A 57671-nucleotide genomic window follows, 5' to 3' on the forward strand; every position below is an offset into this window, starting at 1 on the left:
CAACCTTTGTACAGTAGGGGCTTTAGGGACATTGCTTACGCCTAACAACTAATGGGCACCAATTTTCGATCTATCTGTAATCGGGACGTTTTCTGAAAGATAGTAGTTAGTTGTTAAACTCCAGGCAGGGACTAACTACCAACCACGAACCACTCACTTCCTTTGTTTGACATGGGTACTTGAACAGGCTTCTTCACAGCTTCCTCAGATTGTTGTTTTACTGTGGGAGACATGGTGGGGAAAGAAGATCATGAAAACTCGATTTTGCGATCGCACCGAAGCAGGACAGCAGCTAGCACGACAGCTAAGGATCTATGCCAATCGTGCCGATAGTCTAGTATTGGCCCTGCCACGGGGCGGTGTCCCCGTAGCCTACGAAATTGCCCGCGCCCTCAATCTGCCCTTGGACATCTGTCTTGTCCGTAAGCTGGGCGACCCCAATAATCAAGAATGTGCTATAGGAGCCATTGCTGAAAACGGTACCCGAGTTCTCAATCAAGGCGTTTTAGGATGGTTAGGGATTACCAAACAGGTCCTTGACGAGATTACGGATCAGGAACGTCAGGAACTACAGCGTCGAGCCCAGGTTTATCGCGGTAATCTTCCCAAACTCACTCTCTACGATCGGATTGTCATTTTAGTAGATGACGGCCTGGCAACAGGGGCAACAATGCGGGCAGCGGTGATGTGGGTGCAATCTCAACAGCCAAGACAGTTAATCGTTGCCGTGCCTATTGCCTCCCAAGGGGCCTATCAACAGCTCAAAGTGCAGGTTGATCGACTGGTATGTTTGCATATCCCCCATCGACTGTATGCGATTGGCCTGTGGTACGATAACTTTGCCCAAGTGACTGATGATCAGGTGCGTACCCTGCTGAGTCGCCCGGTAGTTGTTGTTGATAGTTTTTCAGGTTAAAGGGAACAACGTCTGCGATATCCCTTGAAGGATTTTCGGAGGGATAATTAATTCGCTAACAATCATTTCAAAACAGTTGCGATTAAACTGCTCCTCAGGTGATATCAGGCATGTAGCGATCGTCTTAAACGTGTAAATTAGCTCTGGTCTGAAGACAGATCGCAAGATTCTGTTAAAACACCAGCCTTGGTAAAAGAGTTACACCAAAGAGTTACACTGCAGATTTCTTTCCAATATCCCCGCTAATCCAAGTGGAGTTTGCTCCCGACCAGTGCAATAGGACAACTTCTTCTCTGAGATCTACCTCGGTTTTAGAAGCACGTCTGGTGCGAAAGAGGTCGATATCAATCAGTTCGTAGCCCAGATCCTGGGCAATTTGAGCCAATATGGAACCGGTGGGAATATGGACCTTCAGATAGGAAGCCTGTTCGCCAACGACATAGGCTAACTGGGCACCAGGGCGCAGTCGCGATCTCAAATTAGCTAAATGACGTGCCATGCCACCAAAATAAAGTTTGGTGGCCCGTGCATATAATCGAGAGAAGCCGCTGGTTTTACCTAGTTCTGCCCGTCGCTGATCGATGGTCTGGGCAATTTCTAAAATCTGTGGGTATTTTTGAATCCATTGATCATCATTGTCATCGCTATAAACGCTGCGGCTATTGGAGCGCACCAAGTTGTGTTTGATCGCCTGTAGGCCAGCCTTATTTTCTACAAATCCGAGGAGTACTGACTCTAGTCGGGTGGTACGGGTATAGTCCTTTTCATTGGGATAGGGCGGCGAGGTAATCACCACATCAATAGAGTCAGGCGGAATATGCAAATGGGGCTGGCGAGCATCTCCCAGATGAACCACAGTAGATTGCTGTGCTGGCGACAATTCTCTCGAAATAGTCAAATCGCTTGCCATGGTATTTATCTGCTCTAGCCAATGATCAACAACCTGAGCATCAGACTTGTGCTTACGGGCAACGCTGACTTCTGGAGCAAACCTTAGATTACTGGCAAAGATGGCTGAGTTGGCTAGGGCGAGACGATAATAGGGATAATAGGAGGACGAAGTGCGATCAATATGTCCCAATAAGGTCAAAACCTTCTGTAGCGGTCGTGGGCTAATCGCATCTTTGAACAGCAGGGCCCTGGCCTCGGGAGATAGGGTAGGAGTCAAGTTTGACAGTAGAGCAAGCTCATCTCGGACTGCGGCAGCAATGGCCTCAGCTGTTTGGTAGAGAGCTGAGGGTGAAGGTGACCAATCTAGTTTTACAGAACAAGCAAAATGAGCCATGGGATTGGCTTCTATACCCATGGCTGACAAACCGAGTTTCTTGCCTTCTACAATTGTGGTACCAGTACCAGCAAACGGATCCAATACAACAGTCTTTTCGGTCACTTGAAATCGTTGCAGATAATGCCTGACCAAATGAGGTGGAAAGGAAAGCACAAAACGATACCAGTTATGAATAGCCCGATCTTTATCACTAAGCTGATTCCGAGCTTTGTGACTAAGTGCAAGGCTGAGAAGGTCTGAATCAGACAATAATTTAGGCAATGCCATTGGCAACTGTGATAAAGCACATAGCTTGGTCCTGGGCAAATCGTGAAGACTTCAAAATCAATGAAAATGAGGTCAAAGCTTGGACTGAGAGTTTGATACCTTAGTCAAAGAGTGGGCCAGAGGCAGTATAACGGATACCGGCCGATGGTCCGTCTATAGTACAGATGAATTATCTTAACAGGTATAACGAAAGTGTTTTGCAATTCCCAAGGCCTAGGGTCAACTGTCGCTAACAGGAGCATTTGACACTATTCACTGTGTCAAATCAAATCAGGTGAGACAGTTTCGACAAAACAAACGTGAGCTAGTGCTACGCTTCTCAAATTTAGGTCGTTATCACGTGGCCGGGGGCGTGACCAATCTGGCCCGTATAGGTGTATTGAGTCTGCTCCTAATGGTGTGGTTAGGCTATCGTCAGGCTCCATTGTTATGGGTCGTATTAATGGCGTTAGGTATATTATTGATTTTGGTAGAGCCGTTTGTACCAGCCCTCTATCCAGAGATAGCCACCTGCATATTTAACAAAGGGTTTAATCGATTAACCATTGTCCATGAAATTCCCCGTGGTCGAAAACGTCAGCGACGGGTCAATCATTATCGTCTTAGCCATATTGAACAGGTACAGGTTTATCGACAACGGGTGGGATTGTGGCGATGGGGATATTTCATGCTGATCCGATTGTCATCGCCTGCCAACACAATTATTCATGTTAATGGCCTATCAGACCAGGTACTGATTCAAACCGGTGTCCGCCCCATCCAGTTACTATCAAAAACAGTCCGTTATAGTTTAGGGCGACGTACCGTAGTTGACTGGTCGTTTGTAAATGTCCCCCAAGGCATCAACACCTCAGATATCGGTCGACGGATCGTTGCCCGTGACTCGATGGCGCGATTGGACAAATTTGATCTACGTCGTCTAGCCCACCTAATTGAGCAGTTTATTTGGTCGCCATAGTATAGCGTTGGTCACCTGAGCCTTGGTCACATCGGTGAGGACAATCATAATTTCAACCTGGATGTGGCTTGGGCACGTACCATACCTAAGCTCAGGTCTGTTTTATACCCAATGCCACAGTAGCAACTAAAATCGGTTAACGCATTGATCCGCTTAACGATCAGTGGATCTGTTTTATTAGCAATTTGAAATGTCAAGTCTCCGAGACACCCCATGACTGTTTCGTTATTGCCGAGGGAAAGGGTAACGGTGCGTAGATTAAAATCATGTGCAGTAATCGGCAGAATGGTATCAGGGGCAAACACCAGGCCACTGTAGCGGTTCCAGCATTTGCGTAAACTGTGGAAGACGGCATCACGGGTGGGTAGTGGCGATACCCGCTCCCCATGGCGAAAAACCGCTGGGGTAAGCAGTTGAAACATCAGATCGTGATTAGTGTCAGAGGCTTGTTCATAGAGTTGTTGATAGGTACTATGGCTAGCCCATTCATGGCCATTGGCAGGCAAAAAATTAGTGATATATAACCGTGCTGACCCCAGATACCATGTTTTATGAGCCGCTGCCTGTTTTAGTCGGGGGCTAACATGGGCAAACAGTGAGTCATCAAGCAATGAAATCCTCCACCAACAGTGAGAGCCAGCTGGGACTGAACTATTCGCATATTGAAATGGTGTGGTTTCAAGCTGCTGACGTGGCAGTAAAAATTTGAGATTACGGACAGATGTGGACTGCGGTTGAGAGGCTATTTGCAGTGGGCTCAGTGTAAAACTTTGATGCTTGTGAGTTTGTAGTAGTTGACTCAAGTCCGCATCAACGGCACTGACCAACGCTAAAAATAACCGTTGTAAATAATGACCTTTAAGGTAATGAAACGGAATAATAGATTCGGAAACTAGATTAATGACTAGACTTTCTGGCATACCCTTAGGTTGATCGGCCTTTGCTGATTTGGCCTTGTTAGAGATAGCTTTGATTACATGGGTCAGGACAATTCATATGCCTTAGAAGCGTTAAGTTACGGTGCCAATGTGACGCGTAAACGTTCGCAGGCATCAGGATGTTTGCTATATGACGATCTTTTACCTTCTTCTGGTAATAGCCATCATGTCCGGGGAAGTTAGATTCGCTAACTCTCTAAACCCATAACCCCGTTCTAGCTATGCTGATTAGCTAGAACGGGGTTATGCAGACTATGTATGAGTAAGGGTGTGCGTAAAAGTTTTGGGGAAGACTAAGCTATTTCAGAAGACGGGTAATCCGAATGTCATATTCAGTGGCTTTAGGATATTCTTTCTCTGCTTTAAATAGAGCAGTATCGTGGGCATCAGTTCGACCGTTAGCATTGATTTCGTAGCGAGTTGCCATGATGCGATTGGTAGCATTGTGCTTACCAGCGCATTCTTTGATATCAACGAACACTTCAAATGTGTGCATGATGGGCTCTCCTTATCCGCCGGATAGCAATGTCGGCGAATACCCAAGTATGTTGTGTAAACCTAGGATCACTGGTGATATACCCGAGAATAATTGATGAATCTTGGTAGTTCGACACATCTTTTTTTCGAAACGTGAACTGAACATTTAGCTAAATTTTGGCAGTTGAAAGCATACTGAAGATTAGCGCATCACCGGGAGTAGACCGTACTACCAAATTGATAATGTAGAGATGAAATAACGCTAGATCAGCCACCCAGGTCAAAAGCTGTGCGGTATGATATCACCCGAGTATGCTGCTTCCAGGCGTTTGGATGCAGTTAAACCCATCACATCGGAGAGCAGTCGTGACTATCTACATTGGAAATCTGTCATTCCAGGCTACAGAAGAAGATATTAGAGACGTATTCGTTGAGTATGGCGAGGTTTCCCGCATTACTCTGCCCATTGATCGCGAAACTGGAAAACGTCGTGGCTTTGCCTTTATCAATATGGTCAAAGATGAAGAAGAAGATCTGGCTATTGCTGAGCTGGACGGAGCTGAATGGCTTGGGCGTGAACTACGTGTCAACAAGGCTAAGCCCAAAGGGGATGATAATAGACGCCCCAGTCGTGGTAGCAACTTTTCGCGCAACCCTCTCTAAATCAGCAACGACTAAAAACTAATCACTAACCCTTCGTGAGCTAACGATATATGAGGTTCAATGTCTTTGAGCTGATGGGCCAAAGCATTAAGCATAGTATCGGTTTGGCGAGGACCATAGTGAATCATCGCCAGTTGTTTGACATGAGCTGATTGCGCTAATTGGATAGCAGCTTGCCAAGGTTTGGGCGAAGGGTGAAGATTAATTTGGTCGCACATATCTACGTACATGCCATCGTATATTAGCAACTCGGCTTGATGGGCCATAAATATTAGATTTTCATCAATGCGTTCAGGATCGGTATCGGTAGCATAGACAACCGACTTTCCTTGGTGGCTAAGCCGATATCCGAGGGCATTGGTATGACCATTTAGGCCAATAGGTTCAATGGTGGTATCACCAATTTGAATAGTGCTGCCAGGGACAATGTCATGAAACATTAGCTCCGCCTGCATGGCCTGAAGTGGCACCGCAAATCCTGGCTTGAGCATCTGTGTAGTCAAACATTGTTTGATCGAAGCCCCATTGGCTGCAGTGCCACCATATATATGAAACTGATTGCCAGGCTCAAAGGCAGGTAAGAAAAATGGAAACCCCTGAATTCGATCCCATTGAGTGTGGGTAAAAAATAGATGTCCCTTTACAGGGTTTGACTGTTGGTGAAGGCTTTCACCTAGAACCCTAAGACCAGTACCACCATCAAAAATAAAACGCTGCTGATCAGCCAAAACCTCAATGCAGCATGTGTTACCTCCGTAGAATGCTGTGGCAGCCCCAGGTGTTGGCACACTGCCACGCACACCCCAAAACTTGATCGAGATGTGTGGCTGATACTGAAGTGTGCTTTCTTTACCTGACCGATAGGCAGATACACTCACAGTATGTATTCCCAAATTGTAAGCATACTCATAGAAGTTTGGTCGTCCCCAAAACGACTAACTCAAGTTAAACAGTGAGCATATAGGGACACATTTTATACGGCGATGTGCCCCTATAATGCTTAATCCACTATTCGAAGAGTATTCACCAAAGACCGGACTACTTAGCAGCCGCGATACACTTCTCAATTAGAGGCTGAACCTCATCTAACCCCTTCCAGCCTAGAATTTCGGTCACCTTTTTCTCTAGATTTTTGTAACTTTTAAAGAATTCTGCAATTTCGTCTAAGCGATGGGAGGCAACATCATCAAGGGTTTTAACATCGGCATAGCGAGGATCTTTGTCAGGAACACATAAAATTTTCTCATCGCGATCGCCACCGTCGATCATTTCAAGCATACCAATCGGTCTGGCTGCGATTACACAGCCAGGAAATGTAGGCTCATCCATAAGTACCATGCCATCTAGGGGATCCCCATCGTCGGCTAGGGTGTTGGGCACAAAGCCATAATCATAGGGATACTGGACGGATGAAAAGAGGACGCGATCTAAAGCAAACGCGTTGAGATCCTTATCAAACTCATACTTGTTTTTGCTACCACCCGCGATTTCAATCAATACATTGATCAAGCCTGGTTTAGGCTGAGCCTCAATACGAGATAAATCCACGATACTTCTCCAACTACTTATGACTAACCGAGATAGATCCTATAAATCGTCTATCCCGATAGCATTTTAGGAGAAAAGGGAGTCAGCACCCATGATATGGCTAGATCTTATTCGTTAGTTTGTATTACTGAATAGGGCAGTCCCCTTAAGGTGTCTATAGTTGTTGAGGAGAAGTAGGCAACTGTAAATAAGGGTAAGGTCAATGTTGCCAAAGCAATAACCATACCCAGTAAATTTACGAGCGGACTATGGGGGGTCTCAGAACTAGACTCTAATTGACTGGCAGATTCCATGCTGGAAGATGTACAAAAATCAATGAAAAACGGTTGTTTATACGCAGCTTGAAGCGCAGGCAGCGGGTAAAAAATTAGATATTAAAACGGTCCAGCCCTACGGTGGTCTATTCATGAACGAGTGATTTTTGTTGCGTACGGAATAACAGCATCCACTAGGGTAAACATCAACTAGTCTGCACTAAATTACTGATAGCAAGTGCTAAAACTTAGCATTTGCTAGACACGCTCACTTGATTCAAGGTTAACACTGCTTTGTAGATCTGAACTTAGCTAAGCACGGGAAAAATTAGACTTTTCGTCCCTTAATGTAATATGGCACAAGCAATAGAAAGGGCAGTCAACCTAAATGAGAATCGCTACAGATATTAATGATTTGCTGAATTATTAATTGGAATTGGTTTGTTCGATTAGTTCACGAATGATTTTGAGTTCGGCAAGTACCTGGCGCAATAGCTGATGGGTTAGGGTTTCTGGGGGTTGACTAATCTCGATGGTGACTTGCTTGATGCCGAGGACATCTTGAGCAAAGCGGGCCACTTCATTGGGGTGAAACATAAGTGGATCTTCTTTGTTCTGCCTGGATTCTGGATTAAGACGGGTGTGGTCAAAAGTTGGATTGAGAATCAAGGCATCGGTATTGGCATAACGATAGACCGATGCTCGCGAACGATTAAGCACTTTTTGCACCGCTTCGACAGTCATTAAGTTTTGCGGATCAGTATCGGCGGAAACTTGAGGCTCAATTGTATTGATAGCAGTCGCTACACCGTCTAATGCATTGATGATGTCGGGCATGGAATGACCAAATCTCTATTTTATGGTTAGACACACTGTACTCATAATGAGCCTCATGTCAATACCTCACAGTCTTAAAGGTAGACAGCAAAACTGTCTACCTTTAAGACTGAATGCACTCATAACGAGTCCTATTTCAATACCACTAATCTTTCTTTGAGACTCATTGAGAGGGACAAAATCCTGACTGATAGCACCCGGTATCGAAGGTCATCTACAAGGGAGTGCCCCTGCAGGATGGTCTTGGTGGAGATATGAATATCACTGCAGCAAATTTTGCAAAGACTGACATAATGAACTGGTTTCTCCGAGACCAGTTGTTTGCCACTCGAATGTATGAAAGCTAGGGTACTCGTCTTGCTTCTGTTATTCTTTTTGAGTTTCAATACCTGGTCAGAAAATTTAAAGCGGCCAGGTATTGATTTTTATCATTATTGGGGAGTTGCAAAAGCCCAGCAGCTAAGCACTTTTCCATTGGCTAGTCCCTACATCCACCCAGATGCCTATGCCACTGTATTAAACCGGTATACGGCGTCAGTTGACAATCCAAGGCTTAAGGCTGCAAATGCTTATCGTCAGGTATTGGACTTAACCGGTACTCCTCTGCTGTATACATTGTTTGCAACGTTACCCAAACACTATGGGCGAGCATTAGCCAGTTATCAATGCCTACAAATATTGATGTTTGTTACGGCGATTGTTCTGATCGGCATTCTAAAGGGGCAGCCCCATGGTTTTTGGCCATTAGCCTTGGTCCTATCGGCTACCTTTGTCCCCTTTACAGTTGATTTAGGAGTTGCTAACTTAAACGCTATTCAGCTCTTTTTAGTCACTATTTCAACCTTACTAGTCGATAGGGCTACGGGCGGTATTCCTCGTGAGAGGACTAAGAGCGGGGTCATAGTCCTCTGCCTATTTATCTTTATTGTGCTGCTAAAACCTAGCCTTTTGTTACCTATATTGTTTCTGGGGCTAGCATTTGGGTTGAAGTATGGAATCCCTAAATTAACGGTTTTAGTGCCTGTGGGTATGGCATTTATAGCGCTTATTGTTGCATCGACAAGTATATTCCTAGGGTCGTCTCGAGTTTGGTTGGATTGGTATGAGACTCTATCCAGTTCTAAAGATCGGCTAACTTATCCAATTGAAGCGGGTAATTTTTCAACAACGTGGCTGCTTTCAAGCGTTAGTCAGATTGATATTAGTGCTGCTGTTCTTGGCATTTTCTCGCTATTAGCTATCTCATTAGGTGGAGCTGTTATTCTGCCTGCTCTAAGAAAAAAAATAGCAATCCATCAGAGCATCCATGTGATGGCTGAGATTATTAAGAATACAGGCCTGGTAGTTAGTCTGGCCCTAACAGCAACGCTGGCATTGTCTCCCTTGGTGTGGTCTCACTATTACACGCTGTTATTGTTTCCAATCCTGTGGCTGTTCGACTTTGGTCGCTGGAGTGCCAAGAATATAGTTGGCCTTCTATCGCTTATCTTCTCGGGGGGAATCCTGCTTAAGATTATTGCTGTTGTATGGTTGCCTAGCCCTGAACTGCGGTCTCTAAACTTTTGTATTGGGTGTTTGCTGGTATGGGTGGGGCTTTTATTAGCGGTGGTTGAGATGGCAAATAAACGTTTGGGGAAATTGGTCTTATCGGCAGAATAGATTGTATTTCAGAATGCAGAAAATAGCATTAACACCGTCTTGCCAACCAATTTTTTTGCCTTCTTGATAGGTTCTACCGTAGTAAGAGATGCCAACTTCGTAAATGCGGCACTGCATTTTAGCAATTTTGGCAGTAATCTCAGGTTCAACCCCGAAGCGTTTTTCTTCAATGGTGAGTTTGTGAATAACTTCTTGGCGGAAGGCTTTGTAACAGCATTCCATATCTGTCAGATTAATATTTGTCAGCATGTTGGATAACGTGGTTAAAAAGCCATTGCCAACTCGATGCCAGTAGTAAACGACGCGATGGGGGTTGTCTCCTTGAAATCGAGACCCAAAGACGACATCGGCTTTATTGGCTAAAATAGGACCAATCATAGCCGGATATTCCTGGGGGTCATATTCTAGATCGGCATCTTGGATGATGACGATATCGCCGGTTGCGATCGCAAATCCACTACGAAGAGCTGCCCCTTTACCCAAGTTTTTGGAATGATAGACAATCCGGTCAATCTCATTAGCCAGCTTAGTTTTTAATAGCATTTGGGTGCCATCTGTGGAACAATCATCGACGACAATAATTTCAATGTCGTTGATGGGTGACGCTTTGACGGCTTGAATAACCTGGCTAATAGTACCAACTTCGTTAAAGCAAGGGATGACAACTGAGAGTTTCATGTCGTGTGGACTGAAAGGGATGAGCCAATGCTCCATAGGGCAGTGCGATCGCGCTGCTAATGGGTCTTACCCATAACAGCATGCACATCTTTATTGAGCAATGTGCTAATCATTACAAGTTTTCTAGTTAAAAAGGATAGGGGCCAGGGGCAGTCGGAAAAACTAGCCTTATAATTACGTAGACTGCTATGTTTTACATATTGCCCCAGCTGGCGGCAGGTCTTTAGGATAATTTTTGCTGACTGTACATCTGAACAACCCTAAGCATCTTATGGTCTGACATGCTAAATCCCAATCCGTTTTCATCCCGAACCCAGAGCATTAGAAATGTACAAGTCATAGTAAGGGTATGCTCATCGATGGGTGTATGAGTGTAGATCTGGGCGCAGTAACAAGCTTTTATGACACGCAATTTAGAACAATTTTCAACCACCCAACTAAGTCGCTCCGCTGAAACCGTGCTTCAGAAGGTGGTGCAAGGAACTGCCGCCGTTACGGGTAAAGATTTCTTCTCAGCGTTAGTGGAAAATCTGGCTTTAGCCTTAGGGGTACAAAATTGCGTGGTGACTGAGTTAAGGCAGGATGGTCATTTGCATACGTTAGGATTTTTCCGGGATGATCAGCTGCAGCAAAATATCAGCTATGACCCGATGGATGGTCCCTGTGAGACGGTACTAACTGAAAATGAATATTACTGTCCCTATGGGATTCAAGACTTGTTTCCAAATCACCCGGTTTTGTCAGCGCTTGGGGCCGATAGCTATATTGGGGTTGGGTTGCAAAATGTGGAGGGTAAAATCCTGGGGGATTTGATTATTGTCGATAGTCAACCCATTTTGGATCGTCAGTTACACAAAAGCATTCTACAGATTTTTGCCGCTCGAGCGGCTGCAGAATTGGAACGGCAACGGGCCACCCTGGAACTGCAGCAACTTAATGAAGAGTTAGAGCAGCGGGTGGAACAACGTACAGCTGCGTTGCAAGCGGCTATACAGGATCTGAAGCAAACTCAGGCTCAGCTCGTTCAAAGTGAAAAAATGTCCTCTCTGGGGCAGTTGATCGCAGGGATTGCCCATGAGATCAACAATCCTAATACGTTCATTGTTGGTAATGTCAGCCATGTTTCTACTTATACTAATCAATTGCTAGAGCTGGTCAGGCGCTATCAACAGGTGATGCCTAATCCATCGCCTGATATTCAAGCTGCGATCGCAGACTGTGACCTGGACTTTGTGCAACAGGATTTACCTCGTCTGTTGGGTTCGATGCAAACTGGTAGAGATCGCATTCAGGAGCTGGTGCGCTCCTTTCGGAATTTTGCACGACTCGGAGAATCGGAGAAGAAGGTGGCAGATCTGCATGAAGGTATTAACAGCACCTTAGTATTGTTATCTCATCGACTCAGACCCTCAGCCAAAAGATCTGAGATTCAGGTTATTAAACAATATGGAAAGCTACCCAAGATTGACTGTTACCCTGGGCAACTCAACCAGGTTTTTATGAGCATTCTCACCAATGCTCTTGATGCCTTAGATAAAGGTGTAAAGAATCAGCAGCTCGAACCTTGCATTCACATTAGTACTGCCGTGGAAAAGGATACTATCGCTATTCACATTGCCGACAATGGTATGGGTATCAAGCCAGATTTACAAAAACATCTATTTGAACCATTTTTCACAACGAAACCAGTTGGGCAAGGTGTTGGACTAGGTCTGGCGATGAGCTACCAAATTGTAGTGCATCAACATAATGGCAAACTTTACTGCCAGTCTTCAGAGGGAAAGGAAACAACATTTACGATTGAAATTCCTATTCAAGTTGAAACAGCCGTGGGATTTAGTTGAGGAATCTTGCCAAGGAAAGTTCAAGGGTGAGAGCAGCATCGGTAAGGTTTTTTCTCAGCGTTGGCAGAAAAGCTGGTAGCAGCATAAGGTGCTCGGAACCGTGTGGTTACAGATCAGGGAGGTACAGGGCCTTTGCCAGTTGCTTCTATGGGTGTAAAGTATTGTGCGCAAGGGGTTCGGCGGCCAGAAAGTAAGAGTATAAATTTAGTCCATTATTAGTCCACCAAAGCAAGTCTTGACCTCATAGGCCCTGCAAATAAGATGTTTCAAGAAGCTGAGTAACTGCCTAATACGCAACTAGTCAAAGACAGCAAAATTGGACTGGGCATATTTATCAAGCAAAGAACTCAGCAACCTTTCCTTTTAGAATTTTGTCGCAGCGCGCAAAATTCTAAGCCACCTCACCGAGCGCCCCCACAGGCTCCCAGGAATATCCTAGATATTTTTTCGTGGGTTCTAGGGCGACGGAACGCCCTAACCATGGGGGTGTGGGGAACTCGGAGGGACCCCACGCAGCCGGTTTTGCCATTAGTCAACCCTAGATTGGCTCAAGTTTCGAGGATTTGCTGCTTAGAATAGGCTTACTAAGCTCCTGCACCTGGCACGGACAGTAACCTTATGACACTCCAGCAACTTCAACCTCAGTTATTAGCCCTATCTGCAGAAGAAAAGGCTCAGGCCATAAATCTACTAGTAGCTAGTCTTAGCGATAGTTGGCCTGGGATTAAAAAAACATCGGGGGTAATGGGTGGGGATGCCTGTATTCGTCAAACGCGAATTCCGGTTTGGTTGCTGGTAAGTTTGCGTCACCAGGGGGCGACCGAAGCTTATTTGCTTGAGGATTATCCAGATTTGGCGGCAACTGATTTAGCGAATGCCTGGCTCTATGCAGACACTCACTCTGATGAGATTGCTGCTGTTATACAGTGTCAGGTGTCTGCATAGTGATAGCTAAACCTTATTCACAAAAGGAAGGGCCAATGACGGCAGCGATTGGTGAAATCATCCGTAATGGAAATGTATTTGATGTCAAAAATTGGTCAATGACTATGCCAACGGCAGATGAGTTTTTTCAGGCGGTTGATGCATTATTCAATACGTTGTCAGAGCGTGAAATTGACTATGTATTGGTGGGTGGCATTGCTTTACTCAGCTATGTAGAGGGGCGTAATACTCAAGATATTGATCTGATTTTGGGGCGTACTGCCCTCGATGCACTGCCAGAAATTACTGTTAGGGACGAAAATAAAAATTTTATTCGTGGTGCCTTCGAACGATTACAGGTTGACATTTTGTTGACGCAGAATGATTTATTTCGATTGGTATTAGAACAATTTTCTACAGAAAGACAGTTTGGAGAACGCACCATTTGCTGTGCCACTGTCGAGGGATTATTTCTGTTGAAGTGTTATGCCTTGCCTTCGCTTTATCGTCAAGGAGACTTTGGTCGGGCTAGCATTTATGAAAATGATCTGCTGTTGCTACTTTTGAAATATTCGATCGATATCGATAATTTGTTTGCTATTTTGTCTAAGCACCTCCTGGCTACTGACTTAGCTGAGGTTGAAACTATTATGGGTGAAATTCAAGGACGAATTCGTCGATTTAAGCTGCAGCAACAAAATCTGGAAAAAGATTCATAGTCAAAGGTCGCAAATGCAGTCTTTATGCGAATAGCGATACCTCATCCCCTCTCGGGATGGATCCCCTTTTGGAAAGGGGATGGGGTGGGTTGACCGTTAGCGCTAGTGATCGAAACCCACCCCGCCTTACAGGCACACTTCCCGAGAGGGGATGAGGTCGGTAGTCTGTTAAATGAAATTTAACTTGCAAAGATAGGTAACTACTTACTGACCGCTAAGGTTAGGAGGTATTGAAAACTCGAACTCCTCTGAGGGATTCTCTACACTAACCTTGCCAGTAAAGGTATGTAGGTTTCCCTGAAACAACACATTTAAAGAGAAGTCAGCGGAAGTTGGCCCATCTTCACTGCACGCCTCATCGAACTTTACTGTGACAGTATAGTTGCCTAGAGGAGGAGAGCTGTCTAATGGCCATAGGACATTATCAATCTGGGTTGTCGTTGGAAATGGCTCGGCACAGTTAGAGTATCTTTCTATGTCGCGTCTATCGCCGTTAGGATCAAAAACATCCATGTCTAGGTCAACGGGTCCAGTCCAGTCCAGAGTAACTTGCACATTTCCGGGAGGAAGTGCGCTTGTAGAAGCTTGTTCAATAATCTCTGGTGTAAATGGGTTTTCCAGATTCTGTAAGATGCTGAGCCATTGTTGTCGGAGGGCTTTAAATTCCCCTGGCAAAAATAGAATCTGATCACTATCGAGCCAGTCTACAACAACCTCCAAATCTTGAGCAGCACCAGTCAAATCATTAACAAGGGCTCGGGCTATGCTGCGAGCTTGCCAGCCCCATTTATTATTATCCGGTGCTAGAGCAAGGCTATTGTCACAGGCGAATAAAACTTCAGCCGAGGCTTCATAACGACTACCATTCCAACACAACATTTCCCAATCCGCAGCAATAATATCTGCGCCAAAATCTTGAGCCTGTTGATAGGCTAAAATCGCCTCGTCAATATTTCCACTTTGAGCCAGTTCTTTGCCTTGATTAAGTCGGCCAGTTGCCACAAGCGCAACCGGATCAGTCTCTCGAATGTCCTCAGTTGATGGAATCAAATCAATAGTGGGATCTAAAGTCAGGGCTTCTCGATAAGCGATAATTGCTCCTTCGACATCGCCTCGCTCTGCAAGTCTTTCGCCAGTTTCCACTCTATGTAGTGCAACTCGCCTAGCAGCGACGATTCTGGGGTCACTGTCTAATGCATCAGTATCTGGATCCAGATCAACCAAGCTGTTCCAGCTTTGAGCAATTTGTAGTTGAGCTACACTTTCATCAAATTTTCCACGCCGGGCAACTTGCAGGGCCTTAACAACTAGTGTAGGTGCTGCTTCCGCCAAAAGCGAAGGAGTCTGACAAGCCTTTAACGTATTTAGATCCTGAGGATGGGTCGTTAAATAATCACTGATCCAGCCACAGCTTTTGGCAATTAGATCTTCCAGCTCAAAATTCCACAACTTCACCGTACCATCAGCGCTGGCGCTAGCCAGGGTCTGACCATCCGGAGCAAAACTCACACTCCAGACCGCGTTGGAATGGCCTTCAAGGGTTTGTAGTTCTCGCCCACTTTTGTCCCATAGCTTCACCGTACCATCAGTGCTGGCGCTCGCCAGGGTCTGACCATCCGGAGCAAAACTCACACTCCAGACCGCGTTGGAATGGCCTTCAAGGGTTTGCAGTTCTCGCCCACTTTTGTCCCATAGTTTCACCGTACCATCACCGCTGGCGCTAGCCAGGGTCTGACCATCCGGAGCAAAACTCACACTCCAGACCGCGTCGGAATGGCCTCCAAGGGTTTGTAGTTCTAAATAATCGGGCGCATAATAGGCTTCTCGCAGTACCGAAATGGCTTGCAGTCGGCGGCTAGGTAAAATTGAACTTTTTAGATCGCTACTAACCGCTGAGACCAGCTTGCCATGAGATTTCATAGTTAACAAAATCTGGCCAACACTTGAGATTGATTCTCGTTGTTTAATTTCTTGTCCTAGTTCTAAAGCAGTTAGCAAAGCCTTAAAGTTCAGATTGCTAGCCATGAGATTTTCGACAGTCAGTGCTTCTGCTTGAATATCAGAATTCAAGGCTTGAATTTTAGCTTTCTGTTGTTCTTGTTCAGCTCTTGCTGTGGCACGTTGAGCCTGAATCGCATTTTCCTCAGCAAGTTTAGTTTGATCACGTGCAATATTTGTTTGTCGCTGAGCTTCCGCCTCTCCCTCTTCTGCCCTCACCACAGCAGTTTCTGCAAGTTGACGCTGTTCAGCCTCAGCTTCTTGCGCCTGCTCAGCTTCTTGTTTTCGTTTTTGCGCCTCAGTATTAGCAGTTTCTGCTTTTTTCTTGGCCTCCACAGCTTCAGAACGTTTGCTATCTGCTTCTTTACGCGCTAATTCAGCATGACCAAGGGCATCTTCTAAATCTTTCCCCCGTTTCTCTAGCTCATCACCACGGTCATTAGCAAGTTCTGTTTGTTCCTTCGCTAGTTCTGTTTGTTCATTTGCGACTCCCCATTGCACATAGGCATATCCTGCTGCACCCATAGCCACACCAGATAGCATGAGTAAGCTACCAATAAAACTATAAAGCACTCTATTTTTCCGACGCTGGACCAGTTCTTTATCTCCAGCACTGGCATCTAAAAACGCCATCGTCTCCTCAAACTCAGGTGCATAGCGCCCCGCCCAAACCTCATTAGGCTGCACCACCTGTCGCCAGGTCAAACCAACCGTCAATTCCGGATCCTGCAAATAACCAGCCTGCCCCGCTTCATGCAATGCTGCAGTCTCCGCCAATCGCCGATAAATCTGAGCCGATTGCGCCTCATCATCCACCCAATCCTTCAGACGCCGCCACACCCGCATAAAACTCTCATGGGAGATATCCAAAACACTGGCTTCACCCAGCTCCACCCCCTCTGGGGGTATTAAAAACGAACGCCCCGTTGCCCGAAAAGTATCCACTACCCGAATCACCTCTTCCGGTGTAGCTCCAGCAACGGCACAAACTTCCGCGAGAGACGTAGGCCGCCGAATCTCACGATTATCTGGCCCTTTCTCTGTTAAACACTTAAACAACTTCTCCGCAACCGTTTGTGAGCGATCATCCAACGACTGATAAATTTCATCCGCATGTTGCGATAGCGCCCCAGTCATGCCACCAACCGCTTCATAATGCCGCAAGTCCAAAGGCTCATTTGGACCATGATCTTGGGACCACCGCCGCCACGTCCGCATCATCGCATGCTGCAAAATCGGCAACTGATCCGGGTCATCCCCCATATCATTCAGCACCCGATTCACCAATCTTGGCATAATCGTTGCCTCGCCCACCGCCACTGGACCCTCAACCGCACTCCGCCGCTGGTCCCGCGTCATCCGTGGAATCAAATACTGACTGTCATTGATCGCCTCCGGCAACCCACGAAACTGAGCACAGTCCCCCAAAAAGTCTGACCGCATCGTCAGCACCACATAGATAGGAACTTCCTCCTGCTGCACCGCCGTCAAAAACAACTTCACAAACGCAGCCGCCTCATCGTCAGCCGCCACCGTATCAGCCATGCGCTTAAACCGAAACAGTTCCTCAAACTGATCGATCACCAACAACAAACTTTCCCGCACCGCCATCCGGGCCTGCTTAACCACCTCAACCAGACCTAAGTCCCCTCGCCGCAGAGTAGTTTCCGTAAGCTCAGTATATAAGTCACGATCAGCATCCTCTGGAGCCTGACCAAACACATCAGGCTGATTCAGCGCCTCAGCCAAATTTCGAATCGGGGCATTCCCTGGCCGCATCAGCGCCACTCGCCAGTGAGAACTCGCCTCATTCAAGAAACCACTGTAGAGCGATGGCAATAACCCTGCCCGCACCAATGATGATTTACCACTACCCGAGGAGCCTACCACCGCTAAAAAGCCCGTTTGATGCAGACGTTCTAGCAGCTCATCCGCCTGACCCTCACGACCAAAAAACAGATGCTCTTCATCCAGGTCAAAGGGGCGTAGACCCGGAAATGGATTTGTTATCGTAGGTGAAGCAACCATAACTATCCTCCTCCCTGAGCTACCTGCACCAAAAAGGGCTCTAAACTATTGGGCGTAAACCCATCAGCCCCCTGAATCACAGGAATATTTGCTGCCGCCATCTGTTTTTGAGGGTCAGCCACATACACCGCCTTAGCCAATAACGGTCGCAGACGTTTATAAAGGGTTTTCTGCAGCGCTAGCAAACGCCGTTTTAACCAAAGTCCGCTAGCATCGTGGCCATAATAAATTAAAACCGCATCACACTGTCGTAATAAGTTTTCCGAAGCTGCCAAACTACTTGTTTCGTAGTCAGGTAACTGCACTTCAAAGCGCTCACTTAAAAACTCATACAGTGGCTCAATCGTGGGTGAAACCAAATCTTGCTCATTGCAATCCAGCAATACCTTGAGCGAACCATTGGCCTCAGCAGGCTCAGCAGTCGGTCGTTCCAGACGATCCTGAATAAACGTTTTCAGATCCTCTAAGCCAGTATTGAGAAAATCTGGATCATTTTGTAATACTTGCAATGCTTCATCAACCGGCTGCTCTGTCGATGGCATCCAAAGGATACGGCTAAAGTCAGAACGAGTCTGTACCGTCTGAGCTGCCAGCTGTACCTGCTCCTGACTTCTAGCAAATGCCATCTGTTGAAATATATCAGCATAGGAGCTGCCAACCGTGGGTGGATTGCTGACTAAATGCACTGATAGCCGACTCGTCTGCAAAGACTGCTGCACCGCTTTATTAAACTCGCTGGGATCATTGGGAAGCGGTTCACTGGGAAATATTTGATAGCCCTTTAACTCTAAATCACGCCGAATTTGATCCCGCTCATCTTCTAAGCCTATGGGTACCTCAGCCAGGTAAATCTGCTGCTTGTCCGGTTGCGGTGGGCTTGTCGGCATACTTGATAGTAAGCCAAGCGGTTGAGCTGTTTCAGGAGCTTCTGAAGTTTGAGCAGTGGCCGCCTCAAGAGCATCTAGAGTTTTACAAATGTCGTAGGCCAGATCCTCTAATTTAGCCAGGTACTTATTTCTCGATTCCACTCCAAAAATTGGACTAAATTCCCGTGGACGCCCAGTATCATCCACTTCGTAAAAGGCATATCCAAGCAGCGGTTTAAGAATTTCAGGATGCTTTTCAAGGGGCACTGCCGTTTTAATCACCTTGAAAATACGTGATTTATTATCAATCCGAACGCCCAATAGCTGATTGGCAGTAGTATAAAAGTGTTTCAGCTCGCGCGAACACCATTCAGACTTTAAGTAACGTGGCGACAGGACCGATACTAATAGAGCCACCTTAGGCAGCCGTTCTATAATCTCGTCACCAAAGTAATCATTACCTTGGAGATTTTGGCGATCCCGCCAGATCCTTGGCTGCTCTCCTCTCAACTGCGTTAGCCGGATCTCTAGGCCCTTATGGAAATGATCGATCCAGCCCTGTTGATCTGTCTCCGCGACCCAATTATCAACGTGGGTAAAGCTAATAAAAATATCATGCTCAAAAACCATCGCCGACCAAGAGGGATGAACGATAACGCACTTTAAGACCTAAATTTACCCTATCTAAGCAAATATACCTGAATCAATCTGAATGAAAAGTACCCTTGGGGGGTATTTTTAATGGATTCATAACGATTTGAGAGCTGTAAAAGAAAGCAAAACCATTTAGGAAAGGCAACTTCTTGAAATAATTCTTGTTATTTACCAATTTACCGATTTGCCCACCTCCTATCATCAGGCGAACGTACCCTAAAACTTTGCGATCGCATCCCAACTTATCTAGAAACTTGTGGTGCGATCGCCTCATCCCAATAAGGTAAACAAACAACCCACAAACCAGAAATCGAGTTAGAATTAGTTAATCTGTACCACTCTATCGCTATGCCACCAAAGCAAAGCCCAATTGATTCATTAGCAGAAGCTACCAATGCCAAGTTAGGGCGTCTAGAAGAAGCTGTCATCAGCTTGGCAGAATCAATGAAAGCTCAAGCTGAAGTGATAAAAACTCAAGACACACAAACCAGAGCAACCATTGAGCAACAAGGACAAACAACACAAACCTCTATCGATCGACTATCCGGTGAAATGCGTACATTCCTTGAAGCCCTCAACAGACTCGAACGAGGGATAGGTCGCATGGTCAACACCTGGGAAAGCCAGAACCGTTTTCTCCAAGAAGTCGTACAGCGCCAAAATCAGAGTACAGAAAGGTTACAGGCTTTAGCTGACCAACAAATGCAAATGCTAAACAAAGCCCTGGATGCAATGGTCTTTAGCAAAAATTAAATAGAAACATTTCTAGTCAAGCAACAACCCCGTAGGGTGGGTAACTCCCCCGGAATAACCGTTGCAGTTTGCCAATACCTTGACTTACCCACCGTTTATCAGAGGTTGATGGGATCTGAGGTTTGAGATCGCACCGAACCCATTAGGATTCACTAAACTGCTTCAATAACCAACGATTCACCGCCCCATCATCATCCGTCTGACTACGGTTCAGCGCCTCTTTAATCACAGCAATAGCCAAACCCGGCAACACACTAGACACCTGAATTTGCCGACTCCCCCCATTGGCAACCTCAAACGCAAAAACAGTCCCATCCTCAACATTCACCACCCAATACTCTGCTACCCCTAAACGCTCATATAGCAAACGCTTCTGACCTAAATCATCACTTAACGTCGTTGCAGAAATCTCAATAGCCAACGTCGGTGGACCAAAACTATCAATATCTATGGGCTGATTATTTTGGGTGGGGCGTTGCAACTCAGGACCAATGTAATAAGCCAAGTCCGGCTGACATTCCTGTTCACCTTGTTTTCGAAAACTACCGTTAGTAAAAGAAACAAACTTAATATCCTTAAGCGTCCCATACAAACTCACAACAGCCGCCAGTAGCGAATTACTTTGGCTATGAGCTGAACCAATAGGCATCGTTTCAATTCTCATCCAGCCGATATCGTAGTAAAAGCGAGCCTTTTCTGTGTTTGGGTGGTCGATCAAACCCAAAAAATCAGCCCAGGTACCTTTAACCCAGGTATCAAGGACTAATGTGGACGGTGTGGGTGCAGTACTAACCATGTCATTTCCTACTTCCAGACCTAGTGTACTGAATTTGTCAGCACCATGAATACAACCATAGGCAGAATCGCGATCATTGCACTCCGTTAACCAAGCTGGCATAGAACGCACCTACCGATTAAGGTATCTCCATCAGCACTATGCCTCGGAGATGTCTTGTGAATGCCGAAGCCATTCCACAGGAAACATTAGAAAAAATTGTTGATTTCCTATGTGAAGGCAACAAAGCAGACGCCATCCTGCTCTACCACCAGGCAGGCAACGTCGATCTAGAGCACGCCTGGATTGCTATTCAGGACATCCTCACTGACCTGGGAGAAGAGAGTGCGGCTTTATCCAACCGGGCAATGGATGATTCTGCTTACCTGGAAGCCCAGTATTATGCCAATTGGTGCCTCCCTGAAAGCCCTAATACTGAAAGTATCCATCAGACAAGCCTGGGTAAATGCACCTTCAAACAGTTACCCCAACAGTATCAAGAGCTTTTCAACCTTGGCCCTAACCACATAAAGAAAATACGGTTCTTCCCTCAACAAGATATTGTCTGCCTCATATTGTTGGCCCTGCCGGTGCTTTTCTTATGGTCGATGGCACCCTTTTTAGGGTTTTTCGGTGACTTTCCCTTGATGTGGGCCTGGAATACCTGGCCTCGGGTTGTCTTCATTCTCTGCACCTTGATAGTGTGCATTCCACCCCCTGTAATGGGTGTCTACACTGTGAAGATGATCCAGGTGATGATCGAGTTCATTCGTAAGAAAAGAGCAGGAGCCCACATCTATGGACTGATCATTGATGAACATAATGTTGTAGGCCGACACTTTGCAGCATTTGAACAAAAAAAGAACTGTTTATTCTTGCCTCGCCATAGAATTAAAAACTTTGCCTATAAGGGGGGCAGTCGAGTTAGCACATCCAAATTTTTCATACAGTTTGTCGACCATCAAGACCAACGCCAATGGTTAACATTAGAATACGGCAGTAGCTGCTTTGGCCTGAAACCATACAAGCTCCATGCTCTATTTCAAGGCTTGAACAAAGATAGTCAGGAAAAGTAAAGTGACTTACTTACGCTCTGCATGAATGTAGTCCACAAACAGAAATTTAGGCTCCAGAACAAAACGTAGTCCCGCCGCTCCGCCCAGACCCACTAGCCCTAAGCCCATCAGCAATAAACCAGGCCATAATCGCAGGGAATCTGGCAATACAGCGACAACGGTCAAACTGACGACAAAGAAAATCAACAACCCCCACTGCAGGCGACGAATTGTTTTCAAGGCACTGCGACAGCTTTGGCAATGTTGCGTATGCTGATGATACCGATCGAGCATTTGCCGATGATTTTGGGCTGCTGCAGGCGCAAGAGCTGGCATAGGCACCTCCCCAAACGGCTGATTCTGGAGGTAGAGGTCGCACCATTTACGGAATTCAATCACAAAGCGATCGGCACTGGTGGGCAGCTTATAGGCGGTTTTCCAATCCTGGATTTGCAGCTGTCGTTGTAACCGTTGCTGCTGCTGCTGCAGCAACACCATATCCCCATCCAGCACCGCGTTGCGCATGGTCACGTGGGACCACCAGCGCGGCACAACCTGATGTAGCCTCAGGGCAAAGTTGCGGGGAAACTGAGCCACTATCCGGCATTTACCCGGCACCGTCGGAATGCAATAGGTCACCAGCCCCACCTGTTTCCCCGAATCCCCAAAGGTCAGCTCATACTCGACTCGACAGGGGGGCTCAAAGGTGAGATGGCTCTTAAAACGTCCTTTCGATTGGGCCTCTATCCGCTCGACTGTAGAGTGAAGGATCTTAATCGGCAATGGCGCAGCATTGGCTCGATTGCCCTGGACACCATGGTGGGCAAAGGACACATGGCTGGGGTCAACTACATTTTCCACCAGGGTTTGCCAGTCGTACTCTAGATCACGTACATAGGAATCCCACACAAATCCCTTACTGGCGTCAACTTGAGCAGACAGGGGCAGTGGGGTTTCGTGGGCGATATCAGCACTGGCGGCATCAGGCCAGATCCACAGCAGATCATTCTTGGTTTGGCTGGGTAGGACCGTAGCGCACAGTTGCGATCGCTGGTCTGGTTGAAAGTCAGCCTCTGCCTGAGGTAATGCCTGACACAGCCCTTTACTATCAAACTGCCAACCATGATAACTGCACATCAGATGACCACTTTGCTCATCCACCCGTCCTTCGCTCAGGGGGGCTAGCCGATGGGGACACTGATCTAGAAAAGCCCGATAGGTATCAGAATTACGCGGTTTCCAGATCACGATCGGGACGCCCAGTACCGTCACCGCCGTTGGATAATCAGGGCGGAGGTCAGCGACCGGCGTGACAGGATACCAATGATGAAAAAAGTTGAATGGGTCAGCCACTGTTGTACCTCTAAAACATCCCTGTAAACTCCTAACGCAGGAGGATCAACCTAATCTATCCATCAGAATACGGTGCATTGTCTGAGTCGTAAAATTGTAGAGAGTCCCTTACACTTCCAAGGTCTTCCGTCCTGCTTTGTATCGGTGGCTATTGAAAATAGATCCTAAACCCTCACCCCATTGCACCCTAACCATGTCTCCCAACCAAGAAGCCGTCACCATCGCCATTGCCGTCCTCCTCTCCACCACCCCAGAAACCCGCCTGGGCCAACTGCTAAAAGTTTGCCTGGCGGCCAAAGTAGACGGCGATGTCAACGCCAAAGCCAAAGAACTCTTCAAAGACACCGATAACCTCGCCCACTGGGTCCAAGAGGTCATCGGTGATGACGGACAATACACCCCCGACGAATGGCAAGCCCTGGGTGAAATGGACCTGCTCGATAATGTTGAAAAATTCGTCGCCGGATTACTGACCGAAGTTGAAGCCCTATAGTCTGCTGTAGTCTTTAAAGGTACTGGTTTAACCTGGTATGAGTTACTGTAAATGCGTCACTGGCCTTACGCAGTATCTAGCAGTATCTAAAGGGTGTTTGTATGTCTCTATTTTCATTCTCAGGTAAACGTCCCGACAATCTAGGCGTTAACCAAGGTAAACTACTCGCCTGCCCCAGCACGCCCAACTGTGTCTGTAGTCAGGCTGACGCCAGCGACCAGGAGCACTTTATCGAACCCATTGCCAGTAATAAAGCGCCAGGAGATGCGATCGCGGCCCTCAAAGCCATCATCGAAGGCATGGAACGCTCCACCATCAACGAAGCCACCGACACCTACCTCTACGCCGAATTTTCCAGTAAGCTCATGGGCTTTGTGGATGACGTTGAATTCTATGCCGGGCAGTCTGGAGTGATCCAGGTGCGAGCCGCCGCCCGCTTAGGCAAGTCAGACCTGGGTGTGAATCGTAAACGAGTAGAGACGATTCGAGAGCAGTTCCAAGCCAACAGCTGACCATGCAACCAGAGCCAACCCCAGCGCCAGAAACAGTGGACCCGACTGTGGACCCGGCAACAGATAAGCAAAAGGTTCACCTCAGTCGCCTGGCACAGACAACGCTAGATTATCTGATGTCCCTCAGCTTTCGTCAGGGGAATCTACAGCAATATCTCAATGACATTGCCCGTGGCGTTTCAGAACTCACCGCCATGGACTGGTCCGTTGTCACCCTTAACCGGGGGGACTATAACAAAATCCTGGCCAGTAACATTGACCTGGGAGAGGGCTCTGACGAAGCCTATCCCATCCATGGCTCAGTTGCTAAAACCGTTGTCCAAACCCAACGCCCCTTGACGGTAACCGATAGCCAATGTGAAACCCAATATGGTGAAACACCGGAGGGCTATCGGGCCTACCTTGGTGTCCCCCTACAGTCACCGGCTGGCAAACTGTTGGGGACCATCTGCTGTTTCAACAAGCAGCCCCGCAATTTTGATCCAGAAGAAGTCAAATGCGTGGAGCTATTTGCTGAGCGGGCCACCACCGCCATTGATAACTTTCAGATGTACCAACAACAGCTGAAGTTCAATGAAAGGCTCGAAGCCGAGGTGGCCAAACGCACCGCCGAACTAAAAGAGGCCCAGACCCAGCTGATCGAAAAAGAACGGCTGGCGGCCATTGGCGAATTTACCTCCATGATTGTCCATGAAATTCGGAATCCATTGACCACGGTGAGGATGGGGCTGCATGCCCTCAAGGCTCTGGACCTATCTGAACGCGATCGCAACCGCCTCAGCCTCGCCCTCGAAGAAGAATCTCGCCTCAAGCAGTTGTTAGATGGCATCTTGCAATATGCCAAACCTCAGGTTCTAGAGACTACCCAATGCGATCTCAATCAGCTGATCAAGGAGACCGTTGAGACACTTTCAGAACAGCCTGATATTGCCGAACGCAGTTTGAACGTAAAGCTGGCTGCGTCAGCGGTATATGTGGCTTGCGATCGCGACAAACTAAAACAAGTCTTGATCAACCTTATCAGCAACGCCTGCGAAGCCATCGACAAAGGAGAACAAGTCACCATCTCTCTCTCCCAAACAGAGCAGGCATATCTCACCGTTCACAATGGCGGTACCCCGATTCCCCCCGATACCCTGGCCCGCCTCACCCAACCTTTCTTCTCAACCAAGTCTTCCGGTAATGGCCTCGGCCTCGCCATCGTCAAACGCATTATCGATGCCCATCAAGGTAGTCTCACATTTACCTCTACCCCAGAAACAGGCACTACAGCCACAGTTTACTTACCTGCAGACTGATAGCAACAAATTCTCAAAAAAAGACAAGTGAGTATCAATGCGGGACTTAATCTGAGGTTTTTTAGTCTCACTTTGATACTCACTGGTTGTGTAATAATTTCTGTCTAATACCAAATCCGAATTCATTAAGCCCGATTAAAAATAGACAATCTTGTAGGGGCACTTCCTTGTGGATGCCCTGCGATGCTGGACGCTATCAGCCAGGATTTCTGTCTAAGTTACCTAGAGTTTTTGTTATTGCACGTTTACAGAACCGTCTGCATGGACCTCAATCAGGCTTTGAGCCGATAACTGATTAAAATGGCTCACTTTCGAACAAGAGATGAGATACGAAAGTGCCATGATTACAGTGCTTTCATCACCTAGATTTACTGGGTTGCCATGCTCTCCTGCGCCGATCTGAAAACCATCGTTTTTGGTCAGGGTCATGGCGACATTGATTAAGTATAGGGAATTTGTCTTTTCATCTTGGGCTGATTCGATCACAATTTTCATCTCTGCTGAGTTCTCTGGGCAGATAGCAACCGTTTTTTCATGCTTTTGGGTGTTGGCGATGTCTAACTGTTGCCGGACATCTTCTGCAATCAGATTTGTTAGCTCTGAATCAAGTAACGTTTCACCTGTTGGGGTTGGTACAGATGGTTGATTACACCCCACAATAGTCGCTATGGCTAGCATTGCCGTTATCTTAAACGGAGTGTTAAGAGCTACCCAGAAGTTTCGCTTCGGCATTGATTTAGATTTGCAGTGATCTACCTAAAATTACAAGGTGCCTGCGACATGGTCAGCTAAGTTTAACTGCCCTCATAGCTCAATGTGGATGACTAACGCATGAACCAACGTACATCAAGGTGAGTCTACACGAGATTTTCACCTGAAGCTTATACCTGGAAAAGGTTTCAGGCCCTATGACACCTTTTCGTCAGAATCCATACCATGACCCCCTATAAGACTGTTTTGCTGAATAACCTCAAAATCTTATTCTTACATCAAGATTTAATATTCTCAATTTTAGACCCATAAAAAGACAAGATAGTCTCATTTTGAGGATAATATTCATGAGGTTTGCAGGCCAGGGTTCTCCTCACACTGTAGATAGGGGTATCAATTTAAGCCGAGAAATCCTGACTGGGTGGGGAGTCAGGCCTGTGTATAGAGTTCGAGAAATTTTGGCCTTTAAGCCCAAAAGCCTCTCTCTGAAAGGCTTTTGGGCTTGAGTATTTATGCTCAGCTTTGATGAGATTTATACAGAAGAAAAGCTTGAAAGTATTGAAAACTCGTTAGGCATAGAGTGTCAAGAGTCCTTAGAGACCAAAATTTCTCCATGTCTAGACAAAGGCCTATACGAGGCAATTAAGGTCCGCTTCGCTGAAGTCGGCATCATGATTCCTTTCCCACAGCGCGACTTGTATATGTATGGGATATCAAGAGATATATAGAAAAATGAGTTATTCTAGACAGCTATAGAGCAGGCTCACAAAGCTGAGAAGCTAGGTTCATGGAGTCGCTTTAATTTGCGACAAAAGACGCTCAGGTTGCTCCACTGTATCTTAAATTCACTGGAGGTTGAAAATGATAACCGAGTATTATGGCACCAACAACGACGACGTCCTCTCGGGCGGGCTAGGAAATGACTGGATTTTTGGGTTGGGCGGTAACGATGACCTATGGGGAAGTGCTGGAGATGATTATCTAAACGGAGGAGATGGGGATGATATATTACATGGGGGAAATGGGGATAACTATCTCTATGGTGGAGCTGGAAACGATCTACTTATTCTTTTTGGCCAGGGCTCAAACATCGCTGTAGGTGGTGATGGTAACGATGAGATAATTATGAGCGGCGGAGTAGGAACTCAAAAAATCTACGGGGGTAATGGCAACGACTATATTTTGTTAGACAACAATGTTGAAGCCAACAATTATATTTCCGGCGGCAACGGCGATGACTATATCTTTAGACTGGGAGATTCTAACGACACAATTTCGGGTGGAGCTGGAAACGACACGATTTTTATCCTTGATGAGGGTGTACTCCGTGGGGACCTCGGAAACGATACCTTTGTTGTCAGTTCTATCTCTTCGGTCACAATCATCGAGCATGAGAATGAGGGAATTGATGAGGTCGAGGCTGAGCGGACCTTTGCCCTGGGTAATCATCTTGAAAATCTTACCCTACTATCAGAAAGGAGGGAGATTTGGCATTTTGCTAGCTCACCCCTAGGGGAGCTTGACTTTAATGGCTATGGCAATGACCTCGATAATGTCATCACTGGTAATATCGGTGCAAATGTCCTGGTGGGTTATGCAGGCAATGACATCCTAGATGGTAATGATGGCAATGATCGTCTGATTGGTGGAGCAGACGCTGATCACCTGATGGGAGGCAGCGGCGATGATATTCTCATTGGTACTGATGACTTTAACGTTGTCGGTGCAGTGGATAAAGGAATTGGCGCTATCGATACGCTGACTGGGGCCGCAGGGAGTGACCAGTTTGTGCTCGGTCAAAGTGGCCATGTTTTTTATGATGATGGCAACTCTAATGGTTTTGGCAGCAGTGACTACGCCCTGATTACGGATTTTGAGAAAACGTCAGATACCATTCAGCTATGGGGAAAAGCGAGTAATTATGCCCTCGGTTCTGCCTCGATTTTTGGTATTTCTGGTACTGCCGTCTATCTAAAAACACAGAGTATCTTCTCAGACGAATTGATTGCCATTGTGCAAGGTAGCTCAAATTTAGATCTCAATGCTAGCTACTTCGAATATAAGATATGACCAACGGTTTCCCCTTTGGCAAAATGAATCTGATAGTGGCTTTATTTTTTAAGAAAAGTTTGATTTAGTCTCAATTAACGCTAGCTAATGAATATGTAGCGGAAAAGGTATAGAACGACTCAAGTGTTGATCCGCTCTATGTATAGGGTTTACGCGATAAGGGAGTTGAATGAGTAACTGTGCAGAAACTCCCGATAAGGATTAAGCGATGTCTTACCCGATGCGATCTTGGCGCAAATGATAACTTCAGCTAATGCCATTTTTTCGCCCATTTGGTTGCCCAGCAGGCAACTAATCAATGGTAGAACAAGGCCTACAGCTCTAGAATTTTGACTAGATAACTCTCTCAACGCATTAATCAACTAAAAATAGTCCAGAGATAATTCAGAGTAACTGATCTCGCCACTTGTAGGCTATAAGGCCTGTGTATAGAGTTCGAGAAATTTTGGCCTTTAAGCCCAAAAGCCTCTCTCTGAAAGGCTTTTGGGCTTGAGTATTTATGCTCAGCTTTGATGAGATTTATACAGAAGAAAAGCTTGAAAGCATTGAAAACTCGTTAGGCATAGAGTGTCAAGAGTCCTTAGAGACCAAAATTTCTCCATGTCTAGACAAAGGCCTCTGTGAGCCAATCGGCCAAAGCATTCAGGTCTCCAGTAAAGCTTTTGAAACGACGGATAGGGTCCTCATACTGTTTGGGCACACAGACCCAATGTTCTTCGGCGTCTGTTGTTGGCACGACGGATATCGTTCTTATATCGGCAGATAAATGGCAAAGTCTGTCCCTTGACCCAAGGCAGAGTTTACAGTCAAGCTACCACCATGTTTTTCCTCAATCACCTGGCGGGAAATGGCTAACCCTAGCCCTGTCCCTTTACCCACGGGTTTTGTGGTGAACGTGCGCTCAAAGATTTTGTTACAGGTCTCGACATCTATTCCTTTGCCATTATCACTGATATTGATGGTCACACTATTGTCGATGACGCAGGTACAAATTGTAATTTTCTGAGGATGGGTCTCAAGATAATTGTAGGATTGATCCTCAGCCATTTCGTCAAACATATCGATGGCATTGGCGAGGATATTCATAAATACTTGGTTTAGCTGCCCTGGAAAACAGTTAATCTCTGGTAGGTCACCATAGTGTTTTATGATCTCGATCTCAGGTCGGAAGTCTTTGGCTTTAAGCCGATATTTCAAAATCAATAGGTTACTGTCTAGACCTTCGTGAATGTTGGTCTTAAATTTGGTATCGGTATCGGTACGGGAAAAGATCCGCAGGCTAGTGCTGATTGCACGGATGCGATCGCATCCCGTTTCCATAGATGTCAGTATTTTCGGGATGTCATCTAATACAAAATCAATATCCGCCTCTGCCAGTATGGACTGAATAGTCTCTCCCGGTTCAGGAAATGCATCACGATAGGCTTGTAAACAATGGGTAATATCATTGACTGACAGTTGGAGTTCACTGATGTTGCCACCAATAAAACCAAGGGGATTATTGATCTCGTGAGCTACCCCCGCAACCAGATTACCCAGCGCTGACATTTTCTCATGATGCACTAACTGCAACTGTGATTCTTCCAGCTGTTGAGCATAGGTCTGGGCTTGTTGATACAGTCGAGCATTTTCTAGGGAAATGGCTGCTTGGGCACAGAGGAAATTGAGGACTAAAAGACGATCTTTGGTAAACACCCTGCTTGTGAGCTGATTTTTGAGATATAAAATACCGATAAGCTGACCTTGATTGAGCAAGGGTAAACACAACAGGCTTCTGGGTTCATGATGTCTGAGATAGTCATCAATGACAGGTAGATCGGTATTTAAGTCATCGATAACAACAGTTTCTTGGGTGTTTTTGACATATTGAATCAGCTTGATCGGCAAATTAGGATTGCTGGTCAATGTTCCTGTGTGGAGATGGGTTTCTTCCGATGTGGCAATCGCCTGTACCTGCCATTCTTCACTTTTATCCGGGAGTATTAAGGCACAGCAATCGCCACCTGAATTTTGCAGAATGATCTGGGTCAGTTGACGCAGCAGCTCATTCAGCTGAATAGTGCCAGAAAGGGTCTGAGACGCTTTAAGAATACTGGCAAAATCAAGGGTCTGATGATTGAGGCTGGTACTACTGGAACTGTGGTGTGTGCTGGTATGAGCAGAGGTTGTCGGCGCAGCAAAGAGCATGAGGTTGGTCAACACATCCCCCGATGTTGCTGATAGTTGTAAGATGGGGCGCAGTAGCTCAGGATAAAGGGTTTCTAGATCGGCGACTTTGGCCTTAGCTCCCCAGCGGGAATAGCAATAGTAAGCTTCTTGCATGTAACCTGCGGCAACTTTTTCCTTCCCCCAATCGAGATAGAATTTAGCAGCCAGTTCATTAGCTAGGGCTTCTTCTTGAAGATATTGATTCTCTTTTGCTCCCTGAATAGATGCGTCGTAACAGGAAATTGCATCGGTATGATTGTTTTGTAAGCGATGCAATTCTGCCAAAAGCAAATCATGTTTATGCTTAAAATTCTCGGTCGAGAATCGAGCTAGTTCAGCTAGAATTTCTTTAGCATTAGGAATGCTACTTTCTATGGAATTATGAGTATTTAGAGCAGTTAAACCTTGATAGAATGTCAACTGCCATGACTGGTAACCGCCGATTGAGGATTGATATTTAGCAGCTTCTTGAAACGTCTCATCTGCAATTTGCCACTGGTTTAAATAAACGAACAAAATTCCCTTAGCTAAATAATAGATATAGAGATGCATTCTTGCCTGAGCCTGTTCTAGTTGAGGTAATACCACAGATTCATCAAAATCTTTCGACTTAAATTGAGTCTTATCAGCTGACTGACCGGAAAGATTTCGTGATAACTGATGCCAAAACTGAGCATAGCTCCACGAAACCTTTAACCCCTTAGATCTTAGCCAGTCAATATATGGTTTTTGAATCTCTATGGTATCTACAAGATGGGTGCCACTCATCCAAACCAATGCACAATAGTTGTTTGCACAGTATCCTGCAAATTCTAAGTCGCCAATGTCTAACCCATTTTTATAGGCCGTTACCAGGGGCTGTAGACTATGACGCAATGGCGATCGAATGGACTCTACGAACGTGAAGTGAATCATGTCTACCTTGGTACGCATGATCTTGGCATCAAAGTGATTCAACAATTTTTGAGATAGTTGCCCAGCTTCGTAGGCTGCTGCATAGTCACCCATCGTACTTAGCAACATGCCATAATTGACAAATCCAAAAGCCGATAGCTCTGAGTAGCCAAACGTTTGGGAGAGGTAAACCAGTGTGAGGATAATTTGGAAGTACAGCTCCGGATTGGAAAAGATAGCAGAGCTGCACATCTCTAGCAAAATTACCATCTTCGGGATAAACTCCCTTTCCATGGGTTGGATAGTATCAAACTGGCTCGTTAACAGCGTGGCTTTAATCTGTTCATTTTCACTGGGGTGAACTAATTGTATGCCCTGGGATGCTAAGACAGTAACGCCCAAATCAAGCGCCTCTAAAAATCGGCGTTGAGCTACCCACACTCTAATATTTAAGGCTGTCATTTGGAGGCGTTGTTGCGCATTTACTGGGAAACTAGATAAGGTTTCTAGTAATGTTGTCGCGGCATCCCATTGACTATGGAGATATTCTGCTTCAATCGATACCAGGTATAGCTGGATTTTTAGTTGCTCATTGTCAAAGCTATATTTCTCGTAAAGCCCCCTTGCTTTTTCTAGGAAAAAGCAAGCAGAATCATAGGCCAATGCTGAGATTGACTGTTGTCCAGTTTTTAGATTCAGCTTCACAAGCGTAGTTTTTTCTTCAACTTCTTCAATGATTTCTGCACCATAGTTGTAGTTCTCAACAATAAGAAAAAGTGTATTTTGATCATTGTTGGACGCTGTTTCTTGGAACAGTCTTCGACCGATTTCTAGCCTGCGCAAAACTTCTGCTTGCTTGCTGTTAAGTAACTGATAGGCAGCTTGCTGCACACGGTCATGGAGAAAACTATAAGCAGCATGGATATTTTCAGGCTGTTGCTCTAACGTAGTTCCTTGAAAAAACTTGTAAATATTGTTTTTTGGGACAATTAATCCCATCTTTAATCCTGGCCATAGGGTATCAACGATTGTTGTATAAGATTGCTGGGTCACAGCAGCTAATGTGGGCAGATTAAAGGCGTCTCCTAAGCAAGCTGCAATGTTTAAGAGATCTTGGGTGGTATCTGGCAGTTGTTTTAATCGTCCCACCATAAATTTCACCACATCATCAGTCAAGGCTAACTGCTGAACTTTTGTTAAATCGCAAATCCAGTAGCCTACAGTCCGGTCAAAACAAATGCAATTCTGTTCGTGTAATCCGACTAAAAATTGGGTGGCAAAAAATGGATTGCCATGGGTTTTTTGGTACACCAACTCAGATAGGGGAGTGGCTATTGTTGGTTCACATAAAAGAGTATCCGCTACTAGCTGATTAACATCAGGTTTGATTAATGGTTTTAGGTACAGAGTATGAAGTGGGGTATTGCAGTTTTGCAACTCATTCAATGTCAGCATTAATGGATGAGCTGAAAATACCTCGTTGTCCCGATAGGCTCCCAGCATTAGCAGGTAGCCTACCTCCGATTCATCCATCAGCAACTTCAGCAAGTTTAAAGATGCAGAGTCTGCCCACTGTAGGTCATCTAAAAAGATCACCAATGGGTGCTCTGGGCTGGTAAATACTTGAATAAATTTACTAAACAGCAAATTAAAACGGTTTTGGGCGGCTGTTCCTGACAGAGTTGGCACCGTAGGTTGGGGACCAATAATCCGCTCCAGTTCTGGAATCACATCTAGGATGACTTGACCATTTAAACCGACCGCATCTAAAATCTTCTCTTTCCATGTACTCAGGAAAGCATCGGATTCACCTAATAGCTGCCCCACCAAACTACGGAAGGCTTGCACAAAGGCACTGAAGGGAATGTTGCGATTGAACTGGTCAAACTTTCCTTTAATGAAGTAGCCCCGCTGCCGTACGATGGGTTTGTGAACTTCGTTAATCACAGCGGTTTTGCCAATGCCTGAGAAGCCTGCAACCAGCATCAGTTCCGAGTTCCCTTGGGCAACCCGGTCAAAAGCTTCCAGCAGTGCCTGTACTTCTGCTTCTCGTCCATAGAGCTTTTCGGGAATCAAAAAGCGATCGCTCAAATCCCGTTGCCCTAAAGCAAAGTCGGTAATCTCCCCCTGTTCTTGCCACTGCATCCGACATTCTTCGAGATCGTGCTTGAGGCCAAGGGCACTCTGGTAGCGGTCTTCTGTATTTTTGGCCATCAGCTTAGCCACAATCGCCGCCACCATAGTCGGTACCTCCAAATTGACCTGATTGACAGCAGTGGCTAACTGGGCCATGTGGCAATGAATCAATTCCAGCGGGTCGTTGCTGGTAAAGGGCAGTTGACCAGTGAGCAGTTGATACAGTGTCACGCCCAGGGCGTAGAAGTCGGTCCGATAGTCAATCGCCCGATTCATGCGCCCGGTTTGCTCGGGAGCCATATAGGCCAAGGTACCTTCCAGGCTCTTGGGGCTTTGGATGGCCTGGGTTTCTTTGGGCAGCAGTGAGGCAATGCTGAAGTCAATCAGCTTGATCTGTTTGGAGTCGGGATGAATCAGAACATTGGCAGGTTTGATATCTTTATGGATAACCCGATGTTGGTGGAGTTCGTGGAAGATATCAGCTAGCTTAATAGCGATGTCGAGCGTCTCTGTCAGACTCAGGGGGTGTTGCTGGACATATTGCTTTAGGTCAATGCCTCCAAAGTCCTCCATGACTAGCCCGTAGCCATGGCCACAAGGTTCCAGGCTGAGGGAGCGGATAATACCTGACATGGGTAGATTCTTCGCAATCGTATACTGATTGCGAAACTGCACTAGTTCACTAAAGCTGGGATAATCCTGCCGCAGTGCCTTAATCACTACCGGACATTGCTGTTCGTCCTGAATCGCCCGATAGACAACCGTTTTAATTCCCTCATATACTTTTTCTATCAGGGTATAGCCGGAAAGCTTAGTTAATGAACTCGGGGCAATGCTAATTAGAGGTGTCATAGGCATGCAAGGCAAAATTCCCTAATCTAAAATTAGGTCATCTTTACAATTCCCGTTCCGTTTTATACATATACTCCATAGAAACTTTGTCGAATTTATCCTTTATTTTTAAGGACACCAACGGAGGTTTAGAGGTTTAGAGATGGAGTTTTAAGAAAAGTAAAGGACAACTGCTGTACCCAAAAGAGAGTGCTCCTAACAAATCTTCTAAAAAAAATCAGATAGCGCTGGATTTCCCAGTCCGGTACATGACATTGGTATTTGGAGAGCGAAAAAAAGTGTGGGAAAGCCCGGAGACTCGTTGATTACTGGCTATTCATTTTAAGCTTATGGCACTTCGTTGCAGCTACGCTGTGTGATTCGTTTAGCTGGAAAGTCGATTCATTGCTGAATTGGCGTACAGCTAGCGAGGTTCAACAGAACCTAGACAACTTAGAGGTCGGATCAGTACCCTATCGGACTTTACATCTGAGAGGAAGCCTGACTGGTCGAGCACAGACCCAGCACCATTACCCCTACGGTAGCGACTGAGCATCAATCCGTAAAGCGGGGTGAAATGGACCAACAATTTGAGATTCTACGAATCAGTGGTTCTAGGTGAGCTGACAAGGCTAGGAGACGAACCTATGCCTGAACCGTCGTCATGTCAACTGAGGGGAAATTGAATCTGATACCCCTCGTCCAAAACGGATAAGGTGCCGCTCAATGAAACTAGCGTATTTCATTGGAGTGCGCACAGAGCACCCGGCGGAGAGTAGGAGCCTAAATCAGCGTAAATACCTGACTTCTAGGAACGAAGTAACTCTTCAAGAACGCTCTTCAGTCTCTCCGTTGAAAGGCTGAAGCAACCGACTCACGGCGTATGCGTTCAGAGGAGAAGGATTGTGTAAGAAGCCAAGGCCCTCGGGAAAGCCGATGGATATGCTGACGTACACACTGCTGCCAAGGTGACGATACAACGTCGGAGTAAATTATGACGGAGTTTGTTCAACAAATATCTGATGACTGGAGAGCAGTGAACTGGCCCCAGGTCGAGCGCACTGTCTTCCGCCTCCAACAGCGTATCTATCGCGCCTCACAACGGGGTGATACCCGCATGGTTAAATCACTCCAACGCTTACTCAGTACATCCTGGTCAGCGCGAATGCTCGCCGTTCGCCGCGTCACACAGGAAAACAAGGGAAAAAAGACCGCTGGTGTGGATGGGATAGCTTCTCTGAAAGCACCAGAGCGCACCACACTAGCCAAGAATCTGACTCTGGATAAGACGGCAGACCCGGTACGCCGGGTGCTGATTCCAAAACCCGGAAAGTCAGAGTATCGGAAGCTAGGGATTCCCACTATGCGCGACAGAGCAAAACAGGCACTTGCCAAACTTGCTTTAGAACCACAATGGGAAGCGCTTTTCGCCCCTAACTCCTACGGGTTTAGACCAGGCCGTTCACCCCAAGATGCGCTCGAACAGGTTCATCGATGTATCTGCCAAAAGCCCAAGTGGGTTTTAGATGCCGACATCGCGGCTTGTTTCGACCAAATCTCTCACGGCCCGTTAGTTGCCCGACTCGCCCAAAGTCATCCATCCATTGCCAGACAGTGCAAAGCATGGCTGAAAGCAGGAGTGTTGGACAATGGCCAAATCCAACTTACAAAACGAGGTACGCCTCAAGGCGGGGTGATCTCACCCTTGTTGGCAAATATCGCTTTGCATGGCTTGGAATCCTTGGTCAAAACGACAATTAAAGGCGCTCATCTGGTGCGATTTGCGGATGATTTCGTGGTCTTTCATCATGACCGTGAAGCCATCCTCAGAGCCCAGACCTTAATTCGTCAGTGGCTATCGAGTAAGGGGCTAGAACTAAGGGCTGATAAGACTCGCATTGTCCATACTCTCAATGGGGGTGTTGAGTATCCTACTGGTTTTGATTTCCTTGGATGTCATGTGCGGCAATACCGCGCGAGGCGACGAAGGATCAACAAAAGCCAGCGGCCCTATAAAACCCTGATACAACCCAGTAAATCATCTCTCAAACGGTTGGTGACCGAACTAGGAGAGATTATAAAACGACATCACGGCTGCTCTCAAGAGACGCTGATTGCGGCACTCAACCCTGTCATTGTGGGATGGGCCAATTATCACCGCTCGAATGCAGCTAGTCGGGTCTTTGCCTACCTCGATTCAGTCCTGTATTGGCAACTGAGACGATGGGCAAGGCGTAGACACCCTAACCAAGGCCGGAAATGGGTGAAAGCCCGATACTGGCATACGGTGGGGCGACGTCACTGGGTGTTTGGAGTGAAGCAAGCGGGAAAGATCATTCATAAGTTGGTCAAATTCTCGGATATGTCTATTAGAAGACATAACAAAGTCAGAGGACATAAAAGCTGGTATGACGGAGATTGGCCGTACTGGGCGGCGCGACGGGGGAAGCATCCGATGGTCAACACCAGGGAGGCAACCTTACTCAAGCGTCAGCGCGGTCGGTGTCCTATTTGTAGAGGCTTCTTTGACCTACACGATTCCATAGAGAGAGACCACGTTAGGCCTATGGCCAGTGGTGGATTGGACGTGTATGACAATCTGCAAATCGTGCATCCAACCTGTCATCACCGCAAAACAGGATGGGATAAACAGGGCTGGTGCCCGGTTCGTCCTTGGCGTGGGGAAACGGTAGGAGAGAAGCCGTGTGAAGGGAAACCTTCACGCACGGTTTTGAAGGCGGGCGGGTCATCGTGAGGTGATTCGCCTAGCTAACTACAGCACCCCTATAAGACTGTTTTGCTGAATAACCTCAAAATCCTATTCTTATTTCAAGATTAATTATTCTCAATTCTAGACCCAAAAAAGACAAAATGGTCTCATTTTGAGAATAACATTCATGAGGTTTGCAGGCCAGGGTGCTCATCACACTGTCGACAAGGGTGAAAAGATCGTTAGTCCTCCTGGAATGCATTCAAACTCAATTGGATTTGCCTCACATAGCTCTCCGTCCACCACCAGCTTCTGGGGCGGATCCGTTGTCACCTTCAGCCGCTTCAACCGCAGACAAATCACATCCTCTCGTTCAGCCTGTACTTTAACCAGGGCAGAGGTAAACAGCGTCGCTAACATATCCACCCCCTGTAGCCGAGTTTGAGGAATGGGAATGGTCACATCCAACAAACCATCATCGGGAATCACTTCGCCAAATCCTTGGGCCGTTACCGATGTGGCCGGAGCTGCATTGGCCACTGTGACAGCTACCGTATCAAATTCAATTATCTGACCATCGATTTCAATGGCCGCTTTAAACAGCTCCTGGGCAAAAAGTTGTTGTGCTCCAGACAGGATATAGGCCAAGGTGCCCAGCTGATTTTTGAGCTCTCGATTGGCATTGTCGACCATCTCTGCTTCAAAGCCAACCCCCGCCAGTAAGATCATCGGAATGTCATTGCAATAGGCGGCATCTACCACACGGGTATTGCCTGCTGCAATCGCTTCACAAGCCTGCTTTAAGTCGGTTGGAATACCCATGGCCACCGAAAAGGCATTGGCGGTGCCTCGGGGAATGACGCCCAGGGGGATGCCGGTTTGGATGGTGGCACCTGCGATCGCAGACACGGTCCCATCCCCACCGGAGGCGATGATAAACCCAGTGTCGTTATCAGTTTGGCTGGATTGAATGGTTGCGATCGCGTCCTTCGCCTGGTCTATGGGGTCCACATCCGGCTGGGTAAAGATCGTATGCAGATTCACCTGCGGTGCCAGGATCTGTCGAATCATCGCTAAATCCCGATCGGGATTACCCTGGCCAGCCACCGGATTAAAAATCAGATAGGCATCCCGCCGCTTAGCAACAGCTTGGATCGCCAGTTCAGCAGTTGCCATGTTGGTGGCCAGCACCACATTGTGTAGCGTACATACCCGCAACAGAGCACGGATATCCGGTTCATTGGGATTTACACAGACCGGATCCAGCAAAAAAATCACCCCTGCCACCCCACCGGAAACTACCCGAGCCGCAATCTGGAGTTCGCCCCCCAGAGAGCCAGCCGCCATGCGTTCCACCGTCAGCCCCGTTACGGTCTGGATCAGCTGTCCTGTCTTATCCGTAGCAATCAGATCATATCGAGAGAGAATATGCCGATAATGGGTTACCAACGTCACCAGGTCATCTTTCTTGGTGTCGTGGGCAATCAGAGCCAGACAATCGGGCATAGCGGTATCTCCCCTCCAATGGGTTTCCTATAACATCTCCAAAGGATAACTATCCGCAGGTGCCGCTGACCACTCCCACATGGAACCGGCGTAGTTTTTAACGTCATACCCCAGGGTGACTAACACCGCCGCCAGCCATCCCGAACGAATACCTCCCGTGCAATAGACAACAACTTGAGTGTCAGGCGTAATCTTAGCCTCGTCAAGCTTTGCCTGGATTATATCCAAGGGTAGTAGCTGGCCGTCTTGACCTAAAAACTCTTTGAAGTAAAGATTAATGGCCCCCGGTATATGCCCCCCACGTTGTTCTCCATAGGGAGTTTTTCCAGCAAATTCACGCGCCTCACGGGTATCGATCACTACCAGCTTGTCCTGGCCCAGCTCTGCTTGCAGCTGATCTCGTTGAATCTCCCAAGTAGAGTTTCGCTCTACTACAAAATCTCCTCGTTTAGGGGGATGACTTTGGCCAGATTGTACAGGGACACCGGCATCCACCAGGGCCTCAACGCCGCCATCCACCATGACTACCTGTGAATGTCCCAGGGTGCGCAGCATCCAGACAATCCGACCATCCTCTCCCCAGCCCTTGGGTGGATTAGCGAAGACCACCACGGGCATTTGCCGTGAAATACCCATCTCCTGGATTTGTTGGGTTAGCAAGTCTTCTTGCTCCAAGAGTTTACCTCGATCAGCAACAGCCTGGGGAGAAAACTGCCGCCAATCGGCATAGACAGAATTCTGTAACCGCGTCAGGGCCAGCTTTCGCGTATCCAGCAGCGTTGCTCCTTGCTCAATCAGCCGCTTTGCTTCGGCGGCACTAACAATCCATCGCTGGTCCAAAGACTTGACTAACTCTGAAAACTCCGTCGGTACTTCAGAAGTAGAAGATGAGGAACTATCGTGCTCAAGTGGTAAATCATGCTTTCGCCACAGTGAAATATCTCCCTCCAAATGGAGTAAGGAGTCTACACCAGCTTCCCGTAGGGTTCTTGTCGCAATATTGGCCCGAATGCTCCGCTCGCAATACACCACAATGGGAACATCCTGGGGAATCTCATGCAACCGTTCTCCAATCTCTCGAAAGTGGATATTGATTGCCCCTGGAATATGACCCGCCTCATATTCCTCTGGGGTACGCACATCCAAAATTAATGGCGCGGTTCCAGCTTCGATCCGGGTAATCAGTTCTTGTTGAGATATCTGAGCACTGGTCTCAGCCATTGCCCCACAGGCAACTAGCTGCAAACAGAGACAAGCGGCCCAAAAAAGTCTACCCCCTTGCCGAGAAACAATCCTCATAGTCATGCCATAAAATTTTTTACGCCTGCCCTTACCCCATAATCACAGTACATTTTACTCCTAATGGATGGGGCCTGTATTAGCTTGAGACCAATAGACTCAATGTGAGTCTACTTAAAATACTTGTAGTCTTATTTTGGGGAGTCAATTTAGATTATAGCTCCCACCATTTTTCGCTGCTCATTCACACGGCAGTTTTAATTCAAGATTGACCTGTCTTACATTGGGTCTCAAACTGAGGCTAGCTGTCTTGGTTTAGTGAAGCTCGATGGGTAATTTGATCGTAAATTTAGCCCCCTGGCCCAAATCCGAATCGCAGTCTAAATAACCTCTATGGGTTTTGGTAATGATTTGGTGGCTGATTGAAAGACCCATGCCAGTCCCACTGCCGACTGATTTGGTTGTATAAAACGGGTCAAAAAGTCGACTGCGTAACGATTCGGGTATGCCAGGGCCATTGTCACTGATCTCAATGGAGACCCATTTACTATCCACAACGCGGGTTGCGATCGCAACCCTGGCGATGCCCTCAGGGGGAACACGCCGGAGTACATCAATCGCATTGCTTAGGATGTGCATAAACACCTGATTTAGCTGTCCCGCATAGCATTCAATACAAGGCAATTGGCCATAGTCACGGACAACCTCTATTTCTGGTTGGTCCAGTGCTGAGGCTATACGACTATTCAAAATCGTCAGCGTGCTATCGATACCATCATGGATATCTACCTGTTTGATAGTCGCTTCATCTAAACACGAAAAGGTCCGTAAAGACTTAACGATGCCAATAATCCGCACCGTTCCTTCTTGCATCGCTTGCACCAGGTTTGAAAAATCTTTTCGTAAAAAAGGAAGATCAATATATTCAATTGCATCCTGGATTTCTACTATTGGATCAGGATAGTAATGCTGATACAAATCGAGCAGCATTACAACATCTTCGATATAGGTAATGGCATACTTGAGATTACAGTGGATAAAACTAATCGGATTGTTGATTTCATGGGCAATGCCAGCCACCAATTGCCCCAAACCCGACATCTTTTCACTTTGTACTAGTTGCAATTGGGTCTGCTGCAATTCCACCAATGCCTGCTGGAGGTCTTCAGCCTGTTTGCGCAAAGATAGCTCAGACCTCTGCAATGCCTGGGTTCTCTCCACAACGCGCTGCTCTAAGGTTTGACGGGCTTCCTCCAATTCCCTGGTATATTGCCCAGCCCAACTAACCAGCTGATTCAACGATTCGGCCAACACAGACACTTCATCTTGGGTTTGAATCGAGACCCGCAGCTGAAAATTATTATCTTGAGTGACTCGACGAGATATGAGCGTGAGCTGTTCAATGGGTTCAGCAATCGCCCGGCTGGTGATCATCGCCAGGCTAATGGCTAACCCGATAGAGAAAACCATACTGCCTAAAATAATCACCAGCCTTAATTTTTCGGCTCTATGTCGATACACGATGGAGTAGTTATATTGCCGATCGACCGTTTGCTGCAATCGGGTCAAGTCTTCAGACAGTTGCTCAAACGTGGTGGAAATCTGATGGGCTTCATCGCTGCTTAAGGCAACGGCAATGGTTTGCAAGGCAATTTGTTGATTGTTAACTTTGCCTAATTCAAGCCATAGGTATTGGATAAAGCGTTCATACTCCTGCAAATTTAATTCATACCCGTCGATCAAGGAGAGTCGTTGAGTGTCGGCACTAGAAGCATCTTGAGGTAGTTGTTCAATGTCGCCTAATTGCTGTCGTAGCTGCCGTAGCTCTGTATTAAATTGATTGGTTTCATACTGGACCCAAATGCGGCTTTCACCTGCGATCGCCAATAGTCGCTGGGGATGCAGCTGAATGCTCAACACATGGTTATTAAACTCACTGAGCAACTGCTTTTTTCTCAGAGTATTCTTCGCCTGTTTTCGAGCAGGAAAGGCGGCATAGTACCCACCCAACAACCCAGCACTAGTACCAAATATCGCTGTTCCCAACGCCAATGCATAGCCACAGCTAATTTTTTTGGAAATACTGCGATTAATACCCAGCCGCCTACTCAGGCCAGCAATCCAACGAGATAATGGTATAACCATGGCTCTGCCCCCTCCTTTGCTTGTCCTGGGGACACTATTCAATCGCTGAACCTTGGCCAATGGCGTAATAGCTATCTCGCAAAACTTGATAATCAGCATCGGCTACCGCCACCAAATCCGATGACGTGTATTTCTGGTTGGCCTCAGAGGTCAATAACGCTGACATCAACAGTTCTTGATTTTGCAGGATTGTCGTTCTCAACTCGTCTAAGAACTTTGTTCCTAGACTAGGATTGGCCACAAACACATCCGGAGGTAAGTTCTCACTCACAGCAAGGACTTTAATCTCCTTATCCTCCAATCCTGGGTTTTTCACATATTCCACATAGCGATCGTAGGAATCATTCCAGGCATCCACCTGCCCCGACTGCAATGCATCAAATCCTTTACGGTTGAGCATGACTACGTCATAGTCACCGGGGGTTACCCCCGCATCTAACAACAGTTTCATCGGCATAATATGCCCGGCAGTCGACCCTTCAGTCCGCATGGCAATGGTCTTGCCTTTTAAATCGCTCAGCTGATTAATGTCACTTTCCATACGGGCCATCACCATGGCAGCATACTGAGGCCGGGTTATACCCACAACAGGCACAGCCGATGCCCGCGCCCTCAGAAGCATATACTCCGAAGGGCCTGCCATGACAAAATCCAGCTCATTGGTAAGCAGTGCCGGTGCTGCCGCTAAATAGTTTTCAACTGCAAAAAACTCAACTGGCAGTTGCAGCATGTCTTCCAAAGCTTGTCGAAACGCTCCAAAGTCTTGTTCCAAGGCATCGTAGCCGCTGAGATCCGTCACCGCGAAATGCAGTTTATTGGGGCGTTTAACTTTGTTTTGAGCAGTGGACTCACTTGGTTTAGCTAGGGCACAACTCCCTAAAAACAATAAACCGTACCCCTGCAAAAAACGACGTCTCAACATAGCAGCCACAGGCAAAAAAAGCGAACAAAATTGATTGCTCCTTAATATTGCCCATATCCTCAGCACAACACAGACTAGCCAACGTCACTAAGCCCCTCAAAATATACGCCCCTCAGAATAGCCGTGCTGGATGAAATGATCACTCGGATTTTTATCTGCTGAAATTGACGCAATAGGGTTGGGATCACCCAAAGTCTCAAATTAAGATTAATAAAAACAATACTGGACTTACGTTAAGAGTCAAGATCTCAGCATGAGCCCATGCTTGAAAGATGGCGGCGATGGAGGGGCAATGGGGTGGGTTGGCCGTGAGTACTAACGATCGAAACCCACCCCGCCTTTCAGGCACCCCTCCCGAGGAGGGGATTAAGTTGAATAACTTATGAAATCCTTATTCCTTAGCCGCCAATTTGTGACATTGTCCGGCTGTAGGCTCCCGTTGTACCGGATTCTCGCATCTTGAAATTAATGTCTGGCTTATCTGCCACTAGGGCTCCCACGCGATCGCGAATTGAGTGAATCGAGTCCCCACCCCTCAGGGCTTCCCGCAGATTGAGTTGACCCACTTCATTCAGTAGGCAAGGCCGCAGCCAGCCATCGGCGGAGAGTCTCATGCGGTTGCAGCGATCGCAAAAACATTCAGACATCTGACTAATAAACCCCAAAGTGCCTTTGGCACCCGGAATCTTAAAAATATCCGCTGGCCCATTGCCACGAATCCTTGATTCTTCTAAACCCCAGCGATTAGAAATCTGTTGCCGAATTGTTTCAGAATCCACCCATCCCTTGTCAGCAAATAGCTCATCATTGCCAATGGGCATAAATTCAATAAACCTTACATGCCAATTCTTATCGACGGTCAAAGCGGCAAGATCTAAAATCTCATGGTCGTTGACACCTGGAATAACAACAACATTAAGTTTTAGTGGATCGAATCCTACTTGATGAGCCATTTGAATGCCATTCCAGACCTGCTGCCAACGCACATGATTGGATGACGTATCTTTGTTCGCCCCAGCAGGTTTACCAACAATCGCCTCAAATGTTTCTGGCTGCAGCGAGTCCAAGCTAATATTAATGCGGCGCAAGCCAGCATCATACAAGGGCTGAGCTAATTTTTCTAACTTAAAAGCATTGGTCGTTAAAGCTAGATCTGTTGTCTCTGGCAGATGGGCAATGTCATCCACCAGTTGCACAATGCCTGGACGTAGCAATGGTTCTCCACCGGTTAAGCGGAATTTCGTAAACCCCAGGGGGATAAAAACACCCTTCAGCAAAGTCAAAATTTCCTCATGACTTAGCCAAAATTCCCGTAGCACATAGCTAAGGTCAGCCCCTTCCGGCATACAGTACACACACTGAAAATTGCAACGGTCGATCAGGCTAATACGAAGATAATCAATCGGGTTCATGGTGTTATGAAGTCTGCTCGCCGTATTTTCTATTATGAACTACCTATCTTTTAGTCGTTATAGGCCATCGGCCTCGACCAAAGACTAATCCTTGAACCGCTATAAAGCGATTTCTAAGCTGATTGAAGTTGACCGAATCGCTGATCAGATGGTTGTTTGCCTATTTAACTGAGGGCTCATTTTACCGAACCCACATCCTGAGATTCTGATCAAGAGATTAGAAGATGGAGCATTAATACCGTGGGTTTGCTAATGTAGTTAGAATATTTTTTACAGATTTCCGGAAAAGTACTAGCCATCTTACATACCTAGATCTCAGGTGCTCCCAACCTCGGCAAATAGTCCTTTTAAAACCACTCACTTAGAGTATAAGAAATACGTTTTTCCCTGCCCATCAAGCTTCAGGACTTATTCGTGACTGCAAAAACTCCCGCTATCAACCATACAGTGTCTGCGAAATCACCTGAGTTCAACCGCCAGATGCTTATAATCCTTGACTTTGGTTCCCAATACTCTGAGTTAATCGCCCGTCGTATTCGTGAAACCCAGGTTTACTCAGAGGTCCTGTCCTATCAGACCCCAGCTGAAAAAATTCGTCAGCTCAATCCTCAGGGAATTATCCTCTCTGGCGGACCGAGTTCTGTTTATGCTGACCATGCGCCCAAGTGCGATCCTGCTATTTGGGATCTGGGGATTCCCATCCTTGGTGTCTGCTACGGCATGCAGCTCATGGTGCAACAGCTGGGGGGCGAGGTAGAGAATGCCGAACGGGGTGAATACGGCAAAGCCTCCTTATCTATTGATGATCCCACCGATCTGCTAACCAATGTGGGGGATGGCTCTACCATGTGGATGAGCCATGGTGACTCAGTGACCAAATTACCCAAAGGGTTTGAGGTTCTGGCGCATACTGATAATACGCCCTGTGCCGCTGTAGCCAATCATGAGATGGGGTTCTATGGTGTGCAGTTTCACCCCGAAGTGGTGCATTCCGTTGATGGTCAGTCTCTGATTTGCAACTTTGTTTATCACATCTGCAAATGTGAGCCCACATGGACAACCGAGGCCTTTGTGGAAGAAGCGATCCGCGAGGTTCGTGCCAAAGTGGGTGATCGGCGAGTTCTACTCGCTCTTTCAGGTGGCGTTGACTCCTCCACCCTGGCTTTCCTATTGCACAAGGCCATTGGTGATCAGCTTACCTGCATGTTTATCGACCAGGGGTTCATGCGAAAAGGTGAACCTGAGCGTCTAGTAGAGCTATTCGACCAGAAATTCCATATCAGAGTGGAGTATGTACAGGCCAGGGCTCGATTTTTAGAAAAGATCAAAGGCGTCACCGACCCTGAGGAAAAGCGTAAGCGCATTGGTCACGAATTTATTCGTGTCTTTGAAGAAGAGTCCAAACGCTTGGGTCCCTTTGACTATCTGGCCCAGGGAACGCTCTACCCCGATGTGATTGAGTCTGCTGATACTAATGTTGATCCGAAAACGGGTGAGCGGGTAGCCGTTAAAATCAAGAGCCACCACAATGTTGGTGGTCTACCTAAGGATTTACAATTCAAGCTGATCGAACCTCTACGCAAACTCTTTAAAGACGAGGTGCGTAATGTAGGCCGTTCTGTGGGACTACCGGATGAGATTGTTCGGCGTCAGCCTTTCCCTGGACCTGGTTTAGCCATTCGGATTCTGGGTGAAGTCACGCCAGAACGACTCAATATACTGCGCGATGCTGACTACATTGTGCGAGAGGAAATTCGCAATCGGGGTTTATATCATGACTTCTGGCAAGCATTTGCGGTGCTATTGCCGGTACGTAGCGTTGGTGTGATGGGGGATCAGCGCACCTATGCTCATCCCATTGTGTTGCGCTTTGTCAGTAGCGAAGATGGTATGACGGCGGACTGGTCCCGTCCTTCCTATGACTTACTAGAGGTGATTTCTAACCGCATTGTTAATGAGGTTGATGGCGTCAACCGGGTCGTTTACGACATTACGTCCAAACCCCCTGGCACCATCGAGTGGGAATAGGGCCTAGCTAAAGCTTAGAAACCCGGTTTCTGTATTTGGAATAACCCCAAAGGTAATCCCAAGTCAGAAACCGGGTTTCTCCGTTGTCGCCTGCTGCACCCGCCTAAACCACCGCTGCCCCTTTTGGACGCGCAAAGATCATGCGCCCTGCCGATGTCTGCAGCGCGCCCGTCACGACCACCAGCACATTGTTGCCAATGTATCCCTTACCCGACTCCACAACCACCATGGTACCGTCGTTTAGATAGCCGACGCCCTGGGCATCCTCCTTACCCTCTTTAAGAATCTTGATTTCAATGTCATCTCCGGGCAAATAAGCCGGGCGGATGGCCTTGGCCAGATCGTTAATGTTGAGTACGGCCACTTGCTGCACCTTGGCCACTTTACTCAGGTTGTAGTCATTGGTCAGCAGCATAGCATTCATCTCTTGGGCCAGCTTCACTAACTTGGCATCCACGGTGGCCACATCTGAATAATCAGCCGGATCGACCACCACTCGATCAGGATAAGCTCCCCGCAATCGGTTGAGAATATCCAGCCCCCGTCTGCCTCGGGCTCGTTTTTGATCGTTGGCAGCATCGGCTACAGCCTGCAGCTCCAGGAGGACAAACTGGGGAACTACAATTCGCCCCTCCAAAAAGCCAGTATCTAAAAGGCTTTCTATGCGGCCATCGATAATACAGCTGGTGTCCAAAATCTTCGAGGCCGAGGGTTTGAGGGTGCCTTCTGCGATCAGCATGCTTTCCACACTGCCAGGATTGACTAAACGCAACAGAGCCCGTCCTTGAGTATCGGCCAGGTTCATGCCTGACACTGCAAATACGATACTGTTCATCACTGCCGCTAGGGGCTTGATGAAGCTAAACTCGCTGGGAATCGGCAGTAAAAAGACCGGAGCCAAAATCAAGTTGGCAATTAATAACCCCAAAATCAAGCCGATGGCTCGCGCAAAAATACGATCGGGGGGCAGTGTGCGGATTTGTTTTTCGACGCGTCGATAGCTGGTTTGAGACACAATGCCTAAACCGGTGCCAATCAAAGCACCAAATCCGGCCATAACAGTGCCCAGGCCTTCAATATTATTGACCTGCTCTAAAACTTGGGGAGGCAAAAGGTCAATGCTATAAAAGCCAACGCCTGCACCCGCAACGATGAATGAAATAATGATTAGTGCGTCTAGCATTCGAATGATGTCGACCTTAGTGTGAACCTGCTGCGATGGTTAATGATAGACCATCCTTAAAGAAGGCCCAAACAACGACATTATAATCACTGATGCTCCCACGATTGGTTTCCGCCTTGAATGCTTTTATGTTCTGGCATTGCTAGTCTGAACTATGATCTCATTTAAAAATATGCTGGCCAGTATTTCTGAGCGGTATTTCTGAGCGATCGATTCATCCTCTTAATCAGCAACGGCTATGTTCTCAAGTGGCCTAGCGCCGACATCGGCCTACATTCATATTCCGTTTTGTCGCCGCCGCTGCTTTTACTGTGACTTTCCCATTTCGGTCATTGGCAATCGTCAACGGGGTGAAACATCTGGCACTATTAGCACCTATGTGGATTGGCTATGCCAAGAGATCCGGGCCACATCATCGTTGGGGCCAATGCTAACAACGGTTTTCTTTGGGGGAGGGACTCCGTCTCTGCTCTCTGTGGCGCAGCTTGAGCAAATTTTGCATGTCCTCAACCAGCAGTTGGGAGTAGCGACAGAGGCGGAAATTTCCATGGAGATGGATCCAGGTACCTTTGATTTGTCCCATGTGCAGGGCTACTGCAACCTGGGGGTAAATCGTATCAGCCTTGGAATTCAAGCGTTTGATGATGATTTATTAGAACGCTGCGGTCGGTTCCATCGGTTGGCTGATGTCTATCGGGCGGTGGATGATATGCACCGGGGCCAGGTACCGAGCTGGAGTTTGGATCTAATCTCAGGATTGCCTGGGCAAACTTTGGAGCAATGGCAGGTAGGGTTAGAACGTGCGATCGCAACCACCCCCCATCACATCTCCGTCTACGACCTCACCATCGAACCCCAAACTCCCTTTGGCAAGCAGTACCAGCCGGGTGAGCATCCCTTGCCCAGCGAAACCGCCACCGTCGACATGTATCGACTGGCCCAGCGCACCCTGACAGCTGCAGGCTATGACCATTACGAAATTTCTAACTATGCCAAAGCCGATCACCAGTGTCGTCACAATCGCACCTACTGGGAAAATCGACCCTTCTACGGATTTGGCATGGGAGCCACTAGCTATACCCAAACCCAGCGGGTGGCCCGTCCCCGTACCCGGCAGACCTACCGTCAGTGGGTGGACCATTATCAACAGACTGGCGGTATTCTTGACGCCCCCCAATTACCCCCGATAGAACAACTGACGGACCGTCTAATGGTTGGTCTCCGCCTCGTCGAAGGCATCGATCTGGCCCCATTTACCCAGACGTTGGGCCATCGCTTTACAACCATGCTCAACAATCGGTTGCAACCCTATCTATCCTCAGGTCAGGTGATCCTGGACAACAATCGCTTACGCCTTAGCGATCCCAATGGTTTTTTGATCTCTAACACCGTTCTAGCCGATCTCTTTAATGGCATCGAACAACTGGCTGGGGATCAATGACCATCTCCAAAAACTTAAACGTTTTGTAACATCGGCAACCATATCCACGATCCATAATTTGCCAAAGAAAGGATTTGTCCCCCTGCATTGATGCAGTACGATAGGTCCTCGTGAAAAAAAATCCCCGCAGCTATGCCCAAGGTACTTGTCTCCGACCCGATCGACCAGTCTGGTCTCGATATTTTGGCCCAGGTGGCCCAGGTTGATGTAAAAACTAAGCTCCCGCTTGAAGAGCTTGTTCAGCTAATCCCCAACTACGATGCCTTGATGATTCGTTCGGGGACTAAGGTCACCAGCGAGGTGATTGAGGCGGCTAGCCAACTCAAAATCATTGGTCGTGCTGGTGTCGGTGTCGACAATGTCGATGTCGCCGCCGCCACTCGGCGAGGTATTGTGGTGGTTAATTCCCCCGAAGGCAATACCATCGCAGCTGCTGAGCATGCATTGGCGATGATGCTGTCCCTGTCACGCAACATCCCTGAAGCAGACAAATCAGTGAAGGCATCCGCCTGGGATCGTAAGAAATTTACAGGAGTAGAGGTCTATAAAAAGATTCTCGGCGTTGTCGGTCTAGGCAAAATTGGTTCCCATGTGGCCACGGTAGCTCGGGCCATGGGGATGAACATATTGGCCTACGATCCATTTATTTCCAAAGAACGTGCAGCCGAATTAGGGTGCACCCTGGTGGACCTTGACTTGCTTTTCCAAGAAGCTGACTACATCACGCTCCACATTCCTAAAACTCCTGAAACAGCCCATTTGATCAATGCCGAGGCCCTGGCCAAAATGAAGCCCACCGCCCGCATTGTTAACTGTGCTCGGGGCGGCATCATTGATGAAGCCGCTCTCCATGAAGCGGTTAAGAATGGAACGATCGCAGGGGCCGCCATCGATGTTTACGAATCAGAGCCCCTGGGGGAGAGTTCGCTGCGAGAACTGGGTAAGTCTGTAGTCCTCACCCCCCACCTGGGAGCCTCCACCGCCGAAGCCCAAATTAACGTTGCCGTTGATGTTGCAGAACAGATTCGAGATGTGCTGCTGGGGTTACCCGCTCGCTCTGCTGTCAATATTCCGGGTTTACGCCCTGATGTACTCGAAAGACTACGTCCCTATCTGCAGCTGGCTGAAACCTTGGGGAACCTGGTCGGTCAGTTAGCAGGTGGTCGAGTAGAACAGGTGCAAATCACGCTCCAAGGTGACCTGGCAAACCAGGATAGTAAACCCATTGTCATTGCCACCCTCAAAGGGCTACTCACCAACGCCTTGAGAGAGCGCGTGAACTACGTCAATGCGTCCATTGAAGCCAAGGAACGGGGCATCCAGGTCATTGAGACCCGTGATGCCGGGGTCAAGGACTTTAGTGGTTCTCTCTATGTCTCCGCTCAAGGCTCCTTGGGTGAACATTCTGTGACAGGCATTATCCTGGGCGGGACTGAGGTCCGGATTACGGATATCAATCAGTTCCCGATCAATGTGCCCCCCACCAAGTACATGTTATTTACCCTGCACCGAGATATGCCAGGCATCATTGGCAAAATTGGCTCACTGCTGGGTAGCTTTAACGTCAACATCGCCAGTATGCAGGTGGGACGCCAGATTGTTCGTGGTGATGCGGTTATGGTACTCAGCATTGATGATCCCCTTCCCGATGGCATTCTCGAAGAGATTACAAAAGTGCCCGGCATCCGCGATGCCTATACCGTTGCCCTATAAGATGATGTAGATTAGCCGTGTCGAATACCTAGGGTGCCTCGACACGGCGATCACTGATTCCATAGACATCAATAAAATCCTTGGCAAACACCTGGTGGGAGATACAAGTTACCTGTTCTCCGCTTCTAGAGGACACAGTCTTCTGGCGGTTTGGAAATTGGGATGGGCGCGGCACCGCCAGTGAACGTTGGCGGCACCAGAGCAGGGTGAAAGCCTATTTCCCCCAGCAGCAGTTTGGCAACATGGATTTGGCAGCACTGGCTCTACGATTCCAGCAGGATGCTTTGTGCCTAGGGGTGAATGAACTACCCGAGGTGACCTGGAGTCTGATTGAGGATGAAGACTGGTCTAAAAGCTGGAAAAAATATTGGCAGCCCCAGCCCGTGGGGGATCGACTACTGATCAATCCAGCTTGGATGGAGCTACCGACGGAGTCATCGCGGCTGGTGCTCAAGCTGGATCCAGGTACCGCCTTTGGGACAGGGACCCATGCCACCACACAGCTTTGTCTAGAATCCTTGGAAATGCGCCTTAGTGAAAAAAGTCCCACCCCGATCACGCTGGCCGACATTGGCTGTGGTTCGGGCATTTTGTCGATCGGGGCGATTTTGTTAGGGGCTAGTCAGGTGTATGGAGTAGATACCGATCCGCTGGCGGTCAAGGCCACGGCTGAAAATCGAGACCTTAATGGGATTGATCTCGAGCGCATTCATGTGGCTGAGGGCAGCATCGATAGTCTCAAACTAGAACAGCCGGTAGATGGCTTTATGTGTAACATCCTGGCAGAAATCATTGTTGAGCTGATTCCACGCTTTAATGACATTGCTAAAGCGTCCACCTGGGGCATTCTAAGCGGTATCCTGCTGGATCAGTCAAAATGGGTGGCCGATACCCTCGAAGACCATGGTTGGATGGTAGCCACTCTCTGGCGACGGGGTGATTGGTGTTGTTTAAATATCCGTCGCCCATAAGGAGATGCTTATGGATAACGGGCTGTACTTGTTAAAAATTGCGATCGCGTCCGCTCTGATCAGCGTCCTGATCAAATGGGTTGGCCCGACCATTGCCCTATCCGAATCGGCTGCTCTGATCATGGTGCTACTCCCAACAGTCATCGTTGGGGGTTTACTACTGCGTCGTTTAAGTCAGGGTTAGCGATGGCAACCACCCGCACCATTGCCGAAATCAATCACAAAATTCGCGAAGGTCGTGTTGTCGTATGGACCGTTGAAGAAACCAAAACCAAGGTAGCCGAAATGGGTGTGGCAGCTGCCACAGCGGCTGTTGATGTGGTGACAACCGGCACCTTTGAGCCCATGGAATCCTCAGGAGCCATCATTAACCTGGGCCATACCGATCCCCCCATTAATATTCGTGAATGCTATCTAGATGGCATCATGGCCTATGCCGGGTTTGGGGCCGTCGATCTCTACCTAGGAGCCAGCCAGGTCGCGAGTAGCAATCGCTGGGGGGATACGTCAGAGAGTGATATCCCCAGTGAGCGCGGGGGGGGGCATGTCATCGCCCAGCTGATTGCCGGGAAATCAGTTCATCTCAGAGCCCTGGGGCATGTTAGCGACTGCTATCCTCGCGCTACTTTGGATATTTCCATCACCCGCGACACCATCAATCAGTTTTACCTCTTTAATCCGCGCAACCTTTACCAAAACTTTATCGTAGGTGTGAACAGCAGTGACCGGCCACTGCTCACCTATCTGGGTCCACTGCAGCCTTTTTTAGGTAATGCAGTCTATGCCAATGGGGGAGCCCTCTCCCCCATGCTCAATGATCCTCAGATGCGGACAATCGGTATTGGCAGCCGACTATTTATCGGTGGTGCCCCTGGCTATATCGCCTGGGAAGGGACCCAACATTTTCCACTGCAAAAGCGCTTACCCAATGGCACCCCCATCGGGCCATCAGCCACCGTCGCTCTGATTGGTGATGCCAAACAAATGCAACCCGAGTGGGTACGAGGCTGCTACTTTAGCGGCTATGGTCCCTCACTGATGTTAGGGGTAGGGATCCCGATTCCAGTTTTGGATGAGGCCGTGATGCAGAGCTGTGCCATTAGCGATCAAGACATTGTTGCCCCAGTGATTGATTTTTCAATCCCTCGACGAGTCCGCCCCAGCTTTGGTCTCGTTAGCTATCAGCAACTCAAATCTGGCCGTCTGACCATCAACGGTAGTCGAGTGAGAACGGCCCCCCTTTCCAGCCTATATCTAGGTTGTAGGGTTGCCACTATACTCAAAGATTGGATTATGCAGGGCAACTTTGAACTCAGTGAACCGGTCGCCCCCTTGCCAAATCAGACTGCGTTTTTACCCCAAAACAATTGAGGTAAAAACACGACCGTGAACCGGAAAGGGCTCAATCCTCCTGTGAGCTGTCTGTGTCAGGAACAGCGCTACTACTATCACCCACTTTGACTACGTTGGGTTTTTCGCCCCCATCCCCCTTGGCTAGATTGGGTTTAGGCCTAGGGGCACCAGAACGCTTTGCCGGTGGTCGACGCTTACCACCGCCACCGCCACCGCTGCTACCACCAGGGCGGCGCTTAGAGCGTTTCTTGGGAGGGACAGCGGCCACATAGCTACCTTCATTCAGCACAAACTGATTACCTTCTCGATGCACATGCATATCCCAGAAGTAGCCGATCGTTTTAACACCGATGCTGCCGTTAATCACTAGCTTAAAGGGACGCTTGGGCTGTTTACCCGTACGCATTTTCTGGACGATGCTGACGGTGATTTCCTGTTTACGCTCATCAAATTTGACGACTTCACCCCGAATAGAAAAATAATCGGGTTGAATAGCGTCCTCTGGGGCTGCGATGGTCTCATCGTCCTCTTCTCCGAGAGTCTCAGGCTCCCAAACACCGACAATTTGTACAGCAATACCAATATCGTCCTGGAAAATAGTGCGGGGATAAACCACCCATAGGTGGTCTTTTTCTAAATCCAAGTGCTTTTTAACAAGACTCGTAGTCCGTCCCAAAAGCACCGCACAGGTGGTGGTCCCATCGTGGTTGACGATGTTGCCACGATTAAAAGACTCCTCAGAAGGCTCATAGCGCCCCTTTAATAGACCAATGGCCCGATACTGCATTGGTTCGCTAGGGGGGGCAATCGGCTGTAGCCTGGGCTGGGGCTCAGGGGGTGCCTCTGGGGCTGCCCCCTCTGATTCCGACTCACCAGTCGTTACATCGGTGCTTTCAACTGGTTCAGTGGGTTCAGCGGCAGATGCCGCAGCATCTGCCGCAGCATCTGCCGCTGTTGTTTCTTTGACCTTAACGGCTTTCACCACCTCCACCACTTCCACGGCAGCTGGCGGTTCAACTATTTTTTCTACAGGCTCTTCAATCGGCTTCTCAACGGGCGGCTCAGGCTTAACAGGTCGTCTAGGCGGCTGTTTGAGGGCAGGACGATTAGAGTCAGCAGCTGCGCTAGCATCATCCGGATTACCATCGGATGCAGTATTAGGCATTTCTGGGGGGCGACTGTCTGCAGAACTCATTAATTTCGAAACCTCCTCAATCAGGAAAATCAGCTTACTTAGCAGTTTGAACTATGTGTTCAAACTTTAGTTATGGAGTTGTCTACGGGTTTGAATATCTGACCTATTACTTATATCTGGTCTGTCCTTATCTAGAAGACATACAAATGAAATAGTTTATATGAATGGAATGCTATTTGGTTGAACCTAACAGCTTTTAGATTAATAAACCAAGCCTATCTTGAAAAAAAATTTCCCTAAAGGGTGACAGTCCATAAAGTTCATAGCCGCTTTTAGGTTACCATTCACAGATTTTGACAGATGTCAGCTCAATTTAAGGATATTCTGCGCAATCAAATATCTTGAACCTCACTATTCATGATCTGACTAAGTTAGATAGTAGTTTGGTGAATTTATAAAAAAATATTTACTCTTTTTTAGTCTGAATGTTGGGAAATGTCAGCGTCAACGATCAGCCTTACGAACGTTAATGCAGACCAAGATTGAGAGCCGAGCTGGACTGGGTCATTTGGGTTTAATATGGGCAAGTTGCTTTGAAGGAGGGAGTCCCGTGGCTGTCAAGCGCAATCGCTGGCTGATTGGCGGAATTTTATTTATAGCTGTTGCTGCACTGCTAGCGGTGTCCCTCGGACCTCTGATCCAAGCGGCTTTTGATCAGAATCCTGGTGGCGGCTACAACAATGCTGTATCCACACCGACTGAAACGGATCGCCAGGCAGAGCTAGAAGGTCGAGCCAATGGTTATGAGCTGGTGTTACAGCGGGAGCCTGATAATCAAGCAGCCCTGGAGGGACTGGTAGAAGCACGGGTTGGCTTGGGCGATTTGGCAGGAGCGGCTGAACCGCTGGCCAGATTGGCAGAATTAAATCCTCAAGAGCCTCGATACTCTGTACTTTTGGCTCAAACCAAGCAACAGCTCAATGATTTAGAAGGTGCGGCCCAAACTTATCGCACTGTATTGACAGCAACGCCTGGGAATATGGAAGCCCTGCAAGGGTTGGTCACTCTGCTACTGCAGCAAGAGCGTCCCCAGGCTGCGGTGGGTCTTTTGCAGGACACGTTGAAGACAGCGGATCAGTCCAACCAAATTCAGCCGGGGACCATTGATGTCATTGCAGTCAAGCTGCTGCTAGGGCAGGTCTATGCTGAGCAGTCTCGCTATGATGATGCGATCGCAACCTACGATACCGCTATCCAAGATGCCCAGAGCATAGGAGGAAACCCAGACTTTCGTCCCATGCTGGCCAAGGGTCTTATCCTCCGAGAAATCGGCAAAGAAGACGAAGCTCAGCCCTTATTTGAAACGGCCCTATCCCTGGCACCTGTGCAGTTCAAAGACCGGATCCAGCAGTTGATTAATCAAGGCCAAGCCAGCCAGCCAGCTGATGCGGCCCCAGCTTCAACGCCTACGACAGAACCAGCGGTAACTCCAGATGAGCCTGCCGAAGCTTCAACTCCAGACACCGCCGAATAAAACAATCTAAATAGAGGAAGAGGGCAACAGGCAAAATCTTATGCCTATTGCCCTCTTCCATCCAAGATCTGCCGTTTCCCAAATCCTAGGCAACTGTCTGACTCGACATCTGCTGATTACTAAACGAGCGACTTTGACTATCTGCTGCCGTCACAGCATCCATTTCACTAAATTCGATATGGTTGATCAAGGTAGTAACAAACGCAAATAGTAAAAATGGTAGTGACAGCACCAAAATTAGCCCTACACACACCAGTGCATAAATAGGACGACTAGCCCCCATTAACGCCAGGGCTGTTGCCAGGCTCAGAAATAGTACAATCAGCCAGACAATGATCTGACCATAAATATCACCAAAGGTCAGAGTGCAAACAAACCGGTACTTAGAGGCGTTATTCATATTGGCCATACTCATGTGGATCAGATTTATCAAGCATATCTAGGGACTTAACTTAATTCACCATTTCTCAATACAGCTTCAAGAATTGATAGCTTTTATGGATTATCGCTATCTGATTTTTTACAAACCTTATGATGTCTTGAGCCAGTTCACTGCTACCGACAGCGGTCACACTACGCTCAAATCCTTTATCTCAGTCCCCGATGTTTACCCGGTCGGTCGTCTGGATCGCGATAGCGAAGGATTACTACTCCTAACAGACGATGGGCAGCTACAGCATCGTCTGTGTCATCCCCGTTTTCGCCACCCCCGCACCTATCTGGCTCAGGTAGAGCACATTCCCGATCCGGATAGTTTGAACCAACTGCGCCGGGGGGTCACCATTCGCAACTACACCACCTTGCCAGCCCAGGTAGACCTTTTGGCCAAGGCCCCACCACTGCCACCCCGAACTCCCCCCATCCGATTTCGCAAACATATCCCAACCGCCTGGCTCAAGCTCACCTTGCGAGAAGGTAAGAACCGTCAGGTAAGACGCATGACCGCTGCCGTTGGTTTTCCTACTTTACGGCTGATTCGCGTTAGTATTGGTCATCTCCGTCTGGACCATCTACAATCTGGGCAGTGGCGCTATTTGACATCAGGTGAACGAGCAAAATTAGATCAGTTAACAAAAGGTTGTGACCAACCTAATTCCCAGCAAATCAAGCGCTCCCGCTCTCGCCCTCGCCGACGCTACAATTAATTTGGTTGCTCTTATATCAACATCTTTATTTCTTATCGGCTATGCTGAATTGTATTTCGCTGTCGTAATGTCCCATTCTTAATGGTTTTAGCTTCTAAGGCTATTTTTAACTTTAGGAATAATGGATTATGGCATCGTCATTATGGTTACGCTCTATCTCAGAACGATAAAGCGTTATTTTTACTAATCTGCGGTCATTGTCAACGGCCTTTTTCTATCCACTGATGATCATTTGCCCATACTGCCAATTTAATAATCCTACTGAGCACAAGTTTTGCCAGTCATGTGGGTCACCCTTACAGCTCTGGAGAGCGCTGATCCTACCAGGTACTTCATCAGTTGCGTTGCTGGCGAGTTCACTCTCTATGGAGGGCAGTCAGTCGGATCATGACGACGCTGATATTTGGCAACAGGTGACTGAAAATCAGGTCATGCCGATGGCTGCAGATGCAGTAGGCGTTAAAACAGCTGGAGATTGGCTAGGCTCTGGGCAGCGCTATCGGTTGGTTGAGGATTTATCCCTCAGTACCGATAGTCAAAAGCCCATGGAAGTCCAGGTGACGGATACAAAGCCCAATGATATGGCCTCTTCTCTGTTGGAGCAGCGCCAGCAGTTTGCATTGGTCAGC

General features: G+C 47.5%; 45 protein-coding genes (1 of these 45 running past the window's edge). 23 read left to right on the plus strand and 22 right to left on the minus strand.

The window, feature by feature from the left end; genetic code table 11:
* Positions 1-250: 250 nt before the first annotated feature.
* Positions 251-916, plus strand: coding sequence for a phosphoribosyltransferase (locus tag IXB50_RS12895; RefSeq protein WP_215609386.1), 666 nt, complete (start codon positions 251-253; stop codon positions 914-916).
* A 211-nt stretch (positions 917-1127) separates the two neighbouring features.
* Here the strand turns inward: IXB50_RS12895 and IXB50_RS12900 are convergent, their stop codons facing one another.
* Complete coding sequence (locus IXB50_RS12900; RefSeq protein WP_215609387.1) at positions 1128-2471, minus strand: DNA methyltransferase; 1344 nt, start codon at positions 2469-2471, stop codon at positions 1128-1130.
* 274 nt (positions 2472-2745) lie between these two features.
* Between IXB50_RS12900 and IXB50_RS12905 the strand changes: the two genes are divergently transcribed.
* A complete protein-coding gene (locus IXB50_RS12905) occupies positions 2746-3429 on the plus strand; it encodes a hypothetical protein (protein WP_215609388.1) in 684 nt (227 codons plus the stop codon).
* Positions 3430-3473: 44 nt separating this feature from the next.
* Here IXB50_RS12905 and cas6 read toward each other — a convergent pair whose 3' ends face one another.
* Positions 3474-4349 carry a CRISPR system precrRNA processing endoribonuclease RAMP protein Cas6 gene (cas6, locus tag IXB50_RS12910; RefSeq protein ID WP_215609389.1) on the minus strand — a complete coding sequence of 292 codons (876 nt, stop codon included), beginning with the start codon at positions 4347-4349 and terminating at the stop codon, positions 3474-3476.
* A 316-nt stretch (positions 4350-4665) separates the two neighbouring features.
* Positions 4666-4863 carry a hypothetical protein gene (locus tag IXB50_RS12915; RefSeq protein WP_215609390.1) on the minus strand — a complete coding sequence of 66 codons (198 nt, stop codon included), beginning with the start codon at positions 4861-4863 and terminating at the stop codon, positions 4666-4668.
* 347 nt (positions 4864-5210) lie between these two features.
* Between IXB50_RS12915 and IXB50_RS12920 the strand changes: the two genes are divergently transcribed.
* Entirely contained in the window at positions 5211-5507 is a 297-nt protein-coding gene (locus IXB50_RS12920) for an RNA recognition motif domain-containing protein (protein WP_215609391.1), read from the plus strand.
* Positions 5508-5518: 11 nt separating this feature from the next.
* Here the strand turns inward: IXB50_RS12920 and IXB50_RS12925 are convergent, their stop codons facing one another.
* The 3 genes from IXB50_RS12925 to IXB50_RS12935 all read right to left on the minus strand — a co-directional run bounded on the left by IXB50_RS12925 (position 5519) and on the right by IXB50_RS12935 (position 8146).
* Complete coding sequence (locus IXB50_RS12925; RefSeq protein WP_215609392.1) at positions 5519-6385, minus strand: MBL fold metallo-hydrolase; 867 nt, start codon at positions 6383-6385, stop codon at positions 5519-5521.
* A 160-nt stretch (positions 6386-6545) separates the two neighbouring features.
* Positions 6546-7055, minus strand: a complete 510-nt coding sequence (locus tag IXB50_RS12930) for an inorganic diphosphatase (RefSeq protein WP_215609393.1) — start codon at positions 7053-7055, stop codon at positions 6546-6548.
* Positions 7056-7735: 680 nt separating this feature from the next.
* On the minus strand, positions 7736-8146 hold the full coding sequence (locus IXB50_RS12935; protein WP_246564467.1) for a resolvase: 411 nt from the start codon (positions 8144-8146) through the stop codon (positions 7736-7738).
* 474 nt (positions 8147-8620) lie between these two features.
* Here IXB50_RS12935 and IXB50_RS12940 point away from each other — a divergent pair, with 474 nt between their 5' ends.
* Positions 8621-9805, plus strand: a complete 1185-nt coding sequence (locus IXB50_RS12940; protein WP_215609394.1) for a hypothetical protein — start codon at positions 8621-8623, stop codon at positions 9803-9805.
* On the opposite strand, the gene IXB50_RS12945 is transcribed toward IXB50_RS12940, so the two are convergent.
* A complete protein-coding gene (locus IXB50_RS12945) occupies positions 9791-10483 on the minus strand; it encodes a glycosyltransferase family 2 protein (protein WP_215609395.1) in 693 nt (230 codons plus the stop codon). The two genes, IXB50_RS12940 and IXB50_RS12945, sit on opposite strands and share 15 nt — an antisense overlap.
* Before the next feature lie 401 nt (positions 10484-10884).
* On the opposite strand from IXB50_RS12945, the gene IXB50_RS12950 reads away from it, so the two are divergent.
* The 3 genes from IXB50_RS12950 (at position 10885) to IXB50_RS12960 (ending at position 13970) form a co-directional block, all read left to right on the plus strand.
* Positions 10885-12327: a sensor histidine kinase gene (locus IXB50_RS12950; protein WP_215609396.1), complete on the plus strand. Its 1443-nt coding sequence runs from the start codon at positions 10885-10887 to the stop codon at positions 12325-12327.
* Positions 12328-12945: 618 nt separating this feature from the next.
* The gene (locus IXB50_RS12955; protein WP_215609397.1) at positions 12946-13272 is read left to right on the plus strand and encodes a DUF433 domain-containing protein; all 327 of its coding nucleotides are present in this window, start codon (positions 12946-12948) and stop codon (positions 13270-13272) included.
* A 35-nt stretch (positions 13273-13307) separates the two neighbouring features.
* Complete coding sequence (locus IXB50_RS12960; protein ID WP_215609398.1) at positions 13308-13970, plus strand: hypothetical protein; 663 nt, start codon at positions 13308-13310, stop codon at positions 13968-13970.
* 204 nt (positions 13971-14174) lie between these two features.
* On the opposite strand, the gene IXB50_RS12965 is transcribed toward IXB50_RS12960, so the two are convergent.
* Positions 14175-17996, minus strand: coding sequence for a WD40 repeat domain-containing protein (locus IXB50_RS12965; protein ID WP_215609399.1), 3822 nt, complete (start codon positions 17994-17996; stop codon positions 14175-14177).
* Between the two features lie 2 nt (positions 17997-17998).
* Entirely contained in the window at positions 17999-19492 is a 1494-nt protein-coding gene (locus tag IXB50_RS12970) for a TIR domain-containing protein (RefSeq protein WP_215609400.1), read from the minus strand.
* Between the two features lie 372 nt (positions 19493-19864).
* On the opposite strand from IXB50_RS12970, the gene IXB50_RS12975 reads away from it, so the two are divergent.
* On the plus strand, positions 19865-20269 hold the full coding sequence (locus tag IXB50_RS12975; RefSeq protein ID WP_215609401.1) for a hypothetical protein: 405 nt from the start codon (positions 19865-19867) through the stop codon (positions 20267-20269).
* 142 nt (positions 20270-20411) lie between these two features.
* On the opposite strand, the gene IXB50_RS12980 is transcribed toward IXB50_RS12975, so the two are convergent.
* Positions 20412-21167, minus strand: a complete 756-nt coding sequence (locus tag IXB50_RS12980) for a Uma2 family endonuclease (protein WP_246564469.1) — start codon at positions 21165-21167, stop codon at positions 20412-20414.
* Between the two features lie 38 nt (positions 21168-21205).
* On the opposite strand from IXB50_RS12980, the gene IXB50_RS12985 reads away from it, so the two are divergent.
* A complete protein-coding gene (locus IXB50_RS12985) occupies positions 21206-22120 on the plus strand; it encodes a hypothetical protein (RefSeq protein ID WP_215609402.1) in 915 nt (304 codons plus the stop codon).
* Between the two features lie 6 nt (positions 22121-22126).
* On the opposite strand, the gene IXB50_RS12990 is transcribed toward IXB50_RS12985, so the two are convergent.
* On the minus strand, positions 22127-23452 hold the full coding sequence (locus IXB50_RS12990; RefSeq protein ID WP_215609403.1) for an aromatic ring-hydroxylating dioxygenase subunit alpha: 1326 nt from the start codon (positions 23450-23452) through the stop codon (positions 22127-22129).
* 193 nt (positions 23453-23645) lie between these two features.
* Here IXB50_RS12990 and IXB50_RS12995 point away from each other — a divergent pair, with 193 nt between their 5' ends.
* From IXB50_RS12995 to IXB50_RS13005, 3 genes are all read left to right on the plus strand, one after another.
* Positions 23646-23945, plus strand: coding sequence for a hypothetical protein (locus IXB50_RS12995; protein ID WP_215609404.1), 300 nt, complete (start codon positions 23646-23648; stop codon positions 23943-23945).
* Positions 23946-24046: 101 nt separating this feature from the next.
* A complete protein-coding gene (locus tag IXB50_RS13000; protein ID WP_215609405.1) occupies positions 24047-24457 on the plus strand; it encodes a DUF1499 domain-containing protein in 411 nt (136 codons plus the stop codon).
* A 2-nt stretch (positions 24458-24459) separates the two neighbouring features.
* The gene (locus tag IXB50_RS13005; RefSeq protein WP_215609406.1) at positions 24460-25755 is read left to right on the plus strand and encodes a GAF domain-containing sensor histidine kinase; all 1296 of its coding nucleotides are present in this window, start codon (positions 24460-24462) and stop codon (positions 25753-25755) included.
* 234 nt (positions 25756-25989) lie between these two features.
* Here the strand turns inward: IXB50_RS13005 and IXB50_RS13010 are convergent, their stop codons facing one another.
* Entirely contained in the window at positions 25990-26487 is a 498-nt protein-coding gene (locus IXB50_RS13010) for a hypothetical protein (protein ID WP_215609407.1), read from the minus strand.
* Between the two features lie 840 nt (positions 26488-27327).
* Here IXB50_RS13010 and IXB50_RS13015 point away from each other — a divergent pair.
* The gene (locus tag IXB50_RS13015; RefSeq protein WP_215609408.1) at positions 27328-28536 is read left to right on the plus strand and encodes a calcium-binding protein; all 1209 of its coding nucleotides are present in this window, start codon (positions 27328-27330) and stop codon (positions 28534-28536) included.
* 604 nt (positions 28537-29140) lie between these two features.
* On the opposite strand, the gene IXB50_RS22490 is transcribed toward IXB50_RS13015, so the two are convergent.
* Together IXB50_RS22490 and IXB50_RS13020 are read right to left on the minus strand one after the other, a co-directional pair.
* On the minus strand, positions 29141-29272 hold the full coding sequence (locus tag IXB50_RS22490) for a hypothetical protein (RefSeq protein WP_281413277.1): 132 nt from the start codon (positions 29270-29272) through the stop codon (positions 29141-29143).
* Between the two features lie 14 nt (positions 29273-29286).
* Positions 29287-34626, minus strand: a complete 5340-nt coding sequence (locus IXB50_RS13020) for a trifunctional serine/threonine-protein kinase/ATP-binding protein/sensor histidine kinase (protein WP_215609409.1) — start codon at positions 34624-34626, stop codon at positions 29287-29289.
* 973 nt (positions 34627-35599) lie between these two features.
* Between IXB50_RS13020 and ltrA the strand changes: the two genes are divergently transcribed.
* On the plus strand, positions 35600-37360 hold the full coding sequence (gene ltrA / locus IXB50_RS13025) for a group II intron reverse transcriptase/maturase (RefSeq protein WP_215609410.1): 1761 nt from the start codon (positions 35600-35602) through the stop codon (positions 37358-37360).
* Positions 37361-37528: 168 nt separating this feature from the next.
* On the opposite strand, the gene mgsA is transcribed toward ltrA, so the two are convergent.
* From mgsA to moaA, 5 genes are all read right to left on the minus strand, one after another.
* On the minus strand, positions 37529-38821 hold the full coding sequence (gene mgsA, locus IXB50_RS13030; RefSeq protein WP_215609411.1) for a methylglyoxal synthase: 1293 nt from the start codon (positions 38819-38821) through the stop codon (positions 37529-37531).
* A gap of 27 nt (positions 38822-38848) precedes the next feature.
* Complete coding sequence (locus IXB50_RS13035) at positions 38849-40120, minus strand: rhodanese-like domain-containing protein (protein ID WP_215609412.1); 1272 nt, start codon at positions 40118-40120, stop codon at positions 38849-38851.
* Positions 40121-40375: 255 nt separating this feature from the next.
* Positions 40376-42205: a sensor histidine kinase gene (locus IXB50_RS13040; protein ID WP_215609413.1), complete on the minus strand. Its 1830-nt coding sequence runs from the start codon at positions 42203-42205 to the stop codon at positions 40376-40378.
* 34 nt (positions 42206-42239) lie between these two features.
* Positions 42240-43127: a phosphate/phosphite/phosphonate ABC transporter substrate-binding protein gene (locus tag IXB50_RS13045; RefSeq protein ID WP_215609414.1), complete on the minus strand. Its 888-nt coding sequence runs from the start codon at positions 43125-43127 to the stop codon at positions 42240-42242.
* A gap of 398 nt (positions 43128-43525) precedes the next feature.
* The gene (moaA, locus tag IXB50_RS13050; RefSeq protein ID WP_215609415.1) at positions 43526-44539 is read right to left on the minus strand and encodes a GTP 3',8-cyclase MoaA; all 1014 of its coding nucleotides are present in this window, start codon (positions 44537-44539) and stop codon (positions 43526-43528) included.
* Between the two features lie 480 nt (positions 44540-45019).
* Between moaA and guaA the strand changes: the two genes are divergently transcribed.
* Positions 45020-46567, plus strand: a complete 1548-nt coding sequence (gene guaA / locus IXB50_RS13055) for a glutamine-hydrolyzing GMP synthase (RefSeq protein ID WP_215609416.1) — start codon at positions 45020-45022, stop codon at positions 46565-46567.
* Positions 46568-46670: 103 nt separating this feature from the next.
* On the opposite strand, the gene IXB50_RS13060 is transcribed toward guaA, so the two are convergent.
* Entirely contained in the window at positions 46671-47750 is a 1080-nt protein-coding gene (locus IXB50_RS13060; RefSeq protein WP_215609417.1) for a PIN/TRAM domain-containing protein, read from the minus strand.
* Between the two features lie 238 nt (positions 47751-47988).
* Between IXB50_RS13060 and hemW the strand changes: the two genes are divergently transcribed.
* The 5 genes from hemW to IXB50_RS13085 all read left to right on the plus strand — a co-directional run bounded on the left by hemW (position 47989) and on the right by IXB50_RS13085 (position 53246).
* Positions 47989-49191: a radical SAM family heme chaperone HemW gene (gene hemW / locus IXB50_RS13065; protein ID WP_215609418.1), complete on the plus strand. Its 1203-nt coding sequence runs from the start codon at positions 47989-47991 to the stop codon at positions 49189-49191.
* 132 nt (positions 49192-49323) lie between these two features.
* Positions 49324-50904: a phosphoglycerate dehydrogenase gene (gene serA, locus IXB50_RS13070; protein WP_215609419.1), complete on the plus strand. Its 1581-nt coding sequence runs from the start codon at positions 49324-49326 to the stop codon at positions 50902-50904.
* 80 nt (positions 50905-50984) lie between these two features.
* Positions 50985-51875 carry a 50S ribosomal protein L11 methyltransferase gene (gene prmA / locus IXB50_RS13075; RefSeq protein ID WP_215609420.1) on the plus strand — a complete coding sequence of 297 codons (891 nt, stop codon included), beginning with the start codon at positions 50985-50987 and terminating at the stop codon, positions 51873-51875.
* Between the two features lie 10 nt (positions 51876-51885).
* Positions 51886-52059, plus strand: coding sequence for a hypothetical protein (locus IXB50_RS13080; RefSeq protein WP_215609421.1), 174 nt, complete (start codon positions 51886-51888; stop codon positions 52057-52059).
* A 2-nt stretch (positions 52060-52061) separates the two neighbouring features.
* The gene (locus IXB50_RS13085) at positions 52062-53246 is read left to right on the plus strand and encodes a homocysteine biosynthesis protein (protein WP_215609422.1); all 1185 of its coding nucleotides are present in this window, start codon (positions 52062-52064) and stop codon (positions 53244-53246) included.
* Positions 53247-53277: 31 nt separating this feature from the next.
* Here IXB50_RS13085 and IXB50_RS13090 read toward each other — a convergent pair whose 3' ends face one another.
* Positions 53278-54423, minus strand: a complete 1146-nt coding sequence (locus IXB50_RS13090) for a hypothetical protein (RefSeq protein ID WP_215609423.1) — start codon at positions 54421-54423, stop codon at positions 53278-53280.
* Between the two features lie 550 nt (positions 54424-54973).
* On the opposite strand from IXB50_RS13090, the gene IXB50_RS13095 reads away from it, so the two are divergent.
* Complete coding sequence (locus IXB50_RS13095; RefSeq protein WP_215609424.1) at positions 54974-55897, plus strand: tetratricopeptide repeat protein; 924 nt, start codon at positions 54974-54976, stop codon at positions 55895-55897.
* A gap of 85 nt (positions 55898-55982) precedes the next feature.
* On the opposite strand, the gene IXB50_RS13100 is transcribed toward IXB50_RS13095, so the two are convergent.
* Complete coding sequence (locus IXB50_RS13100) at positions 55983-56297, minus strand: hypothetical protein (RefSeq protein WP_215609425.1); 315 nt, start codon at positions 56295-56297, stop codon at positions 55983-55985.
* 97 nt (positions 56298-56394) lie between these two features.
* Between IXB50_RS13100 and IXB50_RS13105 the strand changes: the two genes are divergently transcribed.
* Positions 56395-57042, plus strand: a complete 648-nt coding sequence (locus tag IXB50_RS13105) for a pseudouridine synthase (RefSeq protein WP_215609426.1) — start codon at positions 56395-56397, stop codon at positions 57040-57042.
* Between the two features lie 224 nt (positions 57043-57266).
* A protein-coding gene (locus IXB50_RS13110) for a serine/threonine phosphatase (protein WP_215609427.1) crosses the window boundary here: on the plus strand, positions 57267-57671 show its 5' portion. The gene runs 1500 nt beyond the window's last position; 405 of the gene's 1905 nt are visible here — the first part of the coding sequence; the start codon lies at positions 57267-57269; the stop codon falls past the right edge of the window.

This window comes from Leptothoe spongobia TAU-MAC 1115 (assembly GCF_018739885.1).
Taxonomy (GTDB): domain Bacteria; phylum Cyanobacteriota; class Cyanobacteriia; order Phormidesmidales; family Phormidesmidaceae; genus Leptothoe; species Leptothoe spongobia.

Bases quoted from the DNA above. Each gene is read 5' to 3' on its own strand.
- IXB50_RS12995 (WP_215609404.1), top strand. From the start codon at position 23,646: ATGTCTCCCAACCAAGAAGCCGTCACCATCGCCATTGCCGTCCTCCTC.
- IXB50_RS13040 (WP_215609413.1), bottom strand. From the start codon at position 42,205: ATGGTTATACCATTATCTCGTTGGATTGCTGGCCTGAGTAGGCGGCTG.
- hemW (WP_215609418.1), top strand. From the start codon at position 47,989: ATGTTCTCAAGTGGCCTAGCGCCGACATCGGCCTACATTCATATTCCG.
- IXB50_RS12900 (WP_215609387.1), bottom strand. From the start codon at position 2,471: ATGGCATTGCCTAAATTATTGTCTGATTCAGACCTTCTCAGCCTTGCA.
- IXB50_RS12895 (WP_215609386.1), top strand. From the start codon at position 251: ATGAAAACTCGATTTTGCGATCGCACCGAAGCAGGACAGCAGCTAGCA.
- IXB50_RS13015 (WP_215609408.1), top strand. From the start codon at position 27,328: ATGATAACCGAGTATTATGGCACCAACAACGACGACGTCCTCTCGGGC.
- IXB50_RS12965 (WP_215609399.1), bottom strand. From the start codon at position 17,996: ATGGTTGCTTCACCTACGATAACAAATCCATTTCCGGGTCTACGCCCC.
- IXB50_RS13090 (WP_215609423.1), bottom strand. From the start codon at position 54,423: ATGAGTTCTGCAGACAGTCGCCCCCCAGAAATGCCTAATACTGCATCC.
- IXB50_RS12970 (WP_215609400.1), bottom strand. From the start codon at position 19,492: ATGGTTTTTGAGCATGATATTTTTATTAGCTTTACCCACGTTGATAAT.
- IXB50_RS12975 (WP_215609401.1), top strand. From the start codon at position 19,865: ATGCCACCAAAGCAAAGCCCAATTGATTCATTAGCAGAAGCTACCAAT.
- moaA (WP_215609415.1), bottom strand. From the start codon at position 44,539: ATGAACCCGATTGATTATCTTCGTATTAGCCTGATCGACCGTTGCAAT.
- IXB50_RS13005 (WP_215609406.1), top strand. From the start codon at position 24,460: ATGCAACCAGAGCCAACCCCAGCGCCAGAAACAGTGGACCCGACTGTG.
- IXB50_RS13100 (WP_215609425.1), bottom strand. From the start codon at position 56,297: ATGAATAACGCCTCTAAGTACCGGTTTGTTTGCACTCTGACCTTTGGT.
- IXB50_RS13060 (WP_215609417.1), bottom strand. From the start codon at position 47,750: ATGCTAGACGCACTAATCATTATTTCATTCATCGTTGCGGGTGCAGGC.
- IXB50_RS13035 (WP_215609412.1), bottom strand. From the start codon at position 40,120: ATGAGGATTGTTTCTCGGCAAGGGGGTAGACTTTTTTGGGCCGCTTGT.
- IXB50_RS13080 (WP_215609421.1), top strand. From the start codon at position 51,886: ATGGATAACGGGCTGTACTTGTTAAAAATTGCGATCGCGTCCGCTCTG.
- IXB50_RS12955 (WP_215609397.1), top strand. From the start codon at position 12,946: ATGACACTCCAGCAACTTCAACCTCAGTTATTAGCCCTATCTGCAGAA.
- IXB50_RS12945 (WP_215609395.1), bottom strand. From the start codon at position 10,483: ATGAAACTCTCAGTTGTCATCCCTTGCTTTAACGAAGTTGGTACTATT.
- mgsA (WP_215609411.1), bottom strand. From the start codon at position 38,821: ATGCCCGATTGTCTGGCTCTGATTGCCCACGACACCAAGAAAGATGAC.
- IXB50_RS13045 (WP_215609414.1), bottom strand. From the start codon at position 43,127: ATGTTGAGACGTCGTTTTTTGCAGGGGTACGGTTTATTGTTTTTAGGG.
- cas6 (WP_215609389.1), bottom strand. From the start codon at position 4,349: ATGCCAGAAAGTCTAGTCATTAATCTAGTTTCCGAATCTATTATTCCG.
- IXB50_RS13085 (WP_215609422.1), top strand. From the start codon at position 52,062: ATGGCAACCACCCGCACCATTGCCGAAATCAATCACAAAATTCGCGAA.
- IXB50_RS12960 (WP_215609398.1), top strand. From the start codon at position 13,308: ATGACGGCAGCGATTGGTGAAATCATCCGTAATGGAAATGTATTTGAT.
- IXB50_RS13010 (WP_215609407.1), bottom strand. From the start codon at position 26,487: ATGCCGAAGCGAAACTTCTGGGTAGCTCTTAACACTCCGTTTAAGATA.
- IXB50_RS13105 (WP_215609426.1), top strand. From the start codon at position 56,395: ATGGATTATCGCTATCTGATTTTTTACAAACCTTATGATGTCTTGAGC.
- IXB50_RS13020 (WP_215609409.1), bottom strand. From the start codon at position 34,626: ATGACACCTCTAATTAGCATTGCCCCGAGTTCATTAACTAAGCTTTCC.
- IXB50_RS12935 (WP_246564467.1), bottom strand. From the start codon at position 8,146: ATGCCCGACATCATCAATGCATTAGACGGTGTAGCGACTGCTATCAAT.
- IXB50_RS12985 (WP_215609402.1), top strand. From the start codon at position 21,206: ATGCCTCGGAGATGTCTTGTGAATGCCGAAGCCATTCCACAGGAAACA.
- IXB50_RS13000 (WP_215609405.1), top strand. From the start codon at position 24,047: ATGTCTCTATTTTCATTCTCAGGTAAACGTCCCGACAATCTAGGCGTT.
- ltrA (WP_215609410.1), top strand. From the start codon at position 35,600: ATGACGGAGTTTGTTCAACAAATATCTGATGACTGGAGAGCAGTGAAC.
- serA (WP_215609419.1), top strand. From the start codon at position 49,324: ATGCCCAAGGTACTTGTCTCCGACCCGATCGACCAGTCTGGTCTCGAT.
- IXB50_RS12950 (WP_215609396.1), top strand. From the start codon at position 10,885: ATGACACGCAATTTAGAACAATTTTCAACCACCCAACTAAGTCGCTCC.
- guaA (WP_215609416.1), top strand. From the start codon at position 45,020: ATGCTTATAATCCTTGACTTTGGTTCCCAATACTCTGAGTTAATCGCC.
- IXB50_RS12980 (WP_246564469.1), bottom strand. From the start codon at position 21,167: ATGCCAGCTTGGTTAACGGAGTGCAATGATCGCGATTCTGCCTATGGT.
- IXB50_RS12915 (WP_215609390.1), bottom strand. From the start codon at position 4,863: ATGCACACATTTGAAGTGTTCGTTGATATCAAAGAATGCGCTGGTAAG.